Source organism: Streptomyces sp. 12E, assembly GCF_055633275.1.
This window is the reverse complement of sequence record NZ_JBVNCJ010000001.1, coordinates 5,835,054-5,892,724: the sequence shown is the minus strand read 5'-3', so window position 1 is coordinate 5,892,724 and position 57,671 is coordinate 5,835,054. Positions and strand designations below refer to the sequence as shown.

Sequence of the window (57,671 nt, the reverse complement as noted above, 5' to 3'; positions counted from 1 at the left end):
GTACGACAAACTGGTGATCGCGACCGGCGCGCGGCCGATCCGCCCGGAGCTGCCCGGCATGGACGCCCCCGGGGTGCACGGCGTGCAGACCCTCGACGACGGACAGGCCCTCCTCGACACGCTGTCCCGCACGCGCGGGCGCCGCGCGGTGGTCGTCGGAGCGGGTTACATCGGCGTGGAGATGGCCGAGGCGATGATCAAACGCGGCTACGAGGTGACGGTCGTCAACCGCGGCGAGGAGCCCATGGCGACCCTCGACCCCGACATGGGGCGCCTGGTGCGCGAGGCCATGGAGGGCATGGGCATCACCATGGTGAACGACGCCGAGGTCACCGGGCTGCTCACGGGGGACGACGGCGGGGTGAGGGCGGTCGTCACCGGGGACGCCGAGTATCCGGCGGACGTCGTCGTGCTCGGCATCGGGGTGCGCCCCGAGACGGCCCTCGCGCGGGCCGCCGGACTCCCCCTCGGAGAACACGGCGGACTGCTCACCGACCGGTCGATGCGGGTGCGCGGACACGAGAACGTCTGGGCCGGCGGCGACTGCGTGGAGGTCCTCGACCTGGTCTCCGGACAGCAGCGGCACATCCCGCTGGGCACGCACGCCAACAAGCACGGCCAGATCATCGGCGCGGGCGTCGGCGGCGGCTACGCCACCTTCCCGGGCGTGGTCGGCACGGCGGTCAGCAAGGTGTGCGACCTGGAGATCGCGCGCACCGGGCTGCGGGAGAAGGACGCCCGCCGCGTGGGCCTGCGGTTCGAGGCGGTCACCATCGAGTCGACCAGCCGCGCGGGCTACTACCCGGACGCCTCCCCCATGACGGTGAAGATGCTCGCCGAACTGCGCACCGGCCGGCTCCTCGGCGTCCAGATCGTCGGCCGGGAGGGCGCGGGCAAACGCGTCGACATCGCGGCGGTCGCCCTCACGGCTGGCATGACGGTGGAACGGATGACGGCCCTGGACCTGGGCTACGCCCCGCCCTTCTCCCCGGTCTGGGACCCGGTCCTGGTGGCGGCCCGCAAGGCGACGGCGAAGATCGGGCCCGCCTGGTGACGAGGGGCGCGGGGCCGAGCCGGTGCGCGGCCCCGCCGCGTGGGCGCGGCCGGCCGCGGCGGACGCGCACTCCGCACACGGCCCCGCGCCCACGGCGCCGCCGCAACAGCCCTCACGCCGTCCCGTTGATCCTCTCGACCGCCTGCCGCGCCTGCTCCGCCGGGGGGCGCGACGGCAGCGACGACACCGACGCGCCGGCGTCCGGAACCGGCGCCTGCGCCGTCGGCTTCGCGTGCGCGGCCCCCCGCACGGAACGCAACCGGTGGCTCACCGCCTCGTCCAGCGTCACCGGCCGCCGCGTCTGCGAGGCGAGCCGCCCCGCCTCCTGGCCGAGCCGGGCGACGTCCTCCCACGGGAGGCGCACCACGAGCGTGAGCTCGGCCTCGCCGTCGGGCAGGGCGTGCATCGCGGGAGTCGCTCGGTCGTTCATCGCCAGTCTCCTCACGTCGGCCCCGCGGCCCCTTCCCCGGGCCGCGGGCGGTCGACGAGTCATACGCACGGCCGGACGGCGGTGTTCAGCGGCGTCGCGGATTCACCGACCGCCGTCCGGGCACTAGTGGGGACGTGGTCATCCCCGTCCATGACGTGAACCCGGCGCGGCGCACCCCCTGGGTGACGTACGCGCTCCTCGCCGCCGACGTCGTCGTCTTCGTCGCCCTCACACCGGGGGTCGTCGGTTCGCTGACCGGCGGGAGCGATCTGGCCGACCTGTGCCGTCTCCAGGCGTTCCTGGACCGCTACGCGGTGGTGCCGCGGGAGCTGATCCACCACCGGATGCCGGACCTGGTGCCCACGGGCGGCACCGGGGTGGGACCGCAGGGGCCCGGGTGCGTGATCGGCCCGCCGGGCTACGACAAGTCGCCGGAGCTGAGCGTCCTGACGGCGATGTTCCTGCACGGCGGCTGGCTGCATCTGCTGGGCAACATGCTCTTCCTGTGGATCTTCGGCAACAACGTCGAGGACCGCATGGGGCACGTGCGCTTCCTGCTCTTCTACCTCGTCTGCGGTTACGCCGCCTCGTACGGCTTCGCCCTGCTCGACGCCGGCTCGGGCGAGCCCCTGATCGGCGCCTCCGGGGCCGTCGCCGGGGTACTGGGCGCCTATCTGGTGCTGTATCCGAAGGCGCGGGTCTGGGTGCTGGTGCCGTTCCTGATCTTCCTGCCGCTGCGGCTGCCGGCCTGGATCGTGCTGGGCCTGTGGTTCGTGCTCCAGGCGGTGTACTCGTCGGGCCGGGGCGTCGCCGACGCCGGGACGGTGGCGTACGCGGCGCACGTCGTCGGCTTCGTGGCCGGCATGCTGCTCGCCTGGCCGCTCAAGCCCGGCACTCCCCCGCCGCCCGAGCCGCGCGGCGTCCTCTTCGGCCGGCGGGCCCGGTAGGCGCCCGCCGCGCCCGGGAAGCGCCGTTCCGCGGTGCGCCGGGCCGTTCCGCCTCGCCGATCCGGGCGCCGATTGATAGAATTCCGCCGCCCTCCACGGAAAGGCCTCGTGGAACAAGCCGCGCTTTTCCGGTTTCCCCGCGACCGGCGAGGGGGTTTCCCTGTTCCTCGCATTTAAACGGGCCTACCCGTCTGGTCTTCCGCAGCCTCACGGACGTAGCATCGGTCCGGTGGCGTTCGACCTGCGTTCCCACACGGACAGCCGGGACATGGGCGCTCCCCGCGGGGCAGGCGCCCCACCGGAGCGGGAAATCCCGGCGGACACGGAAGACACGCGAGTCAATCCGGGCGCAATCAACCGCAGAGGTCGGTTCGCACGGGGAGAGCGGGGTGTGTTTCATGGACACACTGGTCATGACAGCTCCCACGGTCGAGAACGGGTCCGCGGCATGGCGCATCGCCCGCGATTCCGGGGTGCTCGACGTGAACTCCTCCTACAGTTACCTGCTGTGGTTCAGGGAATTCGCCCGCACGTCCGCGGTGGCTTTGCAGAACGGTGGCGCGCCGGTCGGGTTCGTCACGGGGTTCCACCGCCCCGAGCAGCCCGGCACCCTCGCCGTCTGGCAGATCGCCGTGGATCGGGAGCGACGGGGACACGGCGTCGCCAGTGCCCTGCTGGACCACCTCGCCGCCCGGTTGGCGGCCGGCGGCGCCCTCCGGTACCTGGAGACGACCATCAGCGCGGACAACACCGCGTCGGACCGGCTGTTCCGGTCGTTCGCCGAGCGGCACGCGGCGCCGCTCGAAAGGAATGTGCTGTTCCCCGCGGAGCTTTTTCCCGACGCCCATGAGACCGAGTTCCTGTACCGCATCGGCCCGCTGCGCCGGCAGTGGGCGTGACCGACGAAACCGGTATTCCCCTTCCCTCCCTTTCCCTCCCCTTCTCCCCCTTCCTTCCCCTTTCCCCTCCGGAGGAGCGAGTCCCCATGGCATTCGTCGATTCCGACCGGGACGTCTTCGAAACGCTCGAGTCCGAAGTGCGCAGTTATCTCCGCAACTGGCCCGTCATATTCGACCGCGCCAGCGGAAGCCGGCTGTACGACGAGAACGGCCGACCGTACCTGGACTTCTTCTCCGGTGCGGGCGCACTGAACTACGGGCACAACAATCCGGTCCTCAAACGGGCACTCCTCGACTATCTCGACAAGGACGGCGTCACTCACGCCCTCGACATGTCGACGGTCGCCAAGCGGACTTTCCTCGAGACTTTCCAGGAGATCGTGCTCGAGCCGCGCGAACTGCCGTACAAGGTGATGTTCCCGGGGCCCGCCGGAACCAATGCCGTCGAGGCGGCCCTGAAGCTGGCCCGCAAGGTGAAGGGCCGGGAATCCGTCGTCTTCTTCACCAACGCCTTCCACGGCATGTCGCTGGGCTCCCTCGCCGTCACCGGCAACGCCTTCAAGCGGGCGGGCGCGGGCGTTCCGCTGGTGCACGCCACCCCCATGCCCTTCGACGACCCGCTGGACGACCGGACGTCCGGCTTCTCGTGGCTCGAGCGGTCGCTGGAGGGCGGGGGTTCCGGCCTGGACACCCCCGCGGCCGTGATCGTGGAGGCGGTGCAGGGCGAGGGCGGGATCAACGTGGCGCGGGCCGAGTGGCTGCGTGATCTCGCCGAGCTGTGCCGGCGCCACGACATGCTCCTGATCGTCGACGACATCCAGATGGGCTGCGGCCGCACCGGAGCGTTCTTCTCCTTCGAGGAGTCCGGCATCACGCCGGACGTCGTCACCCTGTCGAAGTCCATCAGCGGCTACGGGCTGCCGATGGCGCTGACCCTGTTCCGGCCCGAACTGGACGTCTGGGAACCCGGGGAGCACAACGGCACCTTCCGCGGCTTCAACCCGGCCTTCGTGACGGCCACCGCCGCGCTGGAGGAGTACTGGCGCGACGGCGGGCTGGAGAAGCAGACCCTGGCCCGCGGCGAGGAGATCGGGCAGGCCCTGGACGCCGTCGCCGCCGAGGGGCAGGTCCGCGCCTCCGGCGTGCGCGGCCGTGGCCTGGCGTGGGGTGTGGAGTTCGCCGACGCCGCACGCGCCTCCCGCGTCTGCGCCCGCGCCTTCGAACTGGGGCTGCTCCTGGAGACGTCGGGCCCCGAGGACGAAGTCGCGAAACTCTTCCCGCCGTTGACCGTCGGCGACGAGGAACTCGAGGAGGGGATCGCACTGTTCGCCCGGGCGGTGCGGGAGACCGGTCCTTCGCCGCGGGCCCCTCGCCACTGAGCGCGCACGGCGCCACGGGTCGCGCGGGCGATCGGTCCCGCCCGCGGAAGAAGGAAGAAAGGTGACACCACCGTGATCGTGCGTTCGTTCAAGGAGATCGAAGGCACCGACCGGCACGTGAAATCGGCGTCCGGCACCTGGGAGAGCAAGCGCATCGTCCTCGCCAAGGAGAAGGTCGGCTTCTCCCTGCACGAGACGATCCTGTACGCGGGCACGGAGACGTCGATGTGGTACGCCAACCACATCGAGGCCGTCGTCTGCACCCGGGGCGAGGCCGAACTGACCGACCACGAGACCGGCAAGACCCACACCATCACCCCCGGGACCATGTACCTCCTCGACGGCCACGAGCGGCACACGCTCAAGGTCAAGGAGGACTTCCACTGCATCTGCGTCTTCAACCCGCCCGTCACCGGACGCGAGGACCACGACGAGAACGGCGTCTACCCCCTGCTCACCGAGGAGGTGTGAGTCACCGTGACCACGACCACCGCCCCGCACGTCACCGACCTCTACCCCACCCGCGGCGCCACCGAGGTGGCCACCCCCCGCAAGGACCCGGTCGTCTGGGCCTCCCCCGACACCCCCGGCCCCGTCCCGGCCGCCGACCTGCGGGCCCTGGAGCGCGACGGCTTCCTCGCCGTCGACCAGCTCATCGCACCGGACGAGGTCGACGAGTACCGGCGCGAGCTGGAGCGGCTGACCGGCGACCCGAAGATCCGCGCCGACGAGCGCTCCATCGTCGAGCCGAAGTCCAAGGAGATCCGCTCCGTCTTCGAAGTGCACAAGATCAGCGAGGTCTTCGCGAAGCTGGTGCGCGACGAGCGGGTCGTCGGCCGCGCCCGGCAGATCCTCGGCTCCGACGTCTACGTCCACCAGTCCCGGATCAACGTCAAGCCCGGCTTCGGCGCCAGCGGCTTCTACTGGCACTCCGACTTCGAGACCTGGCACGCCGAGGACGGCCTGCCGCGCATGCGCACCGTCTCGGTCTCGATCGCGCTCACCGAGAACCACGACACCAACGGCGGCCTCATGATCATGCCGGGATCGCACAAGACGTTCCTCGGCTGCGCGGGGGCCACGCCGAAGGACAACTACAAGAAGTCCCTGCAGATGCAGGACGCCGGCACCCCCTCCGACGAGGCGCTGACGAAGATGGCCGCGGAGTACGGCATCAGGCTGTTCACCGGCAAGGCCGGCTCGGCCACCTGGTTCGACTGCAACGCCATGCACGGCTCCGGCGACAACATCACCCCCTTCCCCCGCAGCAACGTCTTCATCGTCTTCAACAGCGTCGAGAACACGGCCGTCGAGCCCTTCGCGGCGCCGGTCCGGCGACCGGAGTTCATCGGAGCGCGGGACTTCACGCCGGTGAGGTGAAGCGTGACGGATCCCCGAAACGGCCCCGGGGCCGCGCCCGACGTGCCGGACGGTCCGCTGTACGTACCCGTCCGTCCGGAACGCGGCTACCTCGTGACCTGCTTCTTCCGCACTCCCTCCGGGCGCCGTACGGCCGTCGCCTTCACCACCTCCGTACGGCTGCTGGCGGCCCTCGGCCGGGACCACCCCTGGATCAGGCTCTCCGCCGCCGCGCTGCGCTCCCTCGTCTCACCCCTGGGATGCGCCCTCACCGTCGACCCGCGGTCGACGGCCCGCCCGCTCCGGCCACCACGCGCGGCGGGTCCCCCGCGGGGGCCGCACGAGGACGCGCAGCGGCGACGGTGACCGGGACGCGGGCCGGCCCGTGCCGGCACACCGCTCACCCGGCCGGGAGGGACGCGGGCAGGCGCAGGGCCAGCATGGCCACGTCGTCGTCGTTGTCCACGGTCAGCTGGTCGGCGAGCAGCGCGTCGCAGAAGGCCTCCAGCGGGCTGTGGACGGCCGCCGTCGCGTGCCGGCGCAGCCGCTCCAGGCCGGCCGTGAGGTCCTCGTCGCGGCGCTCCACCAGCCCGTCGGTGTACAGCAGCAGGGTCGCGCCGGGCCGCAGCGGCTCCACGGCGCCGGTGTGCTCGGCCCGGGGGTCCAGCCCGAGCATCGGGGAGCGGGCCCCGGTCAGGAAGCGCGCGGCGCCGTCCGCCCCGACCAGCAGCGGCGGCGGGTGTCCCGCCACGGAGTAGGCGAGCTGGAAACGGCCGGGGGCGGGGCGTTCGACCCGGGCCAGGACGCAGGTCGCGGTGCACTCCAGGTAGAGGGTCTGCACGGAGACGTCCAGCCGGCTCAGAATCGTGCCGGTCGGTTCCTGGCGGTCCAGGGTGAGTCCGCGGAGCATGTTGCGCAGCTGGCTCATGGTGACGGCGGCGGGCAGGTCGTGGCCGGAGACGTCGCCGATGGTGAGGACGGTGGCGCCGTCGCGCAGCACGAACGAGTCGTACCAGTCGCCGCCGACCTCGGCGGCGGCGGTGCTGGGCCGGTAGCGGACGGCGATGTCGAGGCCGGGCACGTCGGGCGGATCGGTGAGCAGGCTGCGCTGGAGGGCCAGCGCCACCTGCCGGGTGCGCTGGTACTCCAGGGCGTTGCGGAGGGGGACGTGGGCCCGCTCCAGGAGCGTGCCCAGCAGCTCGATCTCGGTCCGGCCCAGGGGCGGGCGGTCGCCGCTGACGGACACGGTGACCAGGGCGGCGGTGGTGCCGTCGACCACGACGGGGAGCAGGACGACGCTGTTGGCGTCCTCGGCCAGCCAGGTCTCGCCGTCGGACGGAGCGAGTCCTGGCGGGGGCTCACCGGGCGGGAAGACGGCGTGCAGCGGGCTGCGCCGGTCGGCGGCGCGGGCCAGCGGGCTGCCGGGCTCCAGGTGCTCCTCGCGGTGCGGGGGCGGGTCCGGCAGCCCCGGACGGGTGAGGGCGGCGACCCGTTCGGCGGTGAGCGGGGTGCCCGGCGGGCGGTGCAGGACGTGCGGCAGCAGGTAGACGATGCAGGTGTCGGTGATGTCGGGCACGATCACACCGGCGAGGGCGGTGAGCATCTCCTCCAGCCGCACGATGCCGGCCGTGGCGGTGGCGGCCCGCACCAGCAGTTCCTCACGGCGGATCTCCCGCCACTCCTGCTCGACGTCCGCGCAGGTGCCCACCCACTCGATCACCGTGTCCCCGTCGCGCACCGGCGCGGCGTCGACGGCGAAGTGCCGGTAGCCGCCGGCGGCCAGCCGCAGCCGGTAGGTGTGGGTCCAGCGGGACGCCTGCTCGTCCAGCGCCCGCTGCCACGACTCGACGGCGGCGGCCCGGTCGTCGGGGTGGACGGCGTCGATCCACCCGTCGCCGCGGAACTCCTCCCAGCTCTGCCCGGTCACCCGCTGCCAGCCGGGACTCGGCTCGGTCACCCCGCCCTTGGGGCCGGTCACCCACACCACCTGGGACCCGGCGTCCACCAGACTGCGGTAGCGCTGCAGCGCGCGGCGGCGCTCCTCGGACAGGACGCGGATCCGTTCCGCGCCGGTCACCTGCTCGGTGACCTCCACGATCACGCCGAGCACGCCCTGCCGGCCGTCGCTCATCGTGGCGCGGGAGATGCTGAAGGTGAAGTAGCGCGGGCCCTCGTGCGAGGCGTCGGGGAAGGCCAGGTCGACGGGCACGGCGGTGAGGACTTCGGCCGCGCCCGTGGCGAGGACCCGGTCGAAGAGGTCGAAGTAGCCGGACTGCGCGAGGTCGGGGAAGGCCTCGCGGACCGTCCGGCCGAGCGGACGGTCGCCGAAGATCCGCCGGTGGAGGGCGTTGGTGTACGCGAGCCGGTGCTCCGGCCCCTGGGTGAAGATCACGCCGATCGGGGCGGGGTCGAACATCTCGAGCCTCATGAGGCCTCCACCTGCCCGTGCCCGGGAGCGGACGTGGCGGGCACCGGGTGCCCAGTACCCCGCTCCCGGGTTCCGACGCGCGTGCGGCGCGCACGCGGTGGGTCAGCGCGCGGTCCGCGTGTGGACGTACTCCACGAGGTGGGTCAGGGCGTCCGGGTCGGTGGACGGCATGACGCCGTGGCCGAGGTTGAAGACATGGCCCTCCAGGCCGGCGGCCGCCTCCAGGACCTCCCGCGCCTTCGTCTCGACGGCCTCCCGGCCGGCGAACAGCACGGTCGGGTCCAGGTTGCCCTGGAGCGCCTTGCCGGGGCCGACCCGGCGGGCGGCCTCGTCCATCGGGACGCGCCAGTCGACGCCGACGACGTCCGCGCCGGCCTCGCCCATGAGCCCCAGCAGCTCGCCGGTGCCGACGCCGAAGTGGATGCGCGGGACGCCGTGGCCGGCGACCTTGCGGAACACCTTCGCCGAGGCGGGCAGCACCGAGCGCCGGTAGTCGGAGGGGGCGAGCGCGCCGGCCCAGGAGTCGAAGAGCTGGACGGCGGAGGCGCCGGCCGCGATCTGCACCTCGAGGAACGCGGCCGTGATGTCGGCGAGGCGGTCGAGCAGGTCGGCCCAGAGCCCGGGGTCGCCGTACATCATCGCCTTGGCGTTCTCGTACGTGCGGGACGGGCCGCCCTCGACGAGGTAGCTCGCGAGGGTGAACGGGGCGCCCGCGAAGCCGATCAGCGGGGTGGACCCGAGCTCACGGGTCAGCATGCCGATCGCCTCGGTGACGTAGGAGACGTCCTCAGGGGTGAGGTCGCGCAGCCGGGCGAGGTCGGCGCGGGTGCGCACGGGCCGCTCGACGACCGGGCCGATGCCGGGCTTGATGTCGAGGTCGATGCCGATGGCCTTGAGCGGGACGACGATGTCGCTGAAGTAGATCGCCGCGTCGACCCGGTGGCGGCGCACCGGCTGGAGCGTGATCTCGGTGACCAGCTCGGGGCGCATGCAGGAGTCGAGCATCCCGATGCCCTCGCGGACCTTGCGGTACTCCGGCAGTGAGCGCCCGGCCTGCCGCATGAACCACACCGGCGTGTGCGGCACGGGCTCGCGCCGGCACGCCTTGAGGAAGGCCGATTCCTGGACTGCTTCGTTCCTGGCGGGCTCGGGGGTCGCGGTCGGCGTCTGGCCCGTCGGGCTTGCGTTGGCACTCACACCGGCAAGTCTCGCACGACCCGCCGGGGCGCCCGGCCCCCAGGGCCCGTGGGACGGGATCCGGACACCGCCGGGCGGCTCGGGTGTCCCTCCCTGCGCCGGGGGCCCGTTCCGCTTAATCTTCCCCGCATGGCTGCGGCTCAGGGACGACTGTCGGACGGCGCTGGCGGAATGGACGACCGGAAGGAGACCGGAGGGGACTCCGGGCAGGGGGGAGCGGGGGGCGCGCCCCCGGCGCCCTTCCGGGCCGCTGTCGAGGCGCTGCGCGGCGCGCGGCTGCGGCCGCAGATCGAGGTGGATCCCGCGCCCGCCCCGAAGCGGCTCGCCCCGTACGCGCATGCGCTGGAGGCGGCGGTCGTCGACGGCGAGCAGGATCTGGCCGACGGCCGGCTGGTGCTGCTGCACGACCCGGCCGGACACGACGCCTGGCGGGGCGCCTTCCGCCTGGTGACGCTGGTGCGCGCGGAGCTGGAGCCGGAGATGGCGGCGGATCCGCTGCTGCCGGAGGTGTGCTGGTCCTGGCTGACCGGCGCGCTGGCGGCGCGCGGGCTGGCGTACGGCGAGCCGAGCGGCACGGTGACGCGCGCGAGCTCCCACTACTTCGGCGGGCTGTCCGCGCGGCCCGCCGCCTCGCAGATCGAGATCCGGGCCTCCTGGACGCCCCGGGAGGGCCTGGGCGGGGTGCCGGACACGGCCGCCCACCTCGTCGCCTGGTCCGATCTGCTGGCGCAGGTCGCGGGGCTGCCGCCGGCCGCTCCGGGGGACGCGTCCGTGGTGACGCTGCCGCAGCGGAGGGGGCCGCAGTCGCGCTGAGCCCCCGCCGGGGGCTCCCGGCCGCCGCCCACGCCCGTCTCTTTGTCGACACGGCCACTTTCGGAAGTGTTGCGACGCCGATCGAAACCGTTCGGTCTTCGAATGATCGCTCGCGCGTCCGAATTGTTCGGATTCTTACTCATCACTTCGTGATCATTCGTTAAAGGACATCAGGTTTATTGCCGAAGACGACTATGACCTTGAAAGCACGGTTCGTCCCGGCTCCACCCCCCACGAGCCGCCCCCGTCCCCCAACCCCAGGAGGCCTGGTGTCCGTTCTCCTCGAGCAGCCCGCAAGCCTGGTCGCCTACCGCCCGAACAAGCCGACCGCCATGGTGGTCGTGGCCGACCCGCGCGTCCGTTCCACCGTCACCCGCCATCTGTGGGCGCTCGGTGTGCGCGACGTCATCGAGGCCTCGTCCGTCGCGGAGGCTCGTCCCCGCATCGGCAACCCCCGCGACATCTGCGTCGCCGAAGTCCACCTGCCGGACGGTTCCGGCCTCACCCTCCTCTCCGAGACCCGCGCCGCCGGCTGGCCCAACGGCCTCGCCCTCTCCGCCGCCGACGACATCGGCGCCGTGCGCAACGCCCTCGCCGGCGGAGTGAAGGGTTACGTCGTCACCGGCACCCGCACCAACCTCGGGCTCCCCACCCGCCCCGGTGCCGCACCCATCGGCGCCGCCGCCGCCCGCCTGCACCGCCGCCCCCCGGGTGCCCCGAGCCACCCGGGCGGCTACCGGGAACTGTCAGGCCGCGAGGTCGAGGTGCTGCGACTGGTGGCGGAGGGCCAGTCGAACAAGGCGATCGGCGTCTCGATGGGCCTGTCCGCACTGACCGTCAAGAGCCACCTCGCCCGCATCGCCCGCAAGCTCGGCACGGGCGACCGCGCCGGCATGGTGGCGGTGGCCCTGCGCACCGGCATCATCCACTGACCACCCCCGCCCGCCCTCCTCCGCCCCGCCCACGGACTCACGCACACCGCCTTCCGCCCTCCTGACCGGAATACGACCTGCCGGCGCCCGTCACGGAACACGACCGTCGACGGGCGCCCTTGTGGCACGGATACCCTTGACAGGTGACCGACGCCCACGACACCGCAGCAGGCCCTTCACTGCGCACCACCGGAGGCGCCCCTCCGGACGACGGCGGATCTTCTGCTACGGAGGCGCCGATCCCCCTGCTCGAACCGCGCGAGGGCATTCCGCCCGTGATCGCGGACGAGGCCGCCCTCGCCGAAGTGGTCGCCGCCTTCGCCGCGGGCAGCGGACCCGTCGCCGTGGACGCCGAGCGTGCCTCCGGCTACCGCTACGGCCAGCGCGCCTACCTCGTCCAGCTGCGCCGCGAGGGCGCCGGGAGCGCGTTGATCGACCCCGTCGCCTGCCCCGACCTGTCCGGTCTCGGCGAGGCGCTGTCCGGCGCCGAGTGGGTGCTGCACGCCGCCACCCAGGACCTGCCCTGCCTCCGCGAGATAGGCATGGTGCCCACCCGTCTCTTCGACACCGAACTGGCCGGACGCCTCGCCGGGTTCCCCCGGGTCGGGCTCGGCGCGATGGTCGAGAACGTGCTCGGCTTCGTCCTGGAGAAGGGCCACTCCGCCGTCGACTGGTCCACCCGTCCGCTGCCCGAGCCCTGGCTGCGCTACGCCGCCCTCGACGTCGAGCTCCTGGTCGACCTGCGCGACGCGCTGGAGAAGGAGCTGGAGCGGCAGGGCAAGCTGGACTGGGCCCGGCAGGAGTTCGACGCGATCGCCTCGGCGCCGCCGCCCGAGCCCCGCAAGGACCCCTGGCGGCGCACCTCCGGCATGCACAAGGTGCGCCGGCGCCGGCAGATGGCCGTCGTGCGGGAGCTGTGGCAGACCCGCGACCGGATCGCGCAGCGCCGGGACGTCTCCCCGGGCAAGGTGCTCTCGGACGCGGCGATCGTGGAGGCCGCGCTCGCCCTCCCGGCCAACCTCCACGCCCTCGCCGCGCTCAACGGGTTCGGGCAGCGCGTGGGGCGGCGCCAGCTGGAGCAGTGGCAGGCGGCCGTCGACCGGGCGAAGGCGCTGGGCGAGGACCGGCTGCCCCAGCCCGGCCAGCCGGTGACCGGTCCCCCGCCGCCGCGCGCGTGGGCCGACAAGGACCCGGCGGCGGCGGCGCGGCTGTCCGCGGCGCGGGCGGGCGTCGCCGCGCTCGCCGAGCGGCTGAACATGCCGCCGGAGAACCTGATCACGCCGGACACCGTGCGGCGGGTGTGCTGGGAGCCGCCGAAGCCGGCCGACTCCCCGGCGGTCGCCGCGGCGCTGACCGGGTACGGTGCGCGGGCCTGGCAGGTGGAACAGGTGACACCGGTGCTGGTCACCGCACTGGCCTCCGGCGCCGACCGGGGTGCCTGAGCACCGTCCCGGCGGCCGGGAGCCGAGCCCGCCGCAGGCGCCGGCCGCGGTGCCGACGGCGTGGGGGCGGCCGGGCCGCCCGTCGTAGCGGACGGGACACGGTGCCCCGCCCCGGCGGCCCGCGCGTCCCGCCCCCTGCCTCCCGCCGCACCGCGTCCGGCCCGCGGTGGCGGACCGGCCGCCGGGGCGCCTTCCGACCGTCCGTGCCTCGGGGTTCCGCCTCCGGGAAGGAACGGCCCCGGACCACGACGGCATCCGGCGCTCCCCGGCCGGGGAGGGACGCACCGGGCGCGGTCGAGCCGGGCGTGCCGCCGGCCGTCGTCCCACGTCCCGCCGCGAGGCGCACGGGGCGCCGGGGCGGTGCGGTGCCGGGCGGACGCCCGGTCCGCGTGCCACGATGCTGGCATGCGGGTCGTCGTGGTGGGTGCGGGCCAGGTCGGTCACACCGTGGTCAAGTCGCTCGCCGAGGCGCACGAGTGCACGGTGATCGACATCGACCGGACGCGTCTGGAGGCCGTGTCGCACGCCTACGACGTGCGCATCACGCACGGCAGCGGCACCCGCCGCGAGACGCTCCTGGAGGCCGGCGTGGCCGACGCCGAGCTCGTCCTGGCGTGCACCTCGCGCGACGAGGTCAACCTGGTGACCGCCATGCTCGCCCGCCGGCTGTCGTCGGCGCGGACGGTCGTGCGGGCCACCGGGACGGACTACCTGGAGGCCTGGCGGGCGGGCGACCTCGATGTGGACCTCCTGGTCTCGACGGCGTTCGAGACCGCGAGCGCCGTCGAGCGCGTCCTGCACGTGCCGGGCGCCCGGCACGTGGACTTCTTCGCCCGCGGCGAGGTGGTCGTGCTCGGCGTCGACGTCCGCGGAGCGACGTCGCCGCGGCTCGCCGGCCGCCCCCTGCGCGACGCGGGACTGCCCGCGGCGTCGCGGGTGGTCGCCCTCGTGCGCGAGGGGAACTGGACCGTGCCGGCCGCGCACGAGGTGGTGCGGCCCGACGACTGGATCATCGCGATGGCCTCCCCCGCGGCGGCGCGCGCCTGGAGCCGTCTGGTCACCGGGGCCGACCCCGTCGACGACGTCGTGCTCTTCGGCGCCGGACGCATGGGGACGGCCATCGCCCGGGTGCTGCTCGACCGGGGCCTCCTGGTGCGGATCGTCGAACCGGACGCGGCACGGGCACGCGCGGCCGCCGTCGCGCTCGACCGGGCGCGGGTCTTCCACGCGACGGGGCTCGACCCGGCGTTCCTGAGCCGTGAGCGCATCGGCACGGCGGGGGCGGCGGTGTGCGCCGGCGGGGACGACTCGCGCAACCTGCACGCGGCGGTGCTCGCGAAGCTGCACGGGGTCGGGCTGACGCTGACGGTCCTCGACGACCCCGCCGCCGCCGAGGTCTTCGAGGCCGCCGGCGCCGACGTGACGATCGACCCGGGTGACGAGACCGCCGAGAAGATGGCCCGCTTCACGTTCGACGAGCGCACCCACCAGATGGCGATGCTGGGGGACGACCGCTTCGAGGTGCTCGACGTCACCGTCCGGCCCGACAGCCGGTTCGCGCACCGTCCGGTCGACGCGCTCCCCGGAGCCGGTGTGGGCGCGATCGTCCGCGGCGGCGCCGTGCTCTTCCCCGACGGGAAGGACGAACTGCGGCCCGGGGACCGGGTCGTCGTCCTCACCGAGCCCGACCGCGTCCCCGCGATCGAGCACGACCTGTGAGGCCGCCGCACGCGCCGCCGCGCCGGCGCCGGTGGGGTCCGCGCGGACGGGCCGGCGTCGACGTGCGGACCGCGCTGGGCGTCGTCGGCGCCCTGCTCGCCTGGTTCGCGACCGCGTTCGCCGCGCCGGCGGCCGTCGCGCTCGCGGCCGGCGAACCCCCCTGGCCCTTCCTCGTCACCGGGCTCGCCGTGGCCCTGACGGGCCTGGCGCTCAAGCGCCTGACCGGCGGGCGGCCCCCGCTGGGCGTCCGGGAGGGGTTCCTCGTCGTCGCCGCCGTCTGGCTGCTGGTGCCCGCGTTCGGCGCGCTGCCGTTCCTGCTCGGCCGCGTCCCGCAGCTCGACCGCCCGGTCGACGCCTGGTTCGAGGCGATGTCGGGGTTCACCGCCACCGGTGCGACGGTCCTGACCGACGTCGACGCGCTCGGGACCGACATGCTGTTCTGGCGCCAGTTCACCCACTGGCTGGGCGGCCTGGGGATCATCGTGCTCGCGCTCGCGGTGCTGCCCCGGCTGCGCATCGGGGGCCGCGAGCTGCTGCGCTCCGAACTGCCGGGCCCCGTCGAGATGGAGTCGCTCGGCGAGACCGTCCGCGGGACCGCCCGACGCCTCTGGAAGGTCTACCTCGCGGTGACGGCGACCGGCGTCCTGGTCCTGGCCGCCCTGGGATGGGCCGGGCTGGACCGGCGGATGGACCTCTTCGACGCGTTCTCCTACGCGACGTCCGCCGTGGCCCTCGGCGGGTTCGCCCCGGAGGCCGACTCGGCCCGGGGTCTCGCGCCGGTGACGCAGTGGGTGCTGTGCGGGCTGATGGCGGTGGCCGGGGTGAACCTGCTGCGGCTGTACCGCCTCGCCGCGTTGCGCCGGATCCGGGCCGTGTCACGCGACGAGGAACTGCGCCTGTACCTCGGCCTGCTCCTCGTGAGCACGTCCGTCCTGGCGGTCGAGCTGTTCGCCGCCGGCACCGTGGCCGGGCCCGGCGTCGTCCGGCACGCGGCCTTCCAGGCGGTCTCGGTGATGACCACCACCGGCTTCGCGACGCTGGACTGGTCGGACTGGGGGACCCTCGCGACGCTCACCCTCCTGGCGCTGATGTTCGTCGGGGCCTGTGCCGGGTCGGCGAGCGGCTCGATCAAGGTCGTCCGCCATCTCGTCCTCTTCCGCTTCACCCGCCACGAGCTGGCGCAGGCCGTCCACCCCGACGCCGTCCTCCCGGTGCGGGTGAGCGGCCGGGTGGTCGACACCCCCGCGCTCCGCTCGGTGCTCGTGTTCGCCCTCCTCTACCTGCTCGTCCTCGCGTTCGGGACGCTCGGCCTCGCCCTCGACGACGGGGCGGACACGGCCGGAAGCGGCGCGTTCACCGCGCTCGGCGCCGCCGCGGCCTGCCTCGGCAACGTCGGCCCCGCCTTCGGCGAGCTCGGCCCGTTCGGTTCCTACGCAGCGCTCGGGCAGGCGTCGAAGGCGATCCTGACCGCCCTCATGCTCCTCGGCCGCATCGAGATCGTCCCCCTGGCGGTGCTGCTCCGCCGCGGCTACTGGCGCGCGTAGGCGGTCACGGCCGTCCGTGGTGATCCCCGGGACCCCGCGCCCTCACTTCGTCGCGCCCCTCATGAAGCCGTTGTAGATGAAGCGCTGGAGGAAGAGGAAGACGAGCAGGGTGGGGAGGATGACCAGGACCGCGCCCGCCGAGATCGTCTCCCAGTGCGCCCCGAACGGGCCCTTGAAGCGGAACAGGGACGTCGAGATCACGCCGAGGTCCTCGGAGGGCATGTAGAGGAAGGGGATGTAGAAGTCGTTGTAGACGTTGATGCCCTTCACGATCACCACCGTCGCGATCGCCGGTTTGAGCAGCGGGAGGATCACCTTGCGGTAGACGGTGAAGGCGCCCGCCCCGTCCAGGCGGGCCGCCTCGTCCAGGGAGACCGGGATGGAGCGGATGAACTGCAGGAAGATGTAGATCGACACGATGTCCGTGCCCATGTAGAGCGCGATCGGCGCCCACAGGCTGTCGAACATGCCGAGGCTGTCGACGATCTGGAAGGTCGCCACCTGGGTGGTCACGCCGGGGACCAGCGCGGCGAGCAGGAACAGGGCGACGACCAGCTTCCTGAAGCGGAAGTGGAAGCGGTCGATCGCGTACGCGGTCATCGAGCCGATGAGGATGGTGCCGCCGACGGCGACGACCAGGATGACCGCCGTGTTGCCGAAGGCGGACAGCATCTGGCCGTCCCGGAACGCCGTCACGTAGTTGTCGAAGTTCAGCGGGTCGTCGGGCAGCGCCAGCGCCCCGCTGCCGTTCGCCATCTCGCGGGACGACTTCAGCGAGGTCAGGAAGACCACGGTGAGCGGCAGCAGCACGACGAGCACGGCGAGGATCAGGGACGCGTACACGAGGGCGCGGGCCACGGTGCGGCGGGTCATACCAGGTCCACCTTCTCGTCGGGGACGATGCGCCGCTGCACCCAGGTGACCGCCAGGACGATCAGCAGCAGGACGACGGCGGCCGCCGAGGCGAGCCCCGTCTTGTTGAACTGGAAGGCCAGCTTCACCGTCTGGATCACGAAGGTCTCGGTGCCGGTCGCGCCGCCGGTCATGATGTAGGGGATCTCGAAGACCGAGAGCGAGCCGGAGACGGAGAGGATCACGCTCAGGCCCAGGACGGGTTTGATGCCGGGCGCGATGATGTGCCGGAACTGCTGCCAGCGGTTCGCCCCGTCGATCTCGGCCGCCTCGTACAGCTCGCCCGGGATGGACTGGATCGCGCCGAGGAAGAGCACGAAGTTCAGGCCCAGGTAGCGCCAGACGGAGACGCCGGCCAGTGAGGTGTTCGCGGAGAACGGCGTGCCCAGCCAGGCGTGGTCGGTCTCGACGCCGAACAGGCGCAGTACGGAGTCGAGGGTGCCGCCGTCCTGGAAGAAGTAGAGGAAGACGAAGCCGATCGCCACCCCGTTGATCAGGTACGGGAAGAACAGCACGCCCTTGAAGAAGTTCCGGAAGCGGACGTCGAAGCTGAGGACCGTGGCGAAGTAGAGGGCGAGGCCGATCTGCACCACGGAGGCGACGAGGTAGTAGCCGCTGACGAAGAAGACCTCGAACAGCTCGGAGCGGGTGAGGAGTTCGGTGTAGTTCTCGGTGCCGGTCCAGTTCAGTTCGGGGCTGACGCCGTCCCAGTCGGTGAAGCTGTACGCGATCATGTTGGCGATCGGCGCGTAGGTGAAGGCCAGCAGCAGGGCCAGCGGGGCGGTCAGGAAGAGCCACGGGGTGAGGCGGCGCGTCAGCCGGGTGCGGCGCGGGGCGGGTGCGGCCCGCCCCGGCCCGGCGGGCGCGGCCGGGGCGACCGGCCGCGCCGCCTTGCGGGTGGTGTCCGTCATCAGGACCCCAGGGACTTCCGCGCCTCGGCCCACCGCTCGCCGAGTCCTTCGAGGTAGTCGTCCAGGCTGCCCTCGCGGGCGCCGCGGGCGAGGTCGACGAGTTCCTGGCGGTAGTCGGGCTTGTAGATGCCGACCTCGGACCGGTTGTCGAGGGACTTCACCTCGGCGCCCTTGCCGTCGTCGAGGTCGATGAGCTTGACGCCCTTCTCCTCGTACGGCTTGAGGACGTCGGGCAGCGGGGCGTCCTTCAGCGGGGACAGGGCGAGGTTGGCCGCCGCGTAGCCGGACTTGTCGGTGAACCAGTCGATCCAGGCGCGGGCGGCCTCCTTGTGGTCGGAGTTGACGTTGACGGCCTGCTGGTAGTCCGGGGAGGTCACCGCGCAGAAGGCGCCGTCCTTCTGGACGGGGAAGGGCATCAGGCCGATGTCGGCGGGGTCGGCGCCGGCCTGCTTCGCGGCGTCCTGCATCTGGACGACGGCCCAGGAGCCGAGCCACATGGTGGCGATCTCGCCCTTGGCCAGCTTGGGCTTGGAGCCCTCCCAGTTGGTGGTGGTCGGGTCCTTCTCCGCCAGTCCGCCCTCGACGATGTCGTGGAGCAGGGTGTCGCCGACGCGCAGGTCGGCGCCCTCGGCCCACGGGTCGCCCTCGGCGAGCTTCGTGGTGGCGTTCGTGTCGCAGCCGACGGAGCCGTTGACGTTGGTCCACTGGGTCAGCGGCCACATGTCCTTGAAGTTGGTGTAGTACGGCACCGCGTCGGTCTTCGACCTGATCGCCCTGAGGTCGTCGAGGAACTCGGCCGGGGTGGTGGGCCAGTCGGTGACGCCGGCCTCCCTCCACACCCTCTTGTTGTAGAGGAAGCCGGGGACGACGCCGACCGGGCTCTGCCCGTAGACCTTGCCGTCGACGGTGGAGTAGTCGGTGAAGCGATACTCGGCGTCGCGTTCCGCCTCGGTGCCGAGGGAGGCGAAGAACCTGGGGTAGTCCTTCTTCTCGATGACCGCCGGGATCATCAGGACGTCGCCGTAGTTCTCCGTGTTCATACGGATCTTGACCTCGCCCTCGTAGTCGGTGAGGCCGTCGAACTCGACCTTCACGCCGGGGTAGGTCTTGTTGAACTCGGCGGCGTACTTCTTCATCGTCCCGTCCTGCACCAGGTCGGTCCGGTGGGTGAGGACCGTGATGGAGCCCTTGACCTCGGACGGGTCGTCGGGCGCCTCGGCGTCCGCGCCCTTCGAGGAGCCCCCCGAGCCCGTGCAGGCGGAGGCCAGCAGGGCGAGGAGGGCGATCGATCCGGAAAGTGCGGTGCGGCGGTACATGTGCATCAGCTCCGTTCACGGGGCGGACGAGCACGAGTGGGTTGGCTGGTTCGGCACTCTGGCAGCCACCCGCTGAACCGGTAAAGTCGCTATTGAGACAACGATGTCATAGTGCTGCCCCGACAGGACTCGACCGGTTTAGGGAGTGTGCATGCGTCAGGTCACACCGCTCACCGAGGGATGGACCCTGCGACACCCGGACGGCACGGGGGAGGCGCTCCCCGCCTCGGTGCCGGGGTGCGTGCACACCGATCTGCTGGCGGCCGGACTGATCCCCGACCCGTTCCTCGGCCGAAGCGAGACCGAGGTGGCGTGGGTGGGCCGGCGGGACTGGACCTACGAGACGGAGCTGACCGCCGGAACGGGCGCGCACGAGCAGACGGACCTGGTCTTCGACGGGCTCGACACCGTCGCCGAGGTCCTGCTCGACGGGCGGACGCTGGGCCGGACGCGGAACATGCACCGCTCGTACCGTTTCGACGTGACGGGGCTGAGCGGGCGGCTCACCGTGCGGTTCGCCTCCGCGTACGCGGAGGCGGAGGCGGTGCGCGGCACGGTGGGCGAGCGCCCCGGCGCGTACGCCGAGCCGTACCAGTACGTCCGCAAGATGGCCTGCTCGTTCGGCTGGGACTGGGGGCCGACGCTGGTGACGGCCGGGATCTGGCGGCCGGTGCGGCTGGAGCACTGGTCGACGGCCCGGATCGCCCGGGTGCGCCCGCTGGTGACCGTCGAGGACGGCACGGGGCGGGTCGAGCTGGCCGTCGACGTGGAGCGCTCCCGGGTCGAGGCGCCGCTCACCGTGGAGGCGCGCGTCGGCGGCGTGCGCGCCCGCGCGGAGATCGTCGGCACGGCGGGGACCGTACGGCTGCGGGTGCCGGACGCACGGCTGTGGTGGCCCCGGGGGTACGGTGAACAGCCCCTGTACGACGTTGAGTTGACGTTGCTGCACGGTGAGGACGCGCTGGATTCGTGGCGGCGTCGGATCGGGTTCCGGACGGTGCGGCTGGATACCTCGGCCGACGCCCACGGCACCGGGTTCACCCTGGTCGTCAACGGGGAGCGGCTGTTCGCGCGGGGCGTCAACTGGATCCCGGACGACGTCTTCCCGTCCCGGATCACCCGGGAGCGCTACCGGCGGCGGCTGGAACAGGCGGCCGGCGCGGGCGTGGACCTGGTACGTGTCTGGGGCGGCGGGATCTACGAGGGCGAGGACTTCTACGACGCCTGCGACGAGCTGGGGCTGCTGGTCTGGCAGGACTTCCCGTTCGCGTGCGCGGCCTACCCCGAGGAGCAGCCGCTGCGCGGGGAGGTGGAGGCGGAGGCCCGGGAGAACGTCGTACGGCTGATGCCGCACCCCTCGCTGGCGCTGTGGAACGGCAACAACGAGAACCTGTGGGGGTTCCGGGACTGGGACTGGGAGCCGGGGCTGGCCGGGGACTCCTGGGGCGAGGGCTACTACCTGGGCGTACTGCCGCGGGTCGTCGCGGAGTCGGACCCCACCCGGCCGTACACGGCGGGCAGTCCCTGGTCCGGGTCCTGGCTGCACCACCCCAACGACCCGGCGCACGGCACGCACCACTCGTGGGAGGTGTGGAACCGCACCGACTACGCCGACTACCGGCTCCATGTGCCGCGTTTCGTCGCGGAGTTCGGCTGGCAGGCGCCGCCCGCGTACGCCACGCTGCGCCGGGCGCTGCCCGGGGAGGAGCTCGCGCCGGACTCCCCCGGCATGCTGCACCACCAGAAGGCGGAGGACGGCAACGGCAAGCTGGAGCGCGGGCTGGCCCGCCACTTCGCCGTGCCGGAGGGGGGCTTCGACCGCTGGCACTATCTGACGCAGGTCAACCAGGCGCGCGCGATCGCCGCCGGGATCGAGCACTGGCGCTCGCACTGGCCGGTGTGCGCGGGCACGGTGGTGTGGCAGCTCAACGACTGCTGGCCGGTGACCTCGTGGGCCGCGATCGACGGCGACGGCCGGGAGAAGCCGCTCTACCACGAGCTGCGGCGGCTGTACGCGGACCGGCTGCTGACCGTGCGGGCGGAGGGCGAGGGGCTGGTGGTGGCGGCGGTCAACCAGTGCGCCGAGGACTGGCGGGGCACGCTGCGGCTGCGCCGGATGTCCGTCGACGGCACGGTGCTCGGGGAGGCCCGCCCGGCGTTGGCCGCCGCGGGGCGGACGGTGGCGGTGACCGGGGTCCCCGCCGGCCTGGTTCCGGCCGGCCCGGAGGAGTTCCTGGTCGCCGACGCGGGCGAGGTGAGGGCGCTGCACTTCCCCGCGCCGGACCGGGAGATCCCGTATCCGCGGCCCGGGTTCGAGGTCGCCCTCGCACCGGACGGGATCACGGTCACGGCCCGCACCCTCGTACGGGACCTGCTGCTCCAGGCCGACCGGCTGGACCCGGAGGCGGTGGCCGACCGGGGGCTGGTGACCCTGCTGCCCGGGGAAGAGGTGACCATCGGGGTGCGGGGCTGGAAGACTCCGGACCCGGACACCGCCCGTCGCGCCCTGTACTGCGTGGAGCCCACTCGATGACGGCGGCGCCGGCCCCCCGCGTCACCATCAAGGACGTCGCCGCGCGCGCGGGCGTGTCCAAGGGGGCCGTGTCCCTCGCGTTCAACCGGAAGCCCGGTCTGTCGGAGTCGACGCGGAACCGGATCTTCGCGGCGGCGCGCGAGCTGGGCTGGTCACCGAGCCCGACCGCGCGCACGCTGGCCGGGTCGCGGGTGGACGTGGTGGGCCTCGCGGTGTGCCGGCCCGCCCGGCTGCTCGGCCTGGAGCCGTTCTACATGGAGTTCGTCTCCGGGGTGGAGAGCGTCCTGGTCGAGCGGTCCTGCTCGCTGCTGCTGCGGCTGGTGCGCGGCCCCGACGAGGAGGTCGGGCTGATGGAGTCGTGGTGGAGGGGCCGGCAGATCGGCGGGTCCATCCTGGTGGACTTCCGGGCCGACGACCCCCGCCCGGCGGTGGCCGGGCGGCTGGGGCTGCCGGTGGTGGCCGTCGGGCACCCGTCGCTGACGGGCGGGCTGACCTCCGTGTGGACGGACGACGCCACGGCCGTGACGGAGGCGGTGCGCTACCTGGCGGCGCTCGGGCACCGGCGGATCGCCCGGGTGGGCGGCGCGGCGGCGCTCGGGCACACCTCGATCCGTACGACCGCGTTCGACGAGGCGGTGCGGGCGCTGGAGCCGGCCGCGCGGGCGTGGCAGGTGGCGACGGACTTCTCCGGGGACGCGGGGGCGCGGGCGACCCGCTCGCTGCTGGCGGCGGCGCCGGGCGAACGGCCGACGGCGATCGTGTACGACAACGACATCATGGCGGTGGCGGGGCTGTCGGTGGCGGCCGAGATGGGGCTGCGGGTGCCGGACGACGTGTCGCTGCTGGCGTGGGACGACTCGCAGCTGTGCCGGCTGACGCGTCCGACGCTGTCGGCGATGAGTCACGATGTGCACGGGTTCGGTGCGGAGGTGGCACGAACGCTGTTCGGTGTCATCGCCGGGGAGGAGGGGCCGGGGTCGCACCCGGTACCGACGCCGGTCCTGACCCCGCGGGGATCCACGGCCCCGCCGTGATCGCCCCGGAGGAGCCGGGATCGGCCTTCCGGCGTTCGAGGAGCGGGATCCGGGGCGGAGCCCCGGGGTCGGGAGGGGCGACGGGGGCGAAGGACCCCTCGCCGGACGCGGCCGATCGTGTGATGTTCGCCGCTCCGGGCGGCGGGACTGTGCAGTCACGTTACCCACAAGTAGCATGACCCGTAAGCAAGCGCTCAGCATCCCGCACCCTGGAGGAGAGCCATCGTGCCTCGTACCGTCAGGGACGTCGTCTTCGTCGACGGCGTCCGTACCCCGTTCGGCAAGGCGGGCCCGAAGGGCATCTACCACGAGACCCGTGCCGACGACCTCGTCGTGAAGGCGATCCGGGAGCTGCTGCGCCGCAACCCCGGTCTCGACCCGAAGAAGATCGACGAGGTCGCCATCGCCGCGACCACGCAGATCGGCGACCAGGGCCTGACCATCGGCCGCACGGCCGGCATCCTCGCGGGCCTGCCCACCTCGGTCCCGGGCTACTCCATCGACCGCATGTGCGCAGGCGCCCTGACCGCCGTCACCACGGTGGCCGGCTCCGTCGCCTTCGGCGCGTACGACGTCGCCATCGCGGGCGGTGTCGAGCACATGGGCCGCCACCCGATGGGCGAGGGCGTCGACCCCAACCCGCGGTTCGTGTCCGAGAAGCTCGTCGACGAGTCCGCCCTGTTCATGGGCATGACCGCCGAGAACCTGCACGACCGCTACCCCACCATCACCAAGCGCCGCGCCGACGAGTACGCGGTGCGCTCCCAGGAGAAGGCCGCCAAGGCGTACGCCGACGGCAAGATCCAGGCCGACCTGGTGCCGGTCTCGGTGCGCCGCACCAACGAGGAGGCCGGTGAGACCGGCTGGGGCCTGGTCACCGCCGACGAGCCGATGCGTCCGGGCACCACCCTGGAGAACCTGGCGAACCTCAAGACGCCGTTCCGCGTGCACGGCCGGGTCACCGCCGGCAACGCGGCCGGCCTGAACGACGGCGCCACCGCCTCGGTCATCGCGAGCGAGGACTTCGCCCGCGAGAACGGCCTGCCGGTCAAGATGCGTCTGGTCTCCTACTCCTTCGCGGGTGTGGAGCCCGAGGTCATGGGCTACGGCCCGATCCCGGCCACGGAGAAGGCGCTGGCCCAGGCCGGCCTGTCCATCTCCGACATCGGCCTGTTCGAGATCAACGAGGCCTTCGCCGTCCAGGTCCTCGCCTTCCTGGAGCACTACGGCATCGCCGACGACGACGCCCGCGTCAACCAGTACGGCGGCGCCATCGCCTTCGGCCACCCGCTGGCCTCCTCCGGCGTCCGGCTGATGACGCAGCTGGCCCGCCAGTTCGAGGAGCAGCCGCAGGTCCGCTACGGCCTGACCACCATGTGCGTCGGCTTCGGCATGGGCGCGACGGTCATCTGGGAGAACCCGCACTTCGAGGGGGACAAGTGAGCACCACCGCAGAGCTTCTGAAGGGTGCGGCCGAGCTGTTCCCCGGCGAGGTCGTCACCAGCGCGCACGTACGCCACTTCGACCTGCCGCTGGGGGCCGGGCGCTTCGCGCTCATCACCCTCGACAACGGCCACGACCACACCAAGCCGACCACCCTCGGCCCGCAGTCGCTGGCGAACATCGACGCCGCGATCGACCGGGTCGAGAAGGAGGCCGCGGACGGCGAGATCGTCGGCGTCGGCGTCACCGGCAAGCCGTTCATCTTCGCGGTCGGCGCCGACCTCAAGGGCGTCGAGCTGCTGAAGCGGCACGAGGACGCGCTGGCCATCGGCAAGGGCGGCCACGACGTCTTCAAGCGGCTGTCGAAGCTGGCCGTGCCGACCTTCGCGTACTACAACGGCGCCGCGATGGGCGGCGGCGTGGAGATCGGCCTGCACTGCGCCTACCGCACGGTGTCGGCGGCCCTCCCGGCGTTCTCCCTGCCCGAGGTCTTCCTCGGCCTGGTGCCCGGCTGGGGCGGCTGCACCCTGCTGCCGAACCTGATCGGCGCGGAGAAGGCCGTCTCGGTGATCATCGAGAACAGCCTCAACCAGAACAAGCAGCTCAAGGGCGCGCAGGTCCACGAACTCGGCATCGCGGACGCGATCTTCGAGGGCGCGGACTTCCTGGAGCAGTCGCTGACCTGGACCGCGTCCGTCCTCAAGGGCGAGATCGTCGTCGAGCGCCCGGTGATCGACCGCGGTGAGGCCTGGGACCAGGCCGTCGCGCGCGGCCGGTTCATCGCCGACTCCAAGGTGCACGGCGCCGCCCCGGCCGCCTACCGCGCCCTCGACATCATCGCCGCCGCCAAGGACGGCGACCTCCAGCAGGGCTACGACGCCGAGGACCAGGCGCTCGCCGACCTGATCATGGGCGGCGAACTGCGCTCCGGCATCTACGCGTTCAACCTGGTGCAGAAGCGCGGCAAGCGCCCCGCCGGCGCCCCGGACAAGTCGCTGGCCCGCCCGGTCACCAAGGTGGGCGTCGTCGGCGCCGGCCTGATGGCCTCGCAGCTGGCCCTGCTCTTCCTGCGCCGCCTCGAGGTGCCGGTCGTGCTGACCGACATCGACCAGGAGCGCGTCGACAAGGGCGTGGGCTACGTCCACGCCGAGATCGACAAGCTGCTCGGCAAGGGCCGCATCGACCAGGACAAGGCCAACCGCCTCAAGGCGCTGGTCTCCGGTGTGCTGGACAAGGCCGAGGGTTTCGCGGACGCGGACTTCGTCATCGAGGCCGTCTTCGAGGAGATGGGCGTCAAGCAGAAGGTGTTCGCCGAGGTCGAGGCGGTCGCCCCGGCGCACGCGATCCTGGCGACCAACACCTCCTCCCTCTCCGTGACGGAGATGGCGTCGAAGCTGAAGCACCCCGAGCGGGTCGTCGGCTTCCACTTCTTCAACCCGGTCGCGGTCCTCCCGCTGCTCGAGATCGTCCGCGGCGAGCGGACCGACGACGCCGCGCTGGCCACGGCGTTCGGTGTCGCCAAGAAGCTGAAGAAGACCGCGGTGCTGGTCAAGGACGCCCCGGCGTTCGTGGTCAACCGCATCCTGACCCGCTTCATGGGCGAGATCCAGAACGTCATCGACGAGGGCACGCCGGTCGAGGTCGCGGAGAAGGCGGTGGAGCCGCTCGGCCTGCCGATGTCCCCGCTGGTCCTGCTGGAACTGGTCGGCCCGGCGATCGGCCTGCACGTCTCGGAGACCCTGAACCGGGCCTTCCCGGAGCGCTTCACGGTCTCCCCGAACCTCAAGGCGGTCGTCGAGGCGGGCAAGCGCGGCTTCTACGTCCACGACTCCGGCAAGCCCGAGCTGGACCCGGAGGTCGCCGCGCTGCTGAAGCAGGGCGACACCGTCCTCACCGAGGAGCAGGTGCGGACGCGGGTGCTGGACGCGGTGGCGCAGGAGATCGGGCTGATGCTCGACGAGGGCGTCGTCGCCGAGGCCCAGGACATCGACCTCTGCCTGATCACGGGCGCCGGCTGGCCCTTCCACCTGGGCGGCATCACGCCGTACCTGGACCGCGAGGGCGTCTCCGAGCGGGTGAACGGGAAGCGGTTCCTGGAGGCGGGGGTGGCCTCGGTTCCCGCGTGACGGTCGTACGCGACCGAGGAGGGCCTCCGCGGTGCGCGGAGGCCCTCCTCGTCATGCGCCGGTCTTCTCGGCCGCTTCGAGCCGCGCCCTCAGCGAGCCCCGTCGTAGGAGAAGGGCGCTCCCGCGCCGGCCGAGAGTCCGAGGACCGTAAAAGGAATCCGGGTGACCGCGGACTCCCCGCCGCCCGCGCTCACGGCGAAGACGTCGACGACGTGCGTGCCTTCGCCCCACGGCCAGCCGGAGTCCCAGGACCACGCCCCGTTCGACGTCACCGCGGTACCGCCCAGAAGCACACCGTTCTCCCGGAACCCGACCTGCGCCGCCCCCGGTGCGGACCCGGAGAAGACCACGCGGGAGTCCATGACCTGCTCGTGGACCACGGGTTCCAGCACCACCGGCGCCGCACCGGGCTCACCGGCCGTCGGCATCCTGGCGCCCTGCGCCCCGACAGGCATGCCCGCGCTCCCGGGAACAGCGGCTCCGTGAGGCACATCGACCGCGACGAAGGAGATCTCGGTCCGCTCGGAGTGGAAGCCCTGCGCGTCCACCGAGAAGAGCCGGACCAGGTGCTTGCCCTTGCTCCAGGGCCGGTTCAGCTCCCAGGACCAACTGCCGTCCGGGCCCACGGGCGGCGACCCCAGGAACTTGCCGTGCTCCCACAGGCTCACGCGTACGGCGCCGGGAGCGATCCCGGAGAGACGCACGTCGGAGACCGGGACCTCCTCGTTGAAGGCCGGGGTGCGCACCACGGGCGGCTGGAAGCTCTCCGGCCCCTTCACCTGGGAGGTCGACGCGAGGTAGGCGTTGATGGCGGACTTGTCCCGATCGGGCTCCTCGTAGCCGTTGCGCACGAAGCCCAGACGGGGAGGGGTTCCGTCGGCCAGCAGGTTGACGATGCCCATCAGGGCGGGGACGTTGCGCCGGGTGACCTGGGTGTGGTCGGTGATGAACGGGGATTCGCTGTAGAGGAAGTTGAAGTTGCCGTAGTTCTGGAAGAGCCCGAGGAAGGGTTCCACCTGAACCGGGTACTGCTCGTCCTGGGGCGAGGAGAGAAGGTAGATGTTGGCGTCCCGGTTGGTCTCCGCCCGGACCAGGTCGGGCAGGATCGCGTCCACCGCGCGCACGTTCTCCTCGGGCACGCCCTCGCCCAGCATGTACGCGGCCACCTTCGGGTGCACGGTGTTCACGTACGTCCCGATCAGGAACTGGGGGACGATGGAGACGATGTTCCGGAAACCGTAGCGCAGTCCGAAGTACAGGGCCGCGCTGCCGCCCTTCGAACCGCCCCACATGGTGACGTCGGCCGGAGACAGCGACAGCGCCTCCATGACGTTGAAGATGAGCGTGGCGACGGACCGCTCCAGGGAGAAGTCCATCCCCTTGCACAGGTAGTAGCTGTTCATCCCGTCGAACCGGTCGCGGACCCACAGGATGTTGGCACGGACGTTGTCGAACACTCCGTTCGACCAACCGTAGTCGTCAGGCGCCGAGAAGTTGGCGAAGACGACGACGAGGTGGCGGTTGCCGTTCTTGGCATGGGCGAACCGGTACTCCACCGGGAACGTTCCCGAGGCTTCGATCCCGTTGAGCAGGTGCCGCCCGGTCGAGGACGCCTTGGACATGTACGGACTCCACTCCAGAAGTGCTTCGAGGACGGGCGGTCGCGGTGGCCACGGGAGGACACCTGCCGGGAGGTGCCGGACGCCGGAAGGTTTTGGCTGGTCACGGGCGGATCGGTCATGATGGCCGGATGTTCCGGCCCCACACCCCGTCGTTCCGTACACCGGGACGGCGCCCGCTTGCCGCCCTTGCCTCGGCTGTCGTCCTGGCGGGGCTCGTCGCCGTGGCGACGCACGCACGGACCGGCGCCGAGCCGGTCCGCTCTCCCGCCGAGGCGGAAACATTGACCGTGGCGACCTGGAACATGTGCGGGGTCCAGGAGTGGAACTGCGCCGGCACGGGCAGTGGTGACGCGAAACGGCGTCAGGTGGAACGCCTCGCCACTGCTTCCGGGGCCAGGATGCTGTTCCTCCAGGAGACCTGCGCGGCCGATCTCGAGGCGGTGCGCGCCTCCCTCGGGGCTTCCTGGCACACGGCGTTCAGGTCCTACACGTGGCGCGGCCGTGACGGACACCCGACCCCGGTTCGCTGCGGGGGGCCCGACCGCGGGGCCGCCGGTTACGCCCTTCTGTCGGCGTATCCGCTGTCGTCCGTGCGCACGGTGCCCGCCCCCCAGCCCACGGTCGGAGTGCAGCGCGGGATCCTCTGCGCGTTCGTCGCGGCGCACGACGTCACGGTGTGCACCGCGCATCTGACCCCGCACGGCGGCGACCGGGCGCACCCGCGCCAGGAGTTCCGCCACCACCAGCTGAAGGCCCTGGTGGGTGCGGTGCCCGAGCGGCGGACCGTCTACGGCGGTGACCTCAACGTGGACCCGCCCGGAAAGCGCAATCCGGCCTCCTGGGTCTGGCCGGAACAGCCGTACGGCACGCACCGGGAGTGCGACGGCACGTCCCGGTCGGCACGGGCGACGCACGTCTCGCACCACAAACTGGATTACCTCTTCACCGGACTGCCCCGGCTCGAGTGCCAGGTGAACGACACCCGGGTCTCCGACCACCGGGCCGTGCTGATCCGGGTGAACACCCGCACCGGCTGAGGCGACACCTGGACGGCTGCCGGCCGGCCGGCCGACGGCGGTGCGCGGCGGCTCCGGCGTCCGGGCCGCGAAAGGCGTGGTGGTCATCGGGTGCAGGGGCCTTCCGTCACGGCACGGCACTCCGCCGGCCGGTCACCGGGCGGAGCCGGCGACGTCACACGATCACGCCTTCGTAGCTGCGGTGATCAGCGGGCGGGGTGTGGCCGAACGGGATTTCCGGCTGCCGCGGTGCGTCGTCCTGCGCCGGAGCGGGCTGGGCGGGTATCGCGCCGACGTACTCCGCGGCCGCGTGGTGGCCGGAGAACCACTGGGACGTGCTCTGCCGTACCGGGGTCATCGGCCTTCCCGCGTGCCGGGTGTCGACGGTGCCGACGGCCGGTGCGTGGGCCTGCCCGGGCTCGAGGTCTCCCCCCGCGACCAGCATCCGGTCGGCGAGCCGTGCGGCGGCGTAACCGTCGTCCAGGTCGCAGAACTCCTGCTGGAACCATTGGTACCGCTCGGCGTAGAGGTCCTGGATCCGGTCGATCTCGCGGATGGCCGTCACCAGCTCCTCGGACGTGTAGAGGAGGGGCCCCGGGGCGCTTCCCTCGAAGTCGAAGTAGAACCCGCGCAGGGTGTCGCGGTAGTGGTCCAGGTCGTAGGTGAAGAACAGGATGGGCCGCCCGGTGTTGACGTAGTCGAACATCAGGGAGGAGTAGTCGGTGATCATCACGTCGGTGATCAGCGAGAGGTCGGCCATGTCCGGGTAGTCGGAGACGTCGAAGACGAATCCGTCGCCGGCGCCCGGCACCGGGTCCACGACGTTGGGGTGGCGGCGCACCATGAGGACGTGGTCGGACCCGAGCCGCGCCCGCGCGGCCTCCAGGTCGATGCGGAAGTCCAGCTTGTACTTGCCGGGCGCGTAGAACTGGTCGTCGCGCCAGGTCGGCGCGTACAGCACCACCCGCTTGCCCTCCGGCAGTCCGATCCTGCGGCGGATCTGCTGCTCCTGGGCTTCCGTGTCGGGCCGGCGCAGGATGTCGTTGCGCGGGTAACCGCTCTCCACCATCTCGCCGGGGAAGCCGAAGGCACGCTTGAGGATCGGGGTGGAGAAGCTGTTGGGGGACACCAGCATGTCCCAGTTCTGCACCTCCTTCTCGACGCGTTCCAGGTAGCGCTGGTCGGCGAAGTGGATGGACTCGATGTCGTGGCCGATCTTCTTCAGCGGTGTGCCGTGCCACGTCTGCACGACGATCTGACCGTCCCGTTTCTTGAACCAGTCCGGGAGGTGGTTGTTGGCGACGACGTACCGGCTGGTGGCGAGGGCCTCGTACCACTCCGGTGACCACATGCGGACGGGCGTCGCCGTGGGCGGCACCTGGACCTGGTCGTCGCGCACCACCCACAGGTGTTCCAGGTCGACCCGGCGGCGCACGAGTTCCTCGTGCAGGGCGCGGGGGCTGTCGGAGTACTGGGTGCCCTTGAAGGCGTCGAAGAGCACGGCGTCGCGCACCGGCTCCCGACGGGCCGCGGGGTAGGCCTTGGTGCGCAGCAGCTTCTGCCGGTAGGGGCCGCGGGCGTGATCGGGCATCGCCGAGTGGACCAGGAGCGACAGCCGGTCGTAGGCCTCGGCCTGCGTCTCGTAGCGGCGTTCGTTCCTCTCGTACTCCTGCGGGAACGCCCCGATCTGGTCCTGCTCGATCTTCACCATGAGGTCTTCGAGGCGGTCCTCGCGCGCCACGGCGGAGAGGTCCTGGCGGCGCAGGAAGAAGTCCCACCGTCCGGCCGCGAGCGGGATGTCCCCGGCCAGGGTCCGCATGGCGGCGGGGGCCAGTACGCAACGGAACTCATAGCCGTCCCAGGTCAGGGGGACGGAGCGTTCCGCGCCGTGCGCACGCGAACGGACCACCAGGTGGGCGTCCCGGTACTGCTCCCGGGTCATCCGGTCCGCGGCCAGGTAACGGCCCTGGATCTCCAGCGAGCCGTCCTCCCGCCACACGCACCCGGTCGTGGTGGGAAGGGTCGCGCGCTCGAAGAGCACGAGATAGCCGGATCCGTTGCGGTGGACGACGACCTCGCGGTCACCCTCCCGGGTCTGCAGTGACTCCGGCATGCGGTAGTGCCCGTCCGACGTCTCCTCCGCCATGACGGGGTACATGGTCATCTTGCGGCCCTCGACGTGGAAGGTCGTCTTCCACCCGTTGCTGCCCATGCCCCAGGACTGCGGGACGGCCGCGTCCGCCCCCGCGTGGGCGCGGGACTTCGGTACGAGGCTGCTCAGGGGCAGCTTGGCGGAGAACGTGCACCAGCCGTCGCCGCCCAGCGTGAAGTGGACGCGCGCGTCGTGCCGCCCGCCTCCGTTCATGCTGGTGACACGGAGTTTGCCCCATTCCGGCACCTTGGGGCCGAGGTAGACGCCGCGCAGTTCCAGCTGGTCGCCGACGATCCGGTGCTGGGTGATCCGGCAGCGCACGATCTCGACGCGCAGCTTGAGTTTGCCCTGGAGGAAGAGCGGGAGGATGCGCGTGTTCTTGTCGACGTACCGGTAGGGCGGGTTGGCGGCGCTGCCCGCGCCGCCCCGGTCGATGCCCCGGTAGCGGAACAGTCCGCGGCTGAGGACACCGGCGGCGACGTCCCAGGTGCCCTCGACCCACTGCCCCTTGCGCTTGAGGCGTGTGGTGTCGATCCGCGCCTCGAAACCGGCCCAGTCGTAACAGTAACGATTCTGCTTACTGTCCTCGGTGGCCTGCGGCGCATAGACGGTCTTCGCCGTGGTGATCGTCATGCGGCCCTGCTTCTTGTTCCGCAGGGCGATCGCCTTCACCGACATGTGCTTCTTGTGCACGTTGAGGAACCGGACGTAGGCGGTTCCGGAGAGGATGAGCATGTCGGACTGGGAACCCCACCGGGCGCCGGACAGCGAGCCGTGGAGGGAGAACTCCTTGTCCAGTCGGTAGGCCTTCTTATCGAGGCCCACCTCCCGGTCACCGAGGTAGGGGTAGTTGAGGTAGCGCCGGAACCGCCGCTGCACGGGCATGGGGCCACCGCGGCGCTCGAACTCGATGACGTCGAGGAGCTCGGCCAGCCGCCGCTCGCGCACCAGCAGCCACTTGACGCGGGCGTCCGCGGGCAGCTCGTCGATGATGGTGAGGTCGGTCTCGTCGAGGAACTCGTTGACCCACTCCACGAAGGAGTGCTGGTACTCCTCGTCGGCGTCCGGGAGCACCTTCAGGTGGAGCATGAGGTCGGACTTCAGGCACGCGAGATCGTACTTCCGCTTGCTGTCCGCGTACTCCCGGGAGTCCTGGTCGCCGAGGAAACGGCTCACGGACTGCACGGCCGCGACCCGGTCGCGCAGGTTCGACAGTTCGGAGTGGCGCTGGGTGATGGAAGGCGCCGCGCCGCCCTCCCGGCGGCGCCAGAAGTAGACGACGTCCGTGATGACGTCGACCTTGGCGGCGCTGAAGTGGGCGTACATGTTGACCCACGAGTCCTCGTACATCACGCCCTCGGGGAACCTGATGGAGTGGTGGTCCCAGAAGGAGCGCCGGAAGAGCTTGTTCCAGACGGTGCGGTCGTAGATCAACGCCTCGAACCTGGTGATGTGCGTGCCGCGCCGGTTCTTCTGCATCGGGCCCTTGTGCAGGGGTGACTGCCACTTCTTGGTGGAGTTCATCATCTGCACGTTGCCCGAGACGAAATCCGCCTCGGATTCCTCGAGGGTGCGCACCAGGAGTTCGTAGGCGTACTCGGGGATGACGTCGTCGCCGTCCACGAAGGCGATGAACTCCGTCGCGGGATGGGTGTTGCGCAGCCCGACGTTGCGCGCGTGCCCCGGCCCGTGGGCGTGCTGGCGGACGAGGCGGAAACGGCGGTCGGCGGCGCAGAAGTCGGCCGCGATCCGCACCGATCCGTCGGTGGAGCCGTCGTCGACGAGGACGACCTCGAAATCACGGAACGACTGGCGCGCGATGGACTCCAGGCATTCGGCGAGATAGGTCTCGACGTCCTGGAAGGGCACGACGACACTCAGGCGCGGGTGAACCACCAACTCGTACTCCTACCAAGACATTTCGCCCACCAGGACATCAGCAGTCCACATTGGACGCTCCTCCCCCTGCGTGGCGCACGGCGGCTTCCGCCGCCCTGCCCCACCCTTATCCCGGGCCTCGTGAAAGCCCCCCTCCACACCGGCCACAGGTTCCACACATCTTAAGCCACCCTTAAAGGTGGTCAAGATTGATTCATGTGGCATTCGTCGCTCCGTCGTGCTATCTCCACCCACTCGGGACCGGGCCGTGAGTCGCTGCCTATAGTTCTCCCACTGACGCGATTGCGTCAGTGGGCCGGTCTTCCCCCCACCCGGGCCCTGCCACTCCGCCGCGCGGAGCCCGTGAGGAGAGGAACCGAACGCCCATGACGCACAGCGCCACCACGGAGTCCCGGCGTGCGCGGCCGGAGACCGGCGGCGGACGCCGCCGGTCGCAGCGCCCCCGCCGACGCTGGGGACGCATCGTCCTGCTGTCGCTCCTGGCCGTCCTGCTCGCGGCGGGAGGCACGGGATACTGGCTCTACAGCGACCTGAACGGCAACATCGACGGGGTCGACCTGGACAAGGCCCTCGGTGAGGACCGTCCGGAGAAACTGCCGACGTCCGGGCAGAACGTGCTGGTCCTCGGCTCGGACTCACGCGCCGGCGCGAACGCCGAGCTGGACACCGGCAAGGTGTCGGGCGCTCGCTCGGACACCGCGCTGGTGGTGCACATCCCCGAAGGGCGCCAGCAGGCCGTCGCCGTGAGCATCCCGCGCGACACGCTCGTCACCCGCCCGGAGTGCGCCAAGCCGGACGGCTCCGCCCTCCCGGAGGCCGAGCGCGTCATGTTCAACTCGGTCTACTCGACGGCCGGGCCGGCCTGTGTGGTCAAGACGGTGGAGAAGATGTCCGGCGTCCGCATGGACCACTACGTGGAGATCGACTTCGCCGGTTTCAAGGGACTGGTCGACGCCATCGGAGGCGTGACCGTCACCGTCGAGGAACCCATCAAGGACACCTCCAGCGGCCTGGACCTGAGCGCCGGAACCCACAAACTGGACGGCACCCAGTCCCTGGCGTTCGTGCGGACCCGACACGGCGTCGGTGACGGCAGCGACCTGGGCCGCATAGGACTCCAGCAGCAGTTCATGATCGCCCTGCTGAGCGAGGTGAAGCGGCAGGACCTGTTCGGCAGCCCCACCAAGACGTACAAGATCGCCGACACCCTGACCTCGGCGCTGACCACCGACTCCGAGCTGGCCTCGTTGACCAGCCTGGCCGACTTCGCGCGCAGCATGAACGGGGTGGACCCGTCGACCATGGAAACCATCATGCTCCCGGTGGCGTACGACAAGACCGACCCCAACCGGGTGGTGGCCGCACAGCCCCAGGCCGATCAGCTGTGGGAGGCGATCCGCTCCGACGCGGAGATTCCCGAGTCCGCGAAGAAGTCGCCCGCGACGGGCGGCTGACCTCCGGTACGGCGGCGCGACGGCACGGCCGCTCAGCTCCCGAGCGTGTCCCAGCGCGTGAGGGCGAGGCCGTCGCCGTCCCCCTGACGGGCGACCCTGGGCCTGCCGTCGGCGCCGATCAGCGCCATCACCACACGGCCCCGCCCGTCCAGGGCCAGGGCCGGGGCGCCCTGGCAGGACTCGGCCAGCTCGTACCACCAGAATCCGGCGGCCTCGTCCTCGGTGCCGCCCATGCCGAGCACGGCCGTGCCGTTCCGGTCGCGGTAGGCGAGGACGGCACAGTCGTAGCCGTCCAGCGACGTGCGGAGCACCGCGTACGACCGCTCGGCCGGGGTGCCGCCCAGCGCGGCCGGCCAGCCGCCCGCCCGCCAGGCCGCGGCACCGCCGCTCTCCGCGTCCGTCCAGAAGAACGTGGCCCGGCCGGGTCCGGTCTCCAGGGCCGCGACCGTACCCGGCGCGGGCCGCAGCGAGAAGCCACGAGGACCCGTGAAGTCGCCGCCGGGGGCGGACTGGCGCCAGACGAGCACACCCGTCTCGGCGGCGGCGCAGACCTCGATCCGTCCGTCGGTGAGCGCGATCGCCGCGGGCCGGACGTCGACACCGCCGCCGTGCAGGTCCTCCCAGGCCCGCCACTTGCCGTTCGGGGCCTCACGCCGGAGCATCAGACCGCCGTGCTCACCGCGGAGGAAGACGTGCACGGTGCCGTCCTGGGCCACCGCCCCGACCGGTGCGGCGGGCGAACCGGGCTTCTCCGGTCCCTGGAGCGGGTTGCCGAGGGACCGCCAGTCGCCGAAGGCGAGGCCGGTCTGGTACTGGACGGCGTGCACGATGTCCACGTTCCGTCCGCCGTCGGCGCCGGTGCGCTCCCTGCGGCCGAGGAAGTGGACGTAGGTGTTGGCTCCCTGGACCACCGTCAGATGCGTCAGCCCGGCCGCCGGCACGAAGAGCGGTCCGCTCCACTCCGGGCCGCCGACGGCGGTCTCCGTCCAGCGCAGCAGACCGCCCTCGGTGAGGGCGTACAGCGTCAGCCGGCCGTCCTTGCCGCGGGTGAGCCAGTCTCCGTGGGCCGCTCCGGACACGGTCCCGTGGTACTCCTCGGCGGTGCGTCCGCCCTTGACGGAGGCACCCGTGGGGCCTGCCGGCCTTCTCCGCATCGCCTGGTGAACCTTCCTGAAGCCCGCCGTATCACCGACACGGGAACCCTGAGACTCGACACATCATATGTCCATCGTTCGCCGGTACTCCGTGCTGCGTCCCCGGCTCGGCCTCCGGGCCTCCTGCCAGGCCCGACTCACCGGACCCGGTGGACCGCCGGGGTCGGTTTCGGCACAGGACGCGTCGTACGACGGCGGGTGGACGGTGAGACGGCCGGCGCGGCCGCGGAGGAGCCGGTCGCCGTTCACCGGTTCGCCTCGCACGGGGCGGTTCGCGGCGGGACGGGCGGTGCGGCCCCGCGTGGGACGCTGAGCGCATGAACGACACCGCCGCCCTGCTCGTGATCGTCGACGCCGCGAACGTCGTCGGGTCGGTGCCCGACGGATGGTGGCGGGACCGCCGGGGCGCGGCGGAACGCCTGCGCGACCGGCTGGCCGCGGACGGACTGCCCGGCCGTCCCGGCCCGGTGGAGATCGTCCTGGTGGTCGAAGGCGCGGCACGCGGGGTGGAGGAGGTGCCCGGGGTCCGCGTGGAGTCCGCCCCGGGCAGCGGCGACGACCACATGGTCGCGCTGGTGGCCGGGGCGGGGGACCGCCCGGTCCTGGTCGTCACGGCCGACCGCGAGCTGCGCCGCAGGGTGACCGCCCTGGGCGCGGAGGTCGCCGGTCCGCGGTCCGTGCCCCGCTGAGACCGGCGACGCCCGGCGCCCGGCTACGCGCCGGTGTCCAGGTCCAGCCGCTGGTGGATCAGGCGGGCCAGGTGGGCCAGGGTGCGGCCGGTGGCCAGGTCGGCCGGTCCGAGGCGGATGTCGAAGAGGTCCCGCGCCTGTACCAGGAACTGCATCCCCAGCAGCGAGTCGAGGCCGAAGCCGGTGACGTCGAGCGTGGGGTCGAGGTCGGCCGGGTCGGTCTGCAGGACCCCCGCCAGGAGCTGGGTGATCGTGCCGGTGATCTCGCGCACCGCCTCGTCCGCCGGGAGGCCCGCCAGCGTGCTCATGAGCTCGTTGCGGGCGTCCGGGGAGGCCGTGGAGGACGCCGGGGCCAGCGGGGCGAACCGGGGGGTGGCCAGGGCGGGCAGCAGAGGGCGTGCGGTCCCCCACCGGTAGCGGCCCGCCCCGGCGACGTCGGCGCCGGCGGCCAGGAGGCGGTCGGCGGTGGTCAGGACCTCGGCGGGGGTGAGCAGTTCGAGGCCGCGTCCGGCCATGGCGGCCTCCAGGCCGCTGCGGGCCACATAGCCGGTTTCGCCGACCGGCCCCCAGGCCAGCGCCGTACCCGTCCGGCCGGCGCCGCGCCGGGCCCGGGTCAGCGCTTCCAGGTGGGCGTTGGCCGCCGCGTAGGCCGCCTGTCCGGGGTTTCCGATGCTCGCGGACACGGACGAGAAGGTGAGGAACAGGTCCAGGTCGCGGTCGGCGGTGAGGCGGTCCAGCAGGGCCGCGCCCGCCGCCTTGGGCGCCAGTACGGCGGCGAACCGGTCGTCGGTGAGGTCGGCCAGCACCGCGTCGTCCATGTGCGTGGCCGCGTGCACGACGCCGCGCAGGGGGTGGCCGGTGGCGTCCACGGCGCCGAGGACCCGGCGCAGCGCGGCCTCCTCGGTGACGTCGGCGGCGTGGGCGGTGGCGCGCACGCCGCGCTCGGTGAGTTCCCGGAGCAGGGCCGGCGCCCCCGGGGCGTCGGGTCCGCCGCGGGAGAGCAGGGCCAGGTGCCGCGCCCCGCGGTCGGCCAGGAGGCGGGCGACGGCGGCGCCCAGCCCGCTCAGTCCGCCGGTGATCAGGTAGGTGCCCTCGCCGTCGAGACGGAGGGTGCCGGGCGCGGGTTCGACGGGGACGGGTTCGTCGAGGGGGTCGAAGGTGACGACGACCTTGCCGGTGTGCCGGGAGTGCTGCAGGAGGTGGAAGGCCTCGTCGACGCGGGCGGCGGGGTAGACCGTGTGGGGCAGGGGCCGGTAGGCGCCGGACGCGGCCTCCGTCTCGAAGTCCTCGAGGAGGCGGGAGCCCAGTTCCGGGGAGTCGATGACGGCGTCCAGGTTGAAGCCGATGAACGTGAGGCTGCGGTGGAAGGGGCGCAGGGTGATCGGGTTGTTGAGGAAGATGTCCTTCTTGCCGAGCTCGACGAAGCGGCCGTTGGGCCTCAGGAGGTCGAGGCCCCGGGCGATGGCCTCGCCGCTGAGGGAGTTCACCACGACGTCCACGCCCCGGCCGCCGGTCAGCTCCCGCACCCGGGGGACGAAGTCCAGGCTGCGGGAGTCGAGCACGTGCTCGACGCCGAGCGTGCGCAGCAGGTCCCGTTTGGTCTCCGTGCCGGCGGTGGCGATGACGCGGGCCCCCCGACGGCGGGCGCACTGCAGGACGGCCAGGCCCACCGCCCCCGCTCCGCCGTGCACCAGCACGGTCTCCCCGGCGCCGAGACGGGCCTGGTGGACCAGGGTCTGGTGGACGGTCAGGAAGGCGACGGGGAAGGTCGCCGCTTCCGCGAAGCTCATCCCGTCGGGGATGCGCAGGACGGCGGTGGCGGGGGTCGTCGCGTGGGAGGCGAGGGCCGCGGGCACGAGACCGCAGACCCGGTCGCCCGGCTCCAGGTCCCGTACCCCCTCCCCCACGGCGCGTACGACGCCGGCGCCGTCGGTGCCCAGTCCGCGGCCGATCGGGCTGTTCTCGACCGCCTCGGGCGGCAGCAGGCCGTTGGCCCGCATGGGGTCGCGGTAGTTCAGGGCCACGGCCCGCATCTCGAGGGCCACCTCGCCCGGCCCGGGCTCGGGGAGGCCGGTCTGCCTCCAGACCAGCCGTCGGCGCAGGCCCGGTTCGCGGACCTCCAGGAGGTACGGCGTGCCGGCGGGGACGGCGGGGGGCTCGTCCGCCGGGTGCTGGACCTGCCGGGGGACGAACCGGCCCCGGGCGGTGAGGACGACCTCGTCCTCCGGTACGGCCGGGTCGTCGAGGGGGGCGAGGAGTTCCCCGGCCAGGCGGCGGGCGTCGGCGCCGGCGTCGCCGGTGCGGTGGCAGGACAGACGCCGCAGGGACAGGTCGGGACGCTCGTTGGCGAGCGTGCGGCAGGCCGCCCAGACGGCGGCGTCGCCCGGGTGGGACGGCTGTTCCGGGGCCGGGAAGAGGCCGGTCGGGCGGGTGACGAGCCACACCCGGGGGCTGCCGCCGCCCTCCAGGCCGTCGCAGGCGGCGGAGAGGGAGCGCAGGAGGGCCGCGCGGCGGGTGGTCCGCGTGACGGTGTCGTGCGGGCCGGGTTCGGCGAGCAGCAGGACGACGTGCGGGTCGGAGTCCGTGGGCAGGACCGCGCTCCAGGCGGCGGCCCCGTCCGGCGCGGTGAGGACGGTGGCCTTCCCGAGGCGGACGGCCAGGGCCCGCGCGGCCGGTGTCTCGGTGTCGTCCTCGGCGGCGATCACCCAGGAGGCGCCGGCGGCCGCCCGCGGCGGCTCGGCGTCCGGCCCGTGCTCGTGGTCCGGCCCGTGCTCGTGGTCCGCGGCGGCGAGGAGGACGGAGCGGTCCTCGGGCCCGGTCTGTGCCACACCGGAGAAGCCGCATCGGTGCAGCAGCGGTTCCCACCGGTCGCGGGGGAGGACGCGGGAGGCCGGGCGCAGGGCGTGGTCGCCGCGCTCCCAGAAGTCGTTCAGCGTGCCGGACAGCAGGGCCTGGAGCGGGGCGTGGTGCGGTTCGGTGGCCAGCAGGTGCCCGTCGGGGGCCAGCACGGCGTGCAGCCGGCGCAGGGTGGTGGCCAGGTCGGTGGTGGCGTGCAGGGCGTCGCCCGCGAGGACGAGGTCGAAACCGCCTCGGGGAAGGCCCTGGCCGATCAGGTCGGCGTCCGGGTCCAGGATGCGGCGGTCGACGAAGTCGTGGGCGGCGAAACGGTGTTCGGCTCGGGTGAGCACGCCGGCGGTGGCGGCGGTGCAGGTGTAGCGGGTCCGGTCGGCCGGCAGCAGGGGGAGGGCGGCGGCCGTCAGGGCGGTGGTGGTCGCGCCGAACTCCAGGACGCGCAGCGGACGGTCGGCGGGCCAGCGGGCGACGATGTCGCCGAGCAGCGCCTGCACGGCGCGGTGGGCGAAGCGGTGGGCCGGGTCCGTCTCGTGGAGCTGTTCATGAGCGCTGTCCCCGGCCGGCAGGGGCTCGCGCGCGTCGGCGCGTCCCCGCACCACGTCGGGCAGCCGGCGCAGCTGCCGGTTGAGGAGCGGCGTCCGGGCACCGTACGCGGGATGGTCCTCGACCAGGTCGCGCAGCAGCTCCTCGGCCCGGGTCTCCGCGCCGGTCAGCCGCCAGCCCTCCCCCGCCGGCCGGGCGAGGCCGTGCTCGGCCAGCAGGGGCAGCATCAGCCGTACGAGCCGCCGGTGCCGGGGCTGCAGGCCTCCGGCCACCAGGTCGCCCATCGAGAACGGGGCCGCGGGGTCGGTGAGCAGACCGCGCAGCGTCTCCGCCCAGCGGTGGGCGCCCGCCCGCTCGGCGGCGGCGGTGAACCGGCCGTGGCCGCCGTCCTCGAGGGCGGCGCGGGCGGCCGCGATGCGCGGCCCGGCGGCGCGCGCCACCTCGGTGGGCGCGGGGAGCGGGGAGGGCGCGGCGGGGGCTCCCCGGTGGGGGGCGGCCCTCAGGACGGTGCGCTGGACGGTCAGCGGAGTGCGTTCGGTCAGGTGGCCGCGGCGGGTGCGGCAGCCGTCGATCTCGACCGTGACCGTGCCGTCCGGGTCGGCGTAGGTGATGTCCCAGCACATCTCGTTGGCGCTGCGGCTGCGGCGGCGCAGGTGCACGACGCCGGTGGGGGCGGGGGTGCGCCACACGCGTACGGCTCCGAACACGGTCGGCAGGAACGCGGCGTTCTCCGCCTCCGTCCCGGCGAGGGCCACGGTGGCCTGCAACGGCGCGTCGATCAGGACCGGGTGGGCGGTGTAGGCGTCGGCGGCGTGCTCCAGCCGGTAGCCGGCCAGCACCTCTCCGTCGCCGGCGTGGATGCGGTCGATGAGCTGGAAGTCCGGCCCGCAGTTCAGCCCGATGCCGTGGCACGTGCGGTAGAAGTCCGGGCCGTCGACGCTCCGGTCGCAGCGTGCCCGGAGCGCGTCGACGTCGAGCGGGGCCGGTGGCGTGCCGAGCAGGGTGTGGACCTGGGCGCGCACGACGGGCAGGCACTCCCCGCCGTGTTCCTCGCGGACGCTGATGGTCAGGGCGCCGTCGTCGGGGGTGACCGCGGTCTGCAGGGCGACCGGCGTCGGGTCCGGCCACGGCACGGACAGCGGACGGCCGATCTCCAGGTGCCGTACCTCGACCGGGCGGTCCAGGGCCCGCCGGCCGGCGCTCAGGGCCATCTCCACGTAGGCGGCGGCCGGCATGAGGACGTCGTCCCCGATCCTGTGGTCGCCCAGCCAGGGCACCAGTTGGGGCTCGACGGTGCCGTGCCACACGGGGTGCGGGGCCGGCATCCGCTCGCCCACCAGCGGATGGTCCAGCAGGCCGCTGCCGCTGGTGTGGGCGACCAGGTCCTGCGCGGTGCCGTGCCAGTGCCGTTCGCGCTGCCAGGCGTAGGCGGGCAGGTCGACCACCCGGCCGGGGCGGGGGAAGTGGTGCCGCCAGTCGGCGGCGGTGTCGGCGGCGAGTGCGGCGGCGACGGCCGCCGCGGTCTCGCGGGGGCCGTCCCCGTCGCGGTGCAGGGTGGGGACGCAGGTGGCGCCGGTGTGGCGCAGATAGGGGCGCAGCACCGGGTGCGGGCCGATCTCGACCAGGACGCCCGCGTGTTCGGCGGCGAGCAGGCCGGCCGCCTCGGCGAACCGGACGGGTTCGCGGACGTTGCGCCACCAGTACGCGGCGTCGAGTGCGGTCCCGTTCAGCGGGGTGCCGGTGACGGTGGAGAGGAACGGGATGCGGGCCGGGGCGGGTTCGAGTCCGTCGAGGGCTTCGAGCAGCGGCTCCCCGATGGGGTCCATGGCCCTGCTGTGGAAGGCGTAGTCGAGGTCCAGTTCGCGGAAGAAGACGCCGCGGCCGGTCAGTTCGGCGCCCCAGGCCGCGAGGGCGTCGGCGTCCCCGGCGACGGTCACGTCGCGGTCGCTGTTGACTCCCGCGATCTCCAGCGCTCCGTCGTGGCGGAGCAGTTCCTCGCGGGCCCGTGCCTCGGGCAGGCCGACGGCGGCCATGCGGCCCCGGCCCGCCGTGGCGCCCTGGGTGCGGCTGCGCTCGGCGATCACCCACGCCGCCTGTTCGAGGGTGAGGGCCCCGGCGGCGTGGGCGGCGGCGACCTCGCCGACGCTGTGTCCGGTCACCGCCCGCGGGCGCACCCCGTGCGAGGCCAGCAGCGCGGTGAGGCCCACCTGTACGGCGAACAGGGCGGGCTGGGCCACCTCGGTGCGCCGCCACTTCCGGGGGGAGGGCCGGGCCAGCTCCTTGGCCACCGACCAGCCCAGGTGGGGCGCCAGGGCCGCGTCGGCCTCCTCGACGGCCCGGCGGAAGACCGGGTCCCCCTCCAGCAGGTCGGCGGCCATGCCCGGCCACTGGGAGGCGTTGCCGGAGTAGACGAAGGCGGTCCCGTCCCGCTCGCCGGTGCGCACCGTGGCCCCGCTCGCGGGCTCCGCGGCCGTCAGCCGGTCCAGCTGCCGGGCGGCGTCCCGCGGGTCGGCGGCCAGTACGGCGGCGCGGTGCGGGTGCGCGGTGCGCCGTACGGTGCTGGTGTGGGCCACGTCGTAGAACTCCGCCGGCCCGGTCTCCCGCAGTCGCTCCGCCATGCGGGCGGTCATCCGCCGCAGCGCCTTGGCGGACCGGGCGGAGACGACGAGGGGCAGCGGACGCCCGTCCGGCACCGGTTCGGGACCGGGCCGCGGGGCGGCGGGCGGCGGGGTGACGACGGCGTGGGCGTTGGCTCCGCCGAAGCCGAAGGCGCTCACTCCGACGGCCGCCCGCTCCCCCGGGCCCAGCGGGACGGGTTCGACGGCGGGGGCCAGCCCCAGGCCGTCGAAGTCGATGCGGGGGTTGAGGGGGAGGGCGTGCAGGGACGCCGGTACCAGCCGGTGGCGCAGCACCAGGATCGCCTTGAGCAGGCCGGCCATTCCGGCGGCGGGTTCCAGGTGGCCGATGTTCGTCTTCACCGAGCCGATCGGCAGCGGGCCGCGGCTGCGGCGCCGGCCCAGTGCCCGGCCGATGGCCTCGGCCTCCGCCGGGTCGCCGGCCTGGGTGCCGGTGCCGTGGGCCTCGACGTAGACCAGGTCGTCCGCGTCGATGCCGGCCTCCGCGTAGACCGTGCGCAGGAGCGCCTCCTGGGTCTCGGCGCTGGGCACGATCATGCCGGTGCTGCGGCCGTCGGTGTTGTTGCCGGTGGCGGCCAGCACGGCGTGGACGCGGTCGCCGTCCGCCACCGCGTCCGCGAGGCGCTTGAGGACCAGCACCGCGCCGCCCTCCGCGCGGACGAAGCCGTCGGCGTCGGCGGAGAACGCCGCGCAGCGTCCGCGCCGCGACAGCATGCCGGCGTAGGAGAATCCGGCGAAGGAGTAGGGGTTGGACAGCACGTTGACGCCGCCGGCCAGGGCGACGCGGCCCTGGCCCTCGCGCAGGGTGCGGCAGGCCCGGTCCAGGGCGACCAGGGCGGAGGAGCAGGCCGTGTCGACGGCCATGCTCGGCCCGCGCAGGTCGAAGGCGTACGAGATCCGGTTCGCCGTGATGGACAGGGTGGCGCCGGGCATGGTGTGCGGGCTGGTGTGGTCCTGCATCATCGACAGGTTCACGCCGTAGCCGGGGTCGGAGACGCCGACGTACACGCTGGTGTCCGACCCGGCCAGTGACGCGGCGGGGACGGCGGCGTCGTCCAGTGCCTCGGCCGCCATCTCCAGCAGCAGCCGCTGCTGCGGATCGATGTGCCGGGCCTCCGCGGGCGACATGCCGAAGTAGGCGGCGTCGAACGAGGCGACGTCCTCGAGGAAACCGCCGGCGGCGGTGTAGCTGCGGCCGGGGCGCACGGTCCCCGGGTCGACCGTACGGTCGCGGGGCAGCCGGTCGGCGGGCATCTCGCCGACCATGTCGCGCCCGTCGCGCAGCACGGACCACAGGCCGTCCAGATCGGTGATGCCTCCGGGAAGCCGGCACCCCACGCCCACCACCGCCACGGCCCGTTCGTGCTGCTGCGTCACCAAGTCCCCACCCCTCCACGCCGGTTCACTGGTCCTCATGCGGATTGAAGGGGACGAAGGGCCGGGAAATCCAGCACACATCACTCGTTGGGGTGGATAACACCATCTCATCTTCATTCCGGTCGGGCGGCTGGCTACGGTGACGCGGTGCCCGAAGCCATCCGTGCCCGTATCGCCGCCGTCTCCGCTCATCTTCCGTCCCGCTACCGGACCTTGGACGAAACCCGCGTCAGGATCGCCGGTACGGGGGGTTACGCCCCGCCGCCCGGCCTGCTGGAGGATCTCACCGGCGTGCGCGGGGTCCATGTCCACGAGGACGGGGAGAACGCCTCCGACCTCGCCGTGGCGGCCGCCCGCGGCGCGCTCGGCGAAGCCGGCCTGAAGATCGGCGACGTGGACCTGCTGCTGTTCGCCTCGACCTCGCAGGACCTGGTCGAACCCGCGACCGCCCATCTCGTGGCCACCAAACTGGGCGCCTCCTGCCCGGTGTTCGACGTCAAGAACGCCTGCAACAGTTTCCTCAACGGCATGGAGGTGGCGGCGTCGTTCATCGAGACCGGCCGCTACCGCACGGTCCTCATCGCCTGTGGTGAACCCTCCACCCTGGCCACCCGCTGGCACCTCCCCGGCCGGGAGGACCTGCTCAGGGCGCTGCCCGGCTACACCGCCTCCGACGCCGGCGCCGCGATGGTGCTCACCGCCGGCCCCGCGGGCGACGGCGATCCCGGCGTCCTGTCCCTGCGGTTCGTCAGCAACTCCGCCGCCTGGGAGGCCTGCACGGTGGCCGGCGGCGGGAGCATGCACCACCTCTCCGTCCACGACGACCACACCACCCTGCGCCTGAACGGGGACCTGCGGCAGAGCGCGCTCGACGTGCTCCCCCGGATCCTGGACACCGCAGGGGAGGAACTCCGGGCGGCGCAGGCCGGCGACTTCTCCTTCATCGCCTTCCACCAGATCGCCATGCCGCAGTACCGCGAGGTGATCGACGCCTTCTCCCTCCCCGAGGACCGGTGCATGCCCGCGGTGGCCGAGCACGGGAACTGCGCGGCGGCCTCCCTGCCCCTGCAACTGGTCAAGGCGCGGGAGGCGGACCGCGTCGAGAGCGGGGACCTGGTGGCGATGATCGGCCTGGCCAGCGGGTTCAGCTTCGGTCTGGCGCTCCTGCGGTGGTGACCGCGCGAGCCGGGCGGGCCCCGGCGCCGGACCTCGCCGCGCTGGAACGGCTGATGCCGGGCTATCCCGCGCCCCGGCACTGGCGGCGGGTGCCGGTCACCGGACAGCACTACCTCGACCTCGGCTCCGGGCGGCCGGTGCTGTTCCTGCACGGCAACCCGTCCTGGAGCTACGTCTGGCGGGGGCTGCTGCGCCGGCTCTCCCCGCACGCCCGCTGCCTGGCCCCCGACCTGCCGGGCTTCGGGCTGTCCCGGCACCTGCGGCCGGCGGACGGGGTGCCCGACCCCTACGAGGCCCAGCTGGAAGGCCTGGACGGCCTCCACCGCCACCTGGTGCGGGACGCGGGCCTGCCCGAGCGGGGCTGGACCTTCGTCCTGCACGACTGGGGCGGCCCGCTCGGCGTCGCCTGGGCGCTGCGCAACCCGGGGGTCGTGGCCCGGCTGGTCGTCTGCAACACCGTGGCCTTCCCCTTCCCGGACGGCTTCCGGCTGCCGTCCTCCCTGCGCTGGATCCGTAACCACCGGCCGGTCGCCGAACTCGTCCACGCCACCAATGCCTTCGCCCGCGTCGCCGTACGGGCCGGGGTCCACCGCCCGCTGCTCGCGGCCGAGCGACGGGCCTACCTGCGGCCCTACGTCCGCCGTGCGGAGCGCCGGGCGGTCACCGACGCCGTGCGCGCGATCCCCCGCGGACCCGCGGACCCCGCGTGGCGGCTGCTCGAACCCGCCGGTGCCGGGGCGGGCCCGGCGGACCTGCCCCTGCTCGTCGGGTGGGGCATGCGCGATCCCGTCTTCACTCCGGACCTGCTGGAGGAGTGGGCGCGCAGGTACCCCCACGCCGTCATCCACCGCTTCCCCGACGCCGGGCACTTCGTGATGGAGGACGCCACGGCCGAACTGGGCGACCACATCCGTGACTTCCTCCAGGGAGCCCCATGACCACGACCGCTGCGGACATCGCCGCGCTGCTGGACGGCCGGCCCGACGCCGTCGCCCTCGTCGAAAGCCGCAAGGGGGCCTCCCGGACGACCCGCCGCGGCGAGCTGGTGCGGCGCTGCCACCGCATCGCCCGTGCCCTGCGCGAGGCGGGGGTCCGGCCCGGCCACAAGGCCGTCGTGATGACCCGCGACGCCCACGACCTCACCGCCGTCTCGTACGCGCTGGGACTCCTCGGCGCCGTGCCCGTGCTGATCGAACCGCGCGCCGAGGTGGGCCGCTGCCTCCAGGACGTCGCCCCGGACGTCTTCGTCGGGGAGCCGCTGGCCCACCTGGGGCGCCGGGCGCTGGGGTGGGGCCGTCCCCACGTCCGGATCACCCTGGTCACCGGATCCGCTCCGCTCCCCGCGGGACGGCGGCTGATCACCCGGACGCCGACCGACGGCGCCCCGCTCCCGCACCCGCGGGAGACCGGCGGCGACGAACCGGCCCTCATCGCCTTCACCTCCGGCTCCACGGGACGGCCCAAGGGCGCGGAGTACCGCCACTCCACCCTGGCCGGGCAGCTCGACGCGCTGACGACGCTGACGGCCCCCCGGCCCGACGACGTGCTCCTCGCCGGGTTCCTGCCGGTCGCGCTGCTCGGCCCGCTGCTGGGCCTGGCCACCGTCGTCCCGGCGGTGAACCACCTGGCCCCGGCCCGCACCCCGCCCGGGGAGCTGGTCGGGCCCGTTCTGGAACACCGGGCGAGCATCGTCCTGGCCTCCCCCGCCGTCCTCACCCTGATCGCCCGTCACTGTGCCCGCCACGGCGTCACCCTGCCCTCGGTCCGGCAGGTCCTGTCCTTCGGCGCCCCGCTGCGCACCGGTCTCGCCGACGCCCTGCGCGGGGCCCTGCCGGACGACGCCGAGATCCTCAGCGTGTACGGCGCCACGGAGTGCCTGCCCGTGTCCGCGATCGGCGACCACGACCTGCGGACCTCGCGCGCGGCGCCGCCCGCCGGGCACGCGGGCACCTGCCTGGGCCGGCCGCTGCCCGGCATCCGCGCCCGGATCCTGGACGCCGACGCCACGGGGCTCGGCGAGATCGCCGTCGCCGGCCCCACCGTCAGCCCCGCCTATCACGGGCGTCCCGACGCCGACGCCGTCACCAAGAGCGACACCGGCCACGGCGTGCTGCACCGCACCGGGGACCTGGGCCGGCTCGACGACGAGGGGCGGCTGTGGTTCCTCGGCCGCAAGGCCCACCTGGTCACCGGCGCCGGCTTCACCCTGACCACCGAGGACCTCGAGGCCACGGCGGACACCGCCCCCGGCGTCCGGCGCACCGCCCTCGTCGGCGTCGGCCCGGCCGTGTGCCAACTGCCCGTCCTGTGCGTGGAACCCCTGCCCTCCACTCCGCACGCCGCCGCCCTGGCGGCCGTCCGCTCCGTGCTGCGGGACCATCCGGAGGGACGCCGTGTCGGCGCCCTGCTGATCCGCCCGTCCTTTCCCACCGATCCCCGGCACAACTCCAAGATCGACCGCATGCGGCTGGCCGGCTGGGCCGCGAGGCGGCTGCGCGGGAGGCTCCGATGAAGGTACTGGTCACCGGCGGGAGCGGCTTCCTCGGCCTGGAGATCTGCCGGAGGCTGAGCGCACGCGGCGACGTCGTCTCCTCCCTGGGCCGCCGCCCGAGCGCCGCGCTGGAACGGCTGGGCGTCCAGCAGCACCTGGGCGATCTCGCCGACGCCGCCGCGGTCTCGCGCGCCGTCGCCGGGTGCGACGCCGTCGTCCACAACGCCGCGCTGGCCGGTGTCAGCGGCCCGCCGCGGCCCTACTGGGCCACCAATGTCGTCGGCACCCGCCATGTGATCGGGCAGTGCCGCGCCCACGGCGTGCGCACGCTCCTGCACACCTCGACCGCCAGCGTCGTCTTCCGGCCCGGCGGCCTGGAGGGCGTCGACGAGAGCCTCCCCTTCGCCCCCTGTCACCTGGCCGCCTACCCCGCCACCAAGGCCCGCGCCGAGGCCCTGGTGCTGGCCGCGCACGGCCCGGAACTGGCCACCGCCGCGCTGCGCCCGCACATCATCTGGGGGCCGGGCGACCCCCATTTCGCCCCCGCCCTCGCACGCGCCGCGCGGGTGGGCCTGCTGCCGATGCCCGGGGACGGCGGCAACCTCGTCGACACCACCCATGTCCGCACCGCCGCCCACGCCCATCTGCTCGCCCTGGACAGGCTGCGGCGGTCGCCGGAGACGGTGGGCGGCCGCGCCTACTTCATCGGCCAGGACGACCCGCGCCCGCTGCGCGAGATCGTCCGGCACTTCCTGCGGGCCGCGGGCGTCGACGCCCGCTGGTGCGCCGTGCCGCCCCGGCTCGCCGCCGCCGGGGCGGCGGTCGGTGACGCCTTCCTCCGCGCGGTCCGCAGTACCCGCACCCACGCCCCGAGCCGCTTCCTGGTCGCGGAACTGCTGCATCCGCACCACTTCGACCTCACCGCGGCCCGCCGCGACCTCGGCTTCGAGCCGCCGATCGGTTTCGACGCCGGTGTCGCGGAGCTCACCCGCCCCGCCCCGGACGACGGCGAGGAAGCACCGTGCCGGACGCCGTCGGCCACTCCTGCGCCGGCGGACCCGGCGTCGTCCTCGCTCCGGCCGGAGCCCGATGACCGTGGGGACCGCCGCGCCGGGTGAGGGGGGGCGGTCCCGTGCCGGTTCAGCGGGAGCGCGGGCCGCCGGGCGGTCCGTGGGGCGTCCCGGGTTCCTCCGCCTCCCCCCGGGCCATACGGCTGTGGCCGCGGCTGTAGAGGAAGTAGACGACGATGCCGATCGCCATCCAGACGCCGAAGCGGACCCAGGTCTCGGCGGGCAGGTTCAGCATCAGCCACAGGGAGGCGGCGACCGACACGATCGGCAGGACGGGCACCCAGGGGGTGCGGAACGCCCGGTGCAGGTCGGGCCGGGTCCTGCGGAGGATGATCACGCTGATCGCGACGATCACGAAGGCGAACAGGGTGCCGATGTTCACCAGCGCGGCGAGCTCGTTCAGCGGGGTGAAGCCGGCGAGGACCGCGATGAGGACGCCGAGCAGGATGGTCGGCCGGTGCGGGGTCTTGAACCGGGGGTGGACCCGGGAGAAGAACCTCGGCAGCAGTCCGTCGCGGCTCATCGCGAAGAAGACCCGGGTCTGGCCGAGCAGCAGGATCATGCAGACGGTGGTCAGGCCGACGGCGGCGCCGAAGCTGATGAAGCCCGCGAACCAGGGGTGCCCGGTGGCCTTGAAGGCGTCGGCCAGCGGGGCGTCCACGGACAGTTCGCTGTAGTGCTGCATGCCGGTGACGACGATCGACACCAGGACGTAGAGCACGGTGCAGATGAGCAGGGAGCCGAGGATGCCGCGGGGCATGTCGCGCTGCGGGTTCCTGGTCTCCTCGGCGGCCGTGGCGACGATGTCGAAGCCGATGAAGGCGAAGAACACCACCGAGGCGGCGGTGAAGATGCCCATCACGCCGAAGTTGGCCGGGGCCCAGCCGAACATCAGCTGGATGAGCGGGGCGTCGAGGCTCTGGCCCGCGGGCACCGGCTTCGCGTCCGGGATGAAGGGGTCGTAGTTGTCGGCGGTGATGAAGAAGGCGCCCGCGACGATCACCACGAGGACCACGGTCACCTTGATGGCGACGACGATCGAGGTGACGCGGGCGGACAGCTTCATGCCGAGGACGAGGATGCCGGTGAGCACCAGCACCAGGGCGGCCGCGAGGATGTCGAACCCGAAGACGTCGGAGCCCTCGCGGCTGCCGAGCGCCGCGGGCATCTCCCAGCCCGCGTTGGCCATCAGCGACTGGATGTAGCCCGACCAGCCGACGGCCACCACCGCCGTGCCGAGCGCGAACTCCAGGACCAGGTCCCAGCCGATGATCCAGGCCGGCAGCTCGCCCAGGGAGGCGTACGAGAAGGTGTAGGCGGAGCCCGCCACCGGGACGGTGGAGGCGAACTCGGCGTAGCAGAGCGCGGCGAGCGCGCAGACGACACCGGCCACGACGAAGGCCAGGGCGGTGGCCGGCCCGGCGTTGTCCTTGGCGACCGTACCGGTGAGGACGAAGATGCCGGTGCCGATGATGACACCGACGCCGAAGACGGTCAGGTCCAGCGCGGAGAGGGACTTCTTGAGCGCGTGCTCGGGTTCCTCGGTGTCGCGGATGGACTGCTCCACCTTCTTCGTCCGGAAGAGCGGGCTTGTCACGGGTACCTCCCACGCTTGTCGTCCTCGACATGATCGAGAGGGGGCGTAGCTCGTATGCCCCGGCGCGGGCGCTTTCACGCGGACGGGCCGCGCGCGCCACTCTTCACAGTGGCACGGGCGGCCCGTCCGGGCGACGCGTGGGACGCGGTCAGTCGCGGGCCGGCTCCACCGAGTCGACCGCGTCGGCGGCGGACCGCTCGGCGGGGGTCCCCCCGCTCGGGCGGAGCCGGGAGTGGGGGAGGCCGTCGAGCTTGGCCACCAGGCCGGTGACCTGGCGGGCGATGTCGGGGGCGGTCAGTCCGATCTCGGCCATGACCTCGGCGCGGGAGGCGTGGTCGAGGAAGCGGGGCGGGATGCCGAAGTCGCGCAGCGGCACGTCCACGCCGGCGTCCCGCAGGGCCTGGGCGATCGTGGAGCCGACGCCGCCGACGCGCGAGTTGTCCTCGACGGTGACGACCACGCGGTGCTTCTCGGCGAGCGGGGCCATGGCCTCGTCGACGGGCTTGACCCAGCGCGGGTCGACGACGGTGGCGGAGATGCCCTGCCGGTCGAGCAGGGCGGCGATCTCCAGGCACATCGGCGCGAGGGCGCCCACGGAGACCAGCAGCACGTCGGGGGCGTCGGTGCCGGGCTCGCGCAGGACGTCCATGCCGCCGACACGGCCCACGGCGGGCACGGCGGGGCCGACGGCGCCCTTGGAGAAGCGCACCACGGTGGGGGCGTCCTCGACGGCGACGGCCTCGCGCAGCTGGGCGCGCACCTGGTCGGCGTCGCGCGGGGCGGCGAGCCGCAGTCCGGGGACGACCTGGAGGATCGACATGTCCCACATGCCGTTGTGGGAGGCGCCGTCGGTGCCGGTGACGCCGGCCCGGTCGAGCACGAACGTCACGCCGCACTTGTGCAGGGCCACGTCCATGAGCACCTGGTCGAAGGCGCGGTTGAGGAAGGTGGCGTACACGGCGAAGACGGGGTGCACCCCGGCGTGGGCGAGGCCGGCCGCGGAGACGGCGCCGTGCTGCTCGGCGATGCCGACGTCGTAGACCCGGTCGGGGAAGCGCTTGGCGAACCTGTCGAGGCCGACCGGCTGGAGCATGGCCGCGGTGATGGCGACGACGTCCTCGCGCTCCTCGCCGAGCTTCACCATCTCCTCGCCGAAGACGGACGTCCAGTCGGCGCCGGAGCTGGCGATCGGCAGGCCCGTGTCGGGGTGGATCTTGCCGACGGCGTGGAAGCGGTCGGCCTCGTCCGCCAGGGCGGGCTGGTAGCCGCGGCCCTTCTCGGTGAGGCAGTGCACGATCACGGGGCCGTTGAAGCGCTTGGCGCGGGCCAGGGCGGACTCCAGGGCCTCGATGTCGTGGCCGTCGATGGGGCCGACGTACTTCAGGCCGAGGTCCTCGAACATGCCCTGCGGGGCGATGAAGTCCTTCAGGCCCTTCTTGGCGCCGTGCAGGGTGTCGTAGAGGGCCTGGCCGACGACCGGGGTGCGCTCCAGGAGGTCCTTGGTGCGGGTCAGGAAGCGTTCGTAGCCGTCGGTGGTGCGCAGGGTCGCCAGGTGGTTGGCGAGGCCGCCGATGGTGGGCGAGTAGGAGCGCTCGTTGTCGTTGACGACGATGACCAGCGGGCGGTCCTTGGCGTCGGCGATGTTGTTGAGCGCCTCCCAGGCCATGCCGCCGGTGAGCGCGCCGTCGCCGATGACCGCGACGACGTGGCTGTCGTCCCGCTTCATGATCTGGTTGGCCTTGGCGATGCCGTCGGCCCAGCCGAGGACGGTGGAGGCGTGGCTGTTCTCGATGACGTCGTGCTCGGACTCGGCCTGCGAGGGGTAGCCGGACAGGCCGCCCTTCATCTTCAGCCTGGAGAAGTCCTGCCGGCCGGTCAGGAGTTTGTGGACGTACGACTGGTGGCCGGTGTCCCAGAGCACCTTGTCCTTCGGCGACTCGAAGACCCGGTGCAGGGCGATGGTGAGCTCCACCACGCCGAGGTTGGGGCCGAGGTGGCCGCCGGTCTTGGAGACCGCGTCGACGAGGAAGGTCCGGATCTCCCCGGCCAGCTGGTCGAGCTCCTCCAGGGTGAGCCGGTCCAGATCGCGCGGTCCCCTGATGCGGGTCAGCAGCGGCACCCGTGCCTCCTTGCAGTAGAGCTGATCGAGCTGTTGCCGGGCGGGTCGAGTCTAATGTTCCGTTCCGCCGAACGGTCCCCGGGCCGTGCGTCGTGCATCACCCGGTCAGCGGTACCCCGGACGCGTGCGTCCTATGACATGACTGTTGCCCGGTACCTGGAGGCACCGGGCAACAGTCACACCCTCGAGGGGCGCGGGCGGCCACCGCGCGCCCGCGGCGGAGCGGTTACGCGCGCCCCGCGGTCTTCTGCGTCTTGCGGGTGACCGCGTCGATGATGACGGTGGCGAGCAGCACACCACCGGTGATCATGTACTGCACCGGGGAGGCGATGCCCTCCAGCGCGAGTCCGTACTGGATCGAGACGATGACCATCACACCGAGCAGCGCGTCCCACGTGCGGCCACGGCCGCCGAAGAGCGACGTACCACCGATGACGGCGGCGGCGATGACGTTCATCAGGAACTCACCGGTACCGGCGCCCTGGTTGGCGGAGGCGATCTTCGAGGCGACGAACAGGCCGCCGATCGCGGCGAACGTACCGGCGATCGCGAAGACCGAGATCCGGACCAGTTCCACGTTGATGCCGGCGCGGCGGGACGCCTCGACGCTGCCGCCGAGCGCGAACACCTTGCGGCCGTAGGAGGTACGGCGCAGCACGAAGTCCGTGAGGACCAGGAAGGCCAGGAAGATCACCACGGCCAGCGGCAGGCCCTTGTACTGGTTGAAGACGATCGCGACGGCGAAGGCCAGGACCGCGAGCAGCACGGTCCGCACGATGATCTCGTTCAGCGGGCGGGACGGCACACCGGCGGCCTCGCGGCGGCGGTTGTCGAAGAAGGCGGTGAGGAAGTACGCCACCGTCACGACGAGCGCCAGGCCGTACGCGGCGGCCACGTCCGAGAAGTAGTAGCTGGTCAGCTTGACGACCAGGCCGTCGGAGTCGAGGTTGATCGTGCCGTTGTCGCCCAGGATCTGGAGCATGAAGCCCTGCCAGAACAGCAGGCCGGCCAGGGTCACGGCGAAGGCCGGCACGCCGATCCGGGCGAAGATGACGCCGTGGATCGCGCCGGCGACCGTGCCGGTGAGGATCGCCAGCACCAGGGCCAGGATCTCGTTCATCCCGTGCGTGATGTTCAGCACCGCGAAGGTGGCGCCCGCGACACCGCTGACCGAGCCGACCGACAGGTCGATCTCCCCGAGCAGCAGGACGAAGACGATGCCGACGGCGATCAGGCCCGTGCCGACCATGGCGACGGACATGTCGGAGAAGTTGCCGGCGGTGAGGAAGTTGCTGTTCAGGCTGGTGAAGATGGCCCAGATGATCAGCAGGCCGACCACGACGGGGATGGAGCCGAGGTCGCCGGCCTTCATCTTCCGCTTGAACTCGTTGAGGTAACCCGCGAAGCCCTGCTCGCGCACCAGCAGCCGGGGGTCGACCGCGGTGACGGCCGCGGCGGCCGCCTGGGGGTTCTCGACGGCGTGGTCCTCGGTGGGGGTGGAGGTCTTTTCGGTGCTCACTTCTTGATCTCCCCATTGGTGCGCGCCGCACGACGGGTCACGGCGTTGTCCGTGGCGCCCGTGATGGCGGAGATGATTTCTTCCTGCGAGGTCGACTTGACCTCGAAGACGCCGTTGTTGCGCCCGAGGCGCAGGACGGCGACCTTGTCCGCCACGGCCTTCACATCGGCCATGTTGTGGCTGATGAGGATGACCGCGTGGCCGCGCTCGCGCAGCCGCTCGACGAGGTCGAGGACCTGCGCGGTCTGCTCGACGCCGAGGGCGGCGGTGGGCTCGTCCAGGATCACCAGCTTGGGCTCGCCGAGCATGGACCGGGCGATGGCCACGACCTGGCGCTGACCGCCGGAGAGGGAGGCGATCGGGATCCGGACGCTGGGGATGCGGATCGACAGGGTGTCGAGGAGCTCGCGGGAGCGGCGCTCCATCTCCACCTCGTCCAGGACTCCGCGCCTGCGGATCTCCCGGCCCAGGTAGAGGTTGCCGACGACGTCGATGTTGTCGCACAGCGCGAGGTCCTGGTAGACCGTCGCGATGCCCAGGTTCTGGGCGTCGTGCGGCTTGCTGATCTGGACGGTCTTGCCGTCCCACTCGATGGATCCCTCATCGATGGGGTGCACGCCGGCGATCGTCTTGACCAGCGTGGACTTTCCGGCGCCGTTGTCGCCCACCAGGGCGACCACCTCACCGGCGTGGACCTCAAGCTCTACGTCGGTGAGCGCCTGGACGGCACCGAAACGCTTGGAGACCCCGCGCAACGCCAGCACGGGCGTAGCGGACACGTGAACCATCTCCTTCGCCGCCTGACCCGGCGGGAGGTTGTGCAGAAGTTTGGGGGGGTGTTCCGTCCGGCGCCCCGCGTAGCTTGCGGGGCTGATGTGTGCGGGGCACCGGCGGAAGCGCGTGGCAGTCGGTCCCGTGCGGGGAGTCCGGGTCACGGACTCCCTGTTCCGTCACGGGAGGTGGGGACTGCTTACTTGAGGCCGATCTTGTCGCAGGCGGCCTTGTACTTGCCCGCGCAGATCTCCTCGACGGTGTAGACGCCGTCCTTGACCACGGTGTCGGCGATGTTCTTCTGGGTCAGCGACACGACCGGGACGAGCACCGCGGGGACGCCCTTGGTGGTGGGGCTGTCGACCTTGTCCTTGGCGACGGAGTCCAGCGACTTGCCCTGGGCGAGCGCGACGGCCATCTGCGCGGCGGCGTCGGCCTCCGGGGCGTACGGCTTGTAGACGCTCATGAACTGCTCGCCGGTGACGATGCGCTGCACGCCCGCGAGTTCGGCGTCCTGACCGGTGACCGGGACGTCCTTGATGCCGGCGGCCTTCAGGGCGGTGATGATGCCGCCCGCCATGCCGTCGTTGGCGGAGTAGACGCCGACGATCTTGTCCTTGCCGAGGGCGGAGATGGCGCCCTCCATGTTGGCGTTGGCGTTCTCCGGCTTCCACTCCTTGGTGTCGTACTCGCGGCCGACCTTCACCTTGCCGTCGAGGACGGAGTGCGCGCCCTCCTTGAACTGGGCGGCGTTCGGGTCGGTGGAGGACCCGTTCATCATGACGATCTGGCCGTCCTTGGCCTTGTCGCCCAGGGCCTCGAGGAGGGCCTCGCCCTGCGTCTTGCCGACGGTCACGTTGTCGAACGAGGTGTAGGCGTCGATCGGGCCCTCGGCGAGGCGGTCGTAGGCCACGACCGGGATGCCGGCGTCCTTGGCCTTCTTCACCGAGCCGGCGATGGCCTTGGAGTCCACCGCGTCGATGATGAGGACGTCCACCTTGTTGGTGATCATCGTCTCGACCTGCTGGTTCTGCAGGCTGGCGTCCTGCTTGGCGTTGTTGTAGACAACCTCGCCCTTGTTGTTCGTGAGCTCCTTGACCTTCTTCTCGATCAAGGGCTTGTCGAACTTCTCGTACCGCGCGGTCTGGTTCTCCGGCAGGAGCAGGCCGACCTTGATGTCATCGCCCTTGGCGGCGGAGTCGCCGGAGTCCTTCTTGTTGTCGCCCGACTCCTTGGCGCTGCCGCAAGCGGCGAGCGAGACGGCCATCGCACCGGCGGCGATGGCGAAGGCGGCACGACGCATACGCGTGTTCACTTCTACAAACCTCCCTGACGAGGCCGCGTCGTTGCGGCCGAGGTGGCTGGAAGTCAACTCGGCCGCACGTGCGACGTCAAGAAGTAAATCCTTAACGAGATGGCAACGGTGCCATCCGTTCTCTAAGTGAAGGCAGGGGTGGCCGCGGTCAGCGACCCGGTCGCAGTTCCGTCCAGAAGGGTCGAATCGCCCATCTCGCTCAGTGCGAGGGCGAGCGCTCCGAGCACCTCGGCACGGCCGCCAAGTGCCCCGGGGAGAACGGACAGTTGACGTGCCGCACTGGGGATCGCGTAGCGGCCGACGGACTCCCGGATGGGCCCGAGCACCAGCTCGCCGGCCTCGGCGAGATCACCGCCGAGGACCACCCGGCTCGGGTTCAACAGGTTGCAGAGATTGGCGACTCCGCTGCCGATGTGACGGCCGACGTCGGCGACCACCCGACGGCAGCCGGGGTCCCCGTCCCGCGCCAGCCGGACGATGCCCTCCATCGTCAGGTCGGTGCCGTGACTGGGCTGGAGCAGCGGGAGCACGTAGCGCGCGGCCGTGAAGGTCTCCAGGCAGCCGCGGTTGCCGCAGCGGCAGACGGGGCCGGACTCGTCGAGCGTGATGTGCCCGATCTCACCCGCGGTGCCGCCCGGACCGCGGTAGATCTTCCCGCTGATCACCAGGCCGGCGCCGACACCGCTGGCGACCTTGATGTACGCCAGGTCGCGCACGCCCCGGCCGCTCCCCCACACCATCTCGCCGAGGGCGCCGAGGTTGGCGTCGTTGTCCACGTGCACCGGCACGCCGAGCCGCCCCCGCAGCTCCTCGGCGGGCTTGGTGCCGGTCCAGCCGGGCAGGATGGCGGTCGAGCCCAGGGTCCCGGACTCCACGTCGATCGGCCCCGGTACGCCGAGGCCCACGCCCGCGACCTTGGACGGGTCCACCCCGGTCGCCTCGATCAGCCGCTTGACCAGCTGTTCCGCCCGGTCGAAACCCTGTGTCGAGGAGGCGTCCACGTCCAGCGGCTCGGACTCCTCGGCCAGCACCTGATGGGCGAGGTTCCCGACCGCCACCCGCAGGTGGGTGTGGCCGAAGTCGACCCCGACGACGATCCCGGCGTCCCCGCTCAGCGAGACGCTGCGCGCCCGGCGCCCGCCCGCCGAGGTGGGCGTGACCTCGACCGTCCCGCCGTCCTTCAGTTCCCGGACGATGTTGGAGACCGTGGCCGCGGACAGGCCGGTCGTCCTCGCGATCTCCGCCTGGGTGAGGGAACCCGCAAGACGTACTGCTCGGACGACCCGCTCCAGGTTTGCTCGGTGCAGCGACGACTGCGACCCCGGAGTCTCCACGACGACCTCCTGCGCACGGGGGCCGCTTCGGCGAGGCCCCTCTCAAGTGTCCAACTAGTGAACTCTAAGATGAGCTGTTCGGGTTGCCTCCCGTCAAGAGGTTGAACCGTTTCCGGGTCCGTGGACGCAGCGACACGCCCCCCTCCCAGGGACGGGAGCGGGGCGTGTACGAGGCGTTCCGAAGGGTCACTTCAAGGTGGCGGAGGTGAGCCCCGCCTGCACCTGGCGCTGGAAGGACAGGTAGACCACCAGCATGGGCACCATGGCGATCGTCACGCCCGCGAAGAGCACCGGGAGGTCGGAGGCGTAGCCCTGCTGCTGCTGGAGCTGGATGAGTCCCTGGGTCAGCACGTAGCGTTCCGGATCGTCACCGCTCTGCGGCTGCATCAGCACCGTCGGCAGGATGTACTGGTTCCACTGGCCCAGCGTGTTGAAGATGCCGACGCTCAGCAGACCGGGCTTGGCC

At 72.5% G+C, this 57,671-nt stretch carries 40 protein-coding genes (2 of these 40 cut by a window edge); 23 read left to right on the top strand and 17 right to left on the bottom strand.

Features of this window, described 5'->3' with window-relative positions; genetic code table 11:
- Nucleotides 1-1,054, top strand: the 3' portion of a protein-coding gene (locus ACZ8ZB_RS27025) for an FAD-dependent oxidoreductase (RefSeq protein ID WP_470740223.1). 344 nt of this gene lie to the left of the window's left edge; the window shows 1,054 of its 1,398 coding nt (coding positions 345-1,398); its start codon lies off the left edge, out of view; it ends in the stop codon at nt 1,052-1,054.
- Nucleotides 1,055-1,166: 112 nt separating this feature from the next.
- On the opposite strand, the gene ACZ8ZB_RS27020 is transcribed toward ACZ8ZB_RS27025, so the two are convergent.
- Nucleotides 1,167-1,484, bottom strand: coding sequence for a hypothetical protein (locus ACZ8ZB_RS27020; protein WP_470740222.1), 318 nt, complete (start codon nt 1,482-1,484; stop codon nt 1,167-1,169).
- A gap of 134 nt (nt 1,485-1,618) precedes the next feature.
- Between ACZ8ZB_RS27020 and ACZ8ZB_RS27015 the strand changes: the two genes are divergently transcribed.
- The 6 genes from ACZ8ZB_RS27015 to ACZ8ZB_RS26990 all read left to right on the top strand — a co-directional run bounded on the left by ACZ8ZB_RS27015 (nt 1,619) and on the right by ACZ8ZB_RS26990 (nt 6,434).
- Nucleotides 1,619-2,431: a rhomboid family intramembrane serine protease gene (locus tag ACZ8ZB_RS27015; RefSeq protein WP_470740221.1), complete on the top strand. Its 813-nt coding sequence runs from the start codon at nt 1,619-1,621 to the stop codon at nt 2,429-2,431.
- 398 nt (nt 2,432-2,829) lie between these two features.
- The gene (gene ectA / locus ACZ8ZB_RS27010; RefSeq protein WP_470740220.1) at nt 2,830-3,330 is read left to right on the top strand and encodes a diaminobutyrate acetyltransferase; all 501 of its coding nucleotides are present in this window, start codon (nt 2,830-2,832) and stop codon (nt 3,328-3,330) included.
- Nucleotides 3,331-3,416: 86 nt separating this feature from the next.
- Nucleotides 3,417-4,709, top strand: a complete 1,293-nt coding sequence (gene ectB, locus ACZ8ZB_RS27005; RefSeq protein WP_470740219.1) for a diaminobutyrate--2-oxoglutarate transaminase — start codon at nt 3,417-3,419, stop codon at nt 4,707-4,709.
- 72 nt (nt 4,710-4,781) lie between these two features.
- Entirely contained in the window at nt 4,782-5,180 is a 399-nt protein-coding gene (locus ACZ8ZB_RS27000) for an ectoine synthase (protein WP_470737011.1), read from the top strand.
- A gap of 6 nt (nt 5,181-5,186) precedes the next feature.
- Nucleotides 5,187-6,089 (top strand): ectoine hydroxylase, encoded by a 903-nt coding sequence (gene thpD, locus ACZ8ZB_RS26995; protein ID WP_470740218.1) that lies wholly within the window; start codon nt 5,187-5,189, stop codon nt 6,087-6,089.
- Between the two features lie 3 nt (nt 6,090-6,092).
- Nucleotides 6,093-6,434 carry an SAV_915 family protein gene (locus tag ACZ8ZB_RS26990; RefSeq protein ID WP_470740217.1) on the top strand — a complete coding sequence of 114 codons (342 nt, stop codon included), beginning with the start codon at nt 6,093-6,095 and terminating at the stop codon, nt 6,432-6,434.
- 34 nt (nt 6,435-6,468) lie between these two features.
- Here ACZ8ZB_RS26990 and ACZ8ZB_RS26985 read toward each other — a convergent pair whose 3' ends face one another.
- Together ACZ8ZB_RS26985 and hemE are read right to left on the bottom strand one after the other, a co-directional pair.
- Nucleotides 6,469-8,496, bottom strand: coding sequence for a SpoIIE family protein phosphatase (locus ACZ8ZB_RS26985; RefSeq protein WP_470740216.1), 2,028 nt, complete (start codon nt 8,494-8,496; stop codon nt 6,469-6,471).
- Between the two features lie 102 nt (nt 8,497-8,598).
- A complete protein-coding gene (gene hemE / locus ACZ8ZB_RS26980; protein WP_470740215.1) occupies nt 8,599-9,693 on the bottom strand; it encodes a uroporphyrinogen decarboxylase in 1,095 nt (364 codons plus the stop codon).
- Nucleotides 9,694-9,822: 129 nt separating this feature from the next.
- Here hemE and ACZ8ZB_RS26975 point away from each other — a divergent pair, with 129 nt between their 5' ends.
- The 5 genes from ACZ8ZB_RS26975 (at nt 9,823) to ACZ8ZB_RS26955 (ending at nt 16,143) form a co-directional block, all read left to right on the top strand.
- The gene (locus ACZ8ZB_RS26975; protein ID WP_470740214.1) at nt 9,823-10,506 is read left to right on the top strand and encodes a DUF3000 domain-containing protein; all 684 of its coding nucleotides are present in this window, start codon (nt 9,823-9,825) and stop codon (nt 10,504-10,506) included.
- Between the two features lie 269 nt (nt 10,507-10,775).
- The gene (locus ACZ8ZB_RS26970) at nt 10,776-11,438 is read left to right on the top strand and encodes a helix-turn-helix transcriptional regulator (RefSeq protein ID WP_004923664.1); all 663 of its coding nucleotides are present in this window, start codon (nt 10,776-10,778) and stop codon (nt 11,436-11,438) included.
- A gap of 143 nt (nt 11,439-11,581) precedes the next feature.
- Entirely contained in the window at nt 11,582-12,880 is a 1,299-nt protein-coding gene (locus ACZ8ZB_RS26965; protein ID WP_470740213.1) for an HRDC domain-containing protein, read from the top strand.
- Nucleotides 12,881-13,285: 405 nt separating this feature from the next.
- Nucleotides 13,286-14,599: a Trk system potassium transporter TrkA gene (gene trkA / locus ACZ8ZB_RS26960; RefSeq protein WP_470740212.1), complete on the top strand. Its 1,314-nt coding sequence runs from the start codon at nt 13,286-13,288 to the stop codon at nt 14,597-14,599.
- Nucleotides 14,600-14,661: 62 nt separating this feature from the next.
- Nucleotides 14,662-16,143 (top strand): TrkH family potassium uptake protein, encoded by a 1,482-nt coding sequence (locus ACZ8ZB_RS26955; protein ID WP_470740211.1) that lies wholly within the window; start codon nt 14,662-14,664, stop codon nt 16,141-16,143.
- Between the two features lie 42 nt (nt 16,144-16,185).
- Here ACZ8ZB_RS26955 and ACZ8ZB_RS26950 read toward each other — a convergent pair whose 3' ends face one another.
- From ACZ8ZB_RS26950 to ACZ8ZB_RS26940, 3 genes are read right to left on the bottom strand one after another with little or no spacing between them, the layout of a single operon-like run.
- Complete coding sequence (locus ACZ8ZB_RS26950) at nt 16,186-17,016, bottom strand: carbohydrate ABC transporter permease (protein WP_470740210.1); 831 nt, start codon at nt 17,014-17,016, stop codon at nt 16,186-16,188.
- On the bottom strand, nt 17,013-17,966 hold the full coding sequence (locus tag ACZ8ZB_RS26945) for a carbohydrate ABC transporter permease (protein ID WP_470740209.1): 954 nt from the start codon (nt 17,964-17,966) through the stop codon (nt 17,013-17,015). Before ACZ8ZB_RS26945 ends, ACZ8ZB_RS26950 begins: the two co-directional genes overlap by 4 nt.
- On the bottom strand, nt 17,966-19,282 hold the full coding sequence (locus tag ACZ8ZB_RS26940) for an ABC transporter substrate-binding protein (RefSeq protein ID WP_470740208.1): 1,317 nt from the start codon (nt 19,280-19,282) through the stop codon (nt 17,966-17,968). The genes ACZ8ZB_RS26945 and ACZ8ZB_RS26940 overlap by 1 nt, the downstream gene beginning before the upstream one ends.
- 151 nt (nt 19,283-19,433) lie before the next feature.
- Between ACZ8ZB_RS26940 and ACZ8ZB_RS26935 the strand changes: the two genes are divergently transcribed.
- The 4 genes from ACZ8ZB_RS26935 to ACZ8ZB_RS26920 all read left to right on the top strand — a co-directional run bounded on the left by ACZ8ZB_RS26935 (nt 19,434) and on the right by ACZ8ZB_RS26920 (nt 26,418).
- A complete protein-coding gene (locus tag ACZ8ZB_RS26935; protein ID WP_470740207.1) occupies nt 19,434-21,815 on the top strand; it encodes a glycoside hydrolase family 2 protein in 2,382 nt (793 codons plus the stop codon).
- On the top strand, nt 21,812-22,849 hold the full coding sequence (locus ACZ8ZB_RS26930) for a LacI family DNA-binding transcriptional regulator (RefSeq protein WP_470740206.1): 1,038 nt from the start codon (nt 21,812-21,814) through the stop codon (nt 22,847-22,849). The genes ACZ8ZB_RS26935 and ACZ8ZB_RS26930 overlap by 4 nt, the downstream gene beginning before the upstream one ends.
- 225 nt (nt 22,850-23,074) lie before the next feature.
- A complete protein-coding gene (locus tag ACZ8ZB_RS26925) occupies nt 23,075-24,292 on the top strand; it encodes a thiolase family protein (protein ID WP_470740205.1) in 1,218 nt (405 codons plus the stop codon).
- Nucleotides 24,289-26,418, top strand: coding sequence for a 3-hydroxyacyl-CoA dehydrogenase NAD-binding domain-containing protein (locus tag ACZ8ZB_RS26920; protein WP_470740204.1), 2,130 nt, complete (start codon nt 24,289-24,291; stop codon nt 26,416-26,418). Before ACZ8ZB_RS26925 ends, ACZ8ZB_RS26920 begins: the two co-directional genes overlap by 4 nt.
- Before the next feature lie 89 nt (nt 26,419-26,507).
- Here ACZ8ZB_RS26920 and ACZ8ZB_RS26915 read toward each other — a convergent pair whose 3' ends face one another.
- The gene (locus ACZ8ZB_RS26915; protein WP_470740203.1) at nt 26,508-28,040 is read right to left on the bottom strand and encodes a hypothetical protein; all 1,533 of its coding nucleotides are present in this window, start codon (nt 28,038-28,040) and stop codon (nt 26,508-26,510) included.
- A gap of 128 nt (nt 28,041-28,168) precedes the next feature.
- On the opposite strand from ACZ8ZB_RS26915, the gene ACZ8ZB_RS26910 reads away from it, so the two are divergent.
- Nucleotides 28,169-29,077 (top strand): endonuclease/exonuclease/phosphatase family protein, encoded by a 909-nt coding sequence (locus ACZ8ZB_RS26910; RefSeq protein ID WP_470740202.1) that lies wholly within the window; start codon nt 28,169-28,171, stop codon nt 29,075-29,077.
- 154 nt (nt 29,078-29,231) lie between these two features.
- Here the strand turns inward: ACZ8ZB_RS26910 and ACZ8ZB_RS26905 are convergent, their stop codons facing one another.
- Complete coding sequence (locus ACZ8ZB_RS26905; RefSeq protein WP_470740201.1) at nt 29,232-33,104, bottom strand: bifunctional glycosyltransferase/CDP-glycerol:glycerophosphate glycerophosphotransferase; 3,873 nt, start codon at nt 33,102-33,104, stop codon at nt 29,232-29,234.
- Between the two features lie 368 nt (nt 33,105-33,472).
- Here ACZ8ZB_RS26905 and ACZ8ZB_RS26900 point away from each other — a divergent pair, with 368 nt between their 5' ends.
- Nucleotides 33,473-34,561 carry an LCP family protein gene (locus ACZ8ZB_RS26900; RefSeq protein ID WP_470740200.1) on the top strand — a complete coding sequence of 363 codons (1,089 nt, stop codon included), beginning with the start codon at nt 33,473-33,475 and terminating at the stop codon, nt 34,559-34,561.
- Between the two features lie 32 nt (nt 34,562-34,593).
- On the opposite strand, the gene ACZ8ZB_RS26895 is transcribed toward ACZ8ZB_RS26900, so the two are convergent.
- On the bottom strand, nt 34,594-35,715 hold the full coding sequence (locus tag ACZ8ZB_RS26895) for a DUF8189 domain-containing protein (RefSeq protein ID WP_470740199.1): 1,122 nt from the start codon (nt 35,713-35,715) through the stop codon (nt 34,594-34,596).
- A 317-nt stretch (nt 35,716-36,032) separates the two neighbouring features.
- Between ACZ8ZB_RS26895 and ACZ8ZB_RS26890 the strand changes: the two genes are divergently transcribed.
- Nucleotides 36,033-36,404: a PIN domain-containing protein gene (locus ACZ8ZB_RS26890; protein ID WP_470740198.1), complete on the top strand. Its 372-nt coding sequence runs from the start codon at nt 36,033-36,035 to the stop codon at nt 36,402-36,404.
- 23 nt (nt 36,405-36,427) lie between these two features.
- Here ACZ8ZB_RS26890 and ACZ8ZB_RS26885 read toward each other — a convergent pair whose 3' ends face one another.
- Nucleotides 36,428-43,813 (bottom strand): SDR family NAD(P)-dependent oxidoreductase, encoded by a 7,386-nt coding sequence (locus tag ACZ8ZB_RS26885; protein WP_470740197.1) that lies wholly within the window; start codon nt 43,811-43,813, stop codon nt 36,428-36,430.
- 147 nt (nt 43,814-43,960) lie between these two features.
- Here ACZ8ZB_RS26885 and ACZ8ZB_RS26880 point away from each other — a divergent pair, with 147 nt between their 5' ends.
- From ACZ8ZB_RS26880 to ACZ8ZB_RS26865, 4 genes are read left to right on the top strand one after another with little or no spacing between them, the layout of a single operon-like run.
- Entirely contained in the window at nt 43,961-44,989 is a 1,029-nt protein-coding gene (locus ACZ8ZB_RS26880; protein ID WP_470740196.1) for a 3-oxoacyl-ACP synthase III family protein, read from the top strand.
- Entirely contained in the window at nt 44,986-45,927 is a 942-nt protein-coding gene (locus tag ACZ8ZB_RS26875; protein WP_470740195.1) for an alpha/beta fold hydrolase, read from the top strand. Before ACZ8ZB_RS26880 ends, ACZ8ZB_RS26875 begins: the two co-directional genes overlap by 4 nt.
- A complete protein-coding gene (locus ACZ8ZB_RS26870) occupies nt 45,924-47,501 on the top strand; it encodes an AMP-binding protein (protein WP_470740194.1) in 1,578 nt (525 codons plus the stop codon). Before ACZ8ZB_RS26875 ends, ACZ8ZB_RS26870 begins: the two co-directional genes overlap by 4 nt.
- Nucleotides 47,498-48,598, top strand: a complete 1,101-nt coding sequence (locus ACZ8ZB_RS26865) for an NAD-dependent epimerase/dehydratase family protein (RefSeq protein WP_470740193.1) — start codon at nt 47,498-47,500, stop codon at nt 48,596-48,598. Before ACZ8ZB_RS26870 ends, ACZ8ZB_RS26865 begins: the two co-directional genes overlap by 4 nt.
- Before the next feature lie 22 nt (nt 48,599-48,620).
- Here ACZ8ZB_RS26865 and ACZ8ZB_RS26860 read toward each other — a convergent pair whose 3' ends face one another.
- The 7 genes from ACZ8ZB_RS26860 to ACZ8ZB_RS26830 all read right to left on the bottom strand — a co-directional run.
- Nucleotides 48,621-50,147, bottom strand: coding sequence for an amino acid permease (locus ACZ8ZB_RS26860; protein WP_470740192.1), 1,527 nt, complete (start codon nt 50,145-50,147; stop codon nt 48,621-48,623).
- A gap of 148 nt (nt 50,148-50,295) precedes the next feature.
- Nucleotides 50,296-52,266, bottom strand: a complete 1,971-nt coding sequence (gene dxs, locus ACZ8ZB_RS26855) for a 1-deoxy-D-xylulose-5-phosphate synthase (protein WP_470740191.1) — start codon at nt 52,264-52,266, stop codon at nt 50,296-50,298.
- Between the two features lie 226 nt (nt 52,267-52,492).
- Complete coding sequence (locus ACZ8ZB_RS26850) at nt 52,493-53,785, bottom strand: sugar ABC transporter permease (RefSeq protein ID WP_470740190.1); 1,293 nt, start codon at nt 53,783-53,785, stop codon at nt 52,493-52,495.
- Nucleotides 53,782-54,573: an ATP-binding cassette domain-containing protein gene (locus ACZ8ZB_RS26845; protein ID WP_351997641.1), complete on the bottom strand. Its 792-nt coding sequence runs from the start codon at nt 54,571-54,573 to the stop codon at nt 53,782-53,784. Before ACZ8ZB_RS26845 ends, ACZ8ZB_RS26850 begins: the two co-directional genes overlap by 4 nt.
- Before the next feature lie 182 nt (nt 54,574-54,755).
- Nucleotides 54,756-55,859: an ABC transporter substrate-binding protein gene (locus ACZ8ZB_RS26840; protein ID WP_470741587.1), complete on the bottom strand. Its 1,104-nt coding sequence runs from the start codon at nt 55,857-55,859 to the stop codon at nt 54,756-54,758.
- Between the two features lie 134 nt (nt 55,860-55,993).
- Nucleotides 55,994-57,205: an ROK family transcriptional regulator gene (locus ACZ8ZB_RS26835; protein WP_470740189.1), complete on the bottom strand. Its 1,212-nt coding sequence runs from the start codon at nt 57,203-57,205 to the stop codon at nt 55,994-55,996.
- 186 nt (nt 57,206-57,391) lie between these two features.
- A protein-coding gene (locus ACZ8ZB_RS26830; protein ID WP_470740188.1) for a carbohydrate ABC transporter permease crosses the window boundary here: on the bottom strand, nt 57,392-57,671 show its 3' end. It continues 668 nt past the right edge of the window; the window shows 280 of its 948 coding nt (coding positions 669-948); the start codon falls outside the window, past its right edge — the gene reads right to left on this strand; the stop codon is at nt 57,392-57,394.

What these genes read in the sequence shown, in the direction of transcription:
- ACZ8ZB_RS26890 (WP_470740198.1), top strand. Translation starts at nt 36,033, where the DNA reads ATGAACGACACCGCCGCCCTGCTCGTGATCGTCGACGCCGCGAACGTC.
- ACZ8ZB_RS26895 (WP_470740199.1), bottom strand. Translation starts at nt 35,715, where the DNA reads ATGCGGAGAAGGCCGGCAGGCCCCACGGGTGCCTCCGTCAAGGGCGGA.
- ACZ8ZB_RS26930 (WP_470740206.1), top strand. Translation starts at nt 21,812, where the DNA reads ATGACGGCGGCGCCGGCCCCCCGCGTCACCATCAAGGACGTCGCCGCG.
- ectA (WP_470740220.1), top strand. Translation starts at nt 2,830, where the DNA reads ATGGACACACTGGTCATGACAGCTCCCACGGTCGAGAACGGGTCCGCG.
- ACZ8ZB_RS26915 (WP_470740203.1), bottom strand. Translation starts at nt 28,040, where the DNA reads ATGTCCAAGGCGTCCTCGACCGGGCGGCACCTGCTCAACGGGATCGAA.
- ACZ8ZB_RS26985 (WP_470740216.1), bottom strand. Translation starts at nt 8,496, where the DNA reads ATGAGGCTCGAGATGTTCGACCCCGCCCCGATCGGCGTGATCTTCACC.
- ACZ8ZB_RS26950 (WP_470740210.1), bottom strand. Translation starts at nt 17,016, where the DNA reads ATGACCCGCCGCACCGTGGCCCGCGCCCTCGTGTACGCGTCCCTGATC.
- ACZ8ZB_RS26865 (WP_470740193.1), top strand. Translation starts at nt 47,498, where the DNA reads ATGAAGGTACTGGTCACCGGCGGGAGCGGCTTCCTCGGCCTGGAGATC.
- ACZ8ZB_RS26870 (WP_470740194.1), top strand. Translation starts at nt 45,924, where the DNA reads ATGACCACGACCGCTGCGGACATCGCCGCGCTGCTGGACGGCCGGCCC.
- trkA (WP_470740212.1), top strand. Translation starts at nt 13,286, where the DNA reads ATGCGGGTCGTCGTGGTGGGTGCGGGCCAGGTCGGTCACACCGTGGTC.
- ACZ8ZB_RS26910 (WP_470740202.1), top strand. Translation starts at nt 28,169, where the DNA reads ATGTTCCGGCCCCACACCCCGTCGTTCCGTACACCGGGACGGCGCCCG.
- ACZ8ZB_RS26935 (WP_470740207.1), top strand. Translation starts at nt 19,434, where the DNA reads ATGCGTCAGGTCACACCGCTCACCGAGGGATGGACCCTGCGACACCCG.
- ACZ8ZB_RS26845 (WP_351997641.1), bottom strand. Translation starts at nt 54,573, where the DNA reads ATGGTTCACGTGTCCGCTACGCCCGTGCTGGCGTTGCGCGGGGTCTCC.
- ACZ8ZB_RS26975 (WP_470740214.1), top strand. Translation starts at nt 9,823, where the DNA reads ATGGCTGCGGCTCAGGGACGACTGTCGGACGGCGCTGGCGGAATGGAC.
- ACZ8ZB_RS26945 (WP_470740209.1), bottom strand. Translation starts at nt 17,966, where the DNA reads ATGACGGACACCACCCGCAAGGCGGCGCGGCCGGTCGCCCCGGCCGCG.
- ACZ8ZB_RS27020 (WP_470740222.1), bottom strand. Translation starts at nt 1,484, where the DNA reads ATGAACGACCGAGCGACTCCCGCGATGCACGCCCTGCCCGACGGCGAG.
- ectB (WP_470740219.1), top strand. Translation starts at nt 3,417, where the DNA reads ATGGCATTCGTCGATTCCGACCGGGACGTCTTCGAAACGCTCGAGTCC.
- ACZ8ZB_RS26840 (WP_470741587.1), bottom strand. Translation starts at nt 55,859, where the DNA reads ATGCGTCGTGCCGCCTTCGCCATCGCCGCCGGTGCGATGGCCGTCTCG.
- ACZ8ZB_RS26900 (WP_470740200.1), top strand. Translation starts at nt 33,473, where the DNA reads ATGACGCACAGCGCCACCACGGAGTCCCGGCGTGCGCGGCCGGAGACC.
- ACZ8ZB_RS26940 (WP_470740208.1), bottom strand. Translation starts at nt 19,282, where the DNA reads ATGTACCGCCGCACCGCACTTTCCGGATCGATCGCCCTCCTCGCCCTG.